This window comes from Variovorax sp. GW821-FHT09B05 (assembly GCF_059418265.1).
Genome location: NZ_JBWKPN010000012.1, coordinates 166,283 through 221,613 on the forward strand (window position 1 = coordinate 166,283; position 55,331 = coordinate 221,613).

Sequence of the window (55,331 nt, forward strand, 5' to 3'; positions counted from 1 at the left end):
CCGCGCCGCGCTCGGTGCGCGGCGGGCAGCAGCTGCGCCTGTCCTACAAGGGCGGCGAGAAGACCGTGATCGTGCCGCGCGACGTGCCGGTCGTGACCTTCCGCGCCGGCACCGAGGCGCTGCTGGTGCCGGGCGCCAAGGTGCTGGTCAATGCGCAGGAGCGCAACGGCACGCCGACCGCGCTGCGCGTGGTGGCCGGCCGCGACGGCTTCACGCCGCCGATGTAAGCCGTTGCCGCTACCCGCCGGCGCTCCGGCGAGCGCCGGTGCCGTGGCGCACACCATCCCTTCGGGAAATCCCCCAGGCAAATCCGCGGCCGCGATCGCCGCGGCAGGGTCGCCGCGGCGTATCGTGGCGGCGGACCGCGCGCGTGCGCGGCCGGTCCCGCCACCATCTTGTCCAACGACCTCAGGAGATTCCGCACCATGGCCACTGCCAAGAAAGCCGCCGCCAAGAAGACCACTGCCAGCAGCAGCAGCGGAAGCGCCGAGAGAAAGGCGGCCCCGAGCGCGGCCGACATGCTCAACCCGCTCAAGGGCATGGCCGAGCGGCTGCAGAACCTCAACATGACCGACGGCGCGAGCAAGCTGCTCGACAGCGGCCGCAAGGACCTGCAGGCGCTGATGCAGGCCAACGAGAAGTCGTTCCAGGGCCTGCAGACCGTGGTGCAGCGCCAGACCGAGATGATCAAGAGCGCGATCACCGACTGGCAGGCGGCCGCCAAGGACATCCCCGGCAAGGATCCGAAGGAAAGCCTCGCCAAGCTCGACGCGCTCGGCCGCCAGTCGTTCCAGCGCGCGGTCGACGACATCAAGGAACTCGCCAACCTCGCGGCCAAGTCGCAGGCCGACGCCTTCGAGGTGGTGCGCCAGCGCATCCAGTCGAACGTCGACGAGGTCACGAAGATGCTGCAGCGCAAGTAGCGCGCGGCCCAGGCGCCGCGCCGGCGCACGGCGCGGCCTTCCGACGACGAACCTCGGTGTGCGGCCATGACCCAGTCCTCCTCTCCCCTCGACCCCATGGCGATCTGGCGCGAGCTCACCGCGCAATGGGAAAAGAGCACCAACGCGTTCGCCAACGAGGCCATGGCCTCCGATCCGTTCCGACAGGGCATGCACGGCGGCATGAACGCCTCGCTGGGCGCGCAGAAGGCGCTCGGCGACCTGATGGCGCGGCTGCTCACGATGCTGAACCTGCCCACACGCGCCGACCTGCAGGCGCTCTCCGAGCAGCTGCAACACATCGACGATCACCTGGCGCGGATCTCGCGGCAGCTCGAGGAGAGCGGTGCGCGCGGCGCGGCGCCGGCGCCGCGGCCATCGGCGCCGAAGCGCACGAAGCAGCCGCCCGCGGCCGCACCGAGCGCTCCCGCGAAGAAAGCCCCGGCCCGCACCCGCCGCCCGCGCCCATGAGCACGCCCGCCGCCGAACTGCCGGTGCTGCCCGACCTGCGCGCCGAGATCGAGCGCACCATCCAGCGCAACATCAAGGGCCTGGATTTCCTGACCAGCGCCACGCCCGCGGTCGGGCTCACGCCCAAGGACGAGATCCATCGCCGCGGCACGCTGAGCCTCTACCACTACCGGCCGATGGTCGACGAGATCTACCGCGTGCCGGTGCTGATCGTGATGGCCACCACCAACAAGGGCTACATCCTCGACCTCGCACCGGGCCAGAGCATGGTCGAGCACCTGCTGCGGCAGGGCTACGACGTCTACATGATGGACTGGAACGCGCCGCGGCCGCAGGAGAAGCGGCTGTGCATCGAGGACTACGTGCTCGACTTCATTCCCGACTCGATCCGCCGGGTGCAGCAGCGCTCGGGCGAGGAGGACGTGACCATCGTCGGCTACTGCATGGGCGGCGTGCTCTCCACGCTCTACGCGGCGCTGCATCCGGGCGGGCCGCTGAAGAACCTCGCGCTGTTCACCACGCCGATCGACTTCAGCCGCATGACCATGTTCCATGCCTGGTCGGATCGCCGTTATTTCGACGTCGACCGGCTCGTGGACAGCGTGGGCAACGTGCCGCCCGAGATGCTGTTCGCCTCCTTCGACATGCTGCGCCCCGCGGGCCGCGGCGCGGGCCTGGTGCAGCTGTGGGACAACATGGCGAACGACGAATTCGTCAAGTCCTACCGCATGTTCGACCGCTGGGGCGCCGAGATGCTGCCGCTGGCGGGCGAGTACTTCCGCCAGACCGTGAAGGAGCTGATGTGGGGCAACAAGCTGCTGAAAGGCGAGCTCTCGATCGGTGGACGGCCGGTGCGCCTCGCCGACATAGAGGTGCCGGTGCTGCATGCGCTCGCGCAGCACGACCACATCGTTCCCTATGAGGCGGGCGCGCCGCTGATCGCGGGCATCGGATCGGCGGACAAGGAGGAGGTGGTGCTCAAGGGGGGCCATGTGAGCCTGGCCGCGGGACCGAACGCGGTGCGCCGGCTGTGGCCGAAGCTCGACGAATGGCTGGGAGTGCGATCCACATGACGAATGCCGCAGACACCTCGACGAACCCGGGTTCGACCCGGCTCTATCCGCGCACGCTGCCGCATGCCGATGGCGAGATCGCGCTGCGCCGCATGGACGCCGCCGATGCCGGCGCGGTGCTGGCCTTCGCGCAGGCGCTGCCTGCGCACGACCTGCTGTTCCTGCCGCGCGACATCACGCAGCCCAAGGTGATGGACGCCTGGGTGCGCGCCATCGCGCGCGGCGACATCGACAGCGTGCTCGCGGTGCGCGACGACAAGGTGCTGGGCTGCGCGGCGGTGATCCGCGATCCGCATTCGTGGTCGCGCCACGTGGCCGAGCTGCGCGTGCTGGTCGAGCCTGCCCTGCGCGGCAGCGGCCTGGGCCAGCAGCTCGCGCAGGAAGGCTGCGCACTCGCGATGGAACAGGGCCACGAGAAGGTGGTGGCGCAGATGACCGTGGACCAGCGCGGCGCGATCGCGGTGTTCCAGGCGCTGGGCTTCCGGCCCGAGGCACTGCTGAGCAAGCACGTGAAGGACCGCGAGGGCCGCGCGCACGACCTCGTGGTGCTGTGCCAGGACGTCGCGCAGGTCGAGGCGCAGATGCAGGCCTACGGGGTGACCGAGGTGTTCTGAACGGGCGGGTCGAAGCGGCCTTGCGCGGCGAAGGCATCGAGCGCGCGCGCCATGCGTTGCGCCATCGCGGGATGGAAGGGATCGTGGCCCGCGCCGGGCACGGTCTCGAAGCGGCTCGCGGGCAGCAGGCGCTGTACGGCTCGAGCGGCGGCCGGGCGACAGGTCCGGTCGAGCTCACCGTGCAGGAACAGCACCGGATGGTCGCGCAGCGCGTCGAGCGCGCCCCAAGCCACCGCGTCGCCGTCCGCGAGCCAGCAGCGGTGCGCGAGGTAGTGCGCCATCACCTTGTAGCGATCGATCGCGCGTTGCAGCGCATCGCCTTGCGGCTCGGGCGCGGCGCCGGACTGTCCGCCCTGCGCGTGCTCCCAGGCCAGCCAGGCGAGCGTCGCGCGCGCTTGCGGCGCGAGGTCGTCGTCCGCGAACACGCGGCACAACGCGGGCAACAACGGCGCGCCCTCGGCCAGCGAGACCGCGTCGGCCAGCCGCGACCATGCTTCGGGATAGCTCGCGCGCGCCCCCTCGAAGCTCCAGTGCAACTCCGAGGCATTCGGCACGAACAGCCCGCGCAGCAGCAGTCCGTCGACCGCCGCGGGATGACGCGCCGCATAGGCCAGCGCCAGCGTCGCGCCCCACGACCCGCCGACCACCAGCCAGCGCTCGATGCCCAGGTGCCGCCGCAGCGCCTCGATGTCGGCGATCAGCAGCTCGGTGCGGTTGTGGCGCGTCTCGCCGCGCGGCGTGCTGCGCCCCGCACCGCGCTGATCGAAGGCGACCACGCGATAGCGCTGTGGATCGAAGCCGCGCGCGAGCGCGGGCGAACCGCCCGAGCCCGGCCCGCCATGCAGCACGAGCGCGACGCGCCCCTCGACGGCACCGGTGGTCTCCCAGTGCAACCGATGGCCCTGGCCCACGTCGAGCCGGCCCGCGCCATCGCATGTAGAACCAAGTGCCTCCAGCATGCGGCCGATGCTACGCCGTCGGACCACGCCCACGCCACGACGGGTACTGCAACCACGCTGCGCGCACCACTCAAACTGGGTATGCTGTCCGCGGAGCGCGCTTTCGCCGCTTCCGAAGGCGTCCATCGACCTTCGCCTGCGAATGGAATTCCTCAAGGAGACTTCATGACCTGGACCACCCCTCAAGCCACCGACTTCCGCTTCGGCTTCGAGATCACGATGTACGTGGCGGCGCGCTGAGCGCCACGCCCTTTCCGGCACGGCCCGCTTCGGCGGTCCGTGCCGGTTTCGCTTTCCCCTCCCCCTTCTCTCGCGCCGCGTCGCGGCGCTGCACCGCATGCACATCCGCGTCCTGGGCGCCGCCGCCGGTGGCGGCTTTCCGCAGTGGAACTGCAATTGCGCGAACTGCGCCGGCCTGCGCGCGGGCACCGTGCGCGCCCGCGCGCGCACGCAGTCGTCGATCTGCGCCAAGGGCGACGTGGGCGACGACTGGGTGCTGGTCAACGCCTCGCCCGACATCCTCGAACAGATCAAGGCCACGCCCGCGCTGCAGCCCGGGCGCGGCCCGCGCGACACCGGCATCGCGGGCGTGGTGCTGGTCGACGGGCAGATCGACCACTCGACCGGCCTCTACATGCTGCGCGAGCGCGGCGCGCCGCTGCCGCTGTGGTGCACCGGGCCGGTCCACGAGGACCTCACGCAGGGCAACCCGATCCTGCGCGTGCTCTCGCATTTCTGCGGCGTCGCGCACCACGAGCTGCCGCTCGACGGCCGCGACTTCGAGGTGCCGGGCGTGAGCGGCCTGGCGCTGCGCGCGCTCGCGCTGGTCGGCAAGGCCGCGCCCTACTCGCCGCACCGCGAGCATCCCGTGCCCGGCGACAACATCGGCCTCACGCTGACCGACACCGCGAGCGGCCGCAGCGCCTTCTATGCGCCGGGCCTCGGCGCGCACAGCCCCGAGGTCGATGCCGCGATGCGCGCGGCCGACTGCGTGATGGTCGACGGCACCTTCTGGCGCGACGACGAGATGATCGCGCTGGGCTTCAGCCGCAAGACCGGCCGCAGCATCGGCCACCTGCCGCAGTCGGGACCGGGCGGCATGCTCGAATGGCTGGCCGACCTGCCCGCGCGCACGCGCAAGGTGCTGATCCACATCAACAACACCAACCCGATCCTCGACGAGGACTCGCCCGAGCGCGCCGAGCTCGACTGGCGCGGCATCGAGGTCGCCTTCGACGGCATGGAGATCGTGCTCTGAGCACGACGAACGAACAGCCAGGACCCAGGAGCCCATCATCGCCCTCATCGACATCTCCCTCGCGCCGCCGCGCACGCCCAGCGGCGAGCCGGCCTGGAGCCACGCCGAGTTCGAGGCGCAGCTGCGCGCCAGGGGCAAGGCCTATCACATCCACCATCCGTTCAACCGCATGCTCAACGAGGGCCGCGCCACGCCCGCGCAGGTTCGCGGCTGGGCCGCGAACCGCTTCTACTACCAGATCGCGATTCCCGTGAAGGACGCGGCGATCCTCTCCAACTGCCCCGAGCGCGAGGTGCGGCGCGGCTGGGTGCAGCGCATCGTCGACCACGACGGCAGCGGCGACGATCCCGGCGGCATCGAGGCCTGGATCGGCCTCGGCATCGCGACCGGCCTCGCGCGCGAAGAGATCGTCGACCTGCGCCACGTGACGCCCGCGATGCGCTTCGCGGTCGATGCCTACGTGAACTTCGCGCGCCGCGCGCCCTGGCAGGAGGCCGTGTGCTCCTCGCTGACCGAGCTGTTCGCGCCCGAGATCCACAAGCAGCGGCTGGCCGGCTGGCCCGAGCACTATCCGTGGATCGAGCCCGGCGGCCTCGCCTACTTCCGCAACCGCGTGAGCCAGGCGCGGCGCGACGTCGAGCAGGGCCTGGCGCTCACGCTCGATCACTTCGCCACGCGCGCGCAGCAGGAGCGCGCGCTCGACATCCTGCAGTTCAAGCTCGACATCCTCTGGGCCATGAACGATGCGATGGCGCTGGCCTATGGCGTGACACCGGCCGCCGAGGGAGGTGCCGCATGAGCGCGCCCACGCTCGACAGCCGGCCCGGCATCGCCGACGGCTTTCGGCTGCAGTGGGAGCCCGCGCAGGACTGCCACGTGCTGCTCTACCCCGAGGGCATGGTCAAGCTCAACCAGAGCGCGGGCGAGATCCTCAAGCGCTGCGACGGCCAAAGCGACGTGCGCGCGATCGTGCTCGACCTCGAGGAATGCTTCGACACCACCGGCCTCGGCAAGGAGGTGCTGGCCTTCCTCGAGATCGCGCTCGCGCAGCGCTGGGTGGTGCTGAAATGAGCGCGACGACGGCACTGCCGGGTCCGCCGCTGTGGCTGCTGGCCGAGCTCACCTACCGCTGCCCGCTGCACTGCGCCTTCTGCTACAACCCGGTCGATTTCGCCGGCCATGCCGACGAGCTGCCCACCGAGGACTGGCTGCGCGTGCTGCGCGAGGCGCGCGAACTGGGCGCGGTGCAATGCGGCTTCTCGGGCGGCGAACCGCTGCTGCGCGACGACCTCGAAGTGCTGGTGGCCGAGGCCCGGCGCCTGGGCTACTACACCAACCTGCTGACCTCGGGCGTGGGCCTGAGCGAGGCGCGCGCGGCGGCGCTCAAGGCCGCGGGCCTCGACCACGTGCAGCTCTCGTTCCAGGACTCCACGCGCGAGATGAACGACTTCCTCTCGCACACGAAGACCTTCGACCTCAAGCAGAAGGTGGCCGGCCTGATCAAGGCCAACGGCTGGCCGATGGTGCTCAACGTGGTGATCCACCGGCTCAACATCGACCACATCGACCGCATCGTGGAGATGGCCGAGGCCATGGGCGCCGAATACCTCGAGCTCGCCAACACGCAGTACTACGCCTGGGCGCGCGAGAACCGCGCCCACCTGCTGCCCACGCGCGAGCAGATGCGCCAGGCCGAGGCCGCCACCGAGGCCTGGCGCCGCAAGCTCGACGGCCGCATGCGGATCTTCTTCGTGGCGCCCGACTACCACGAGGCCGCGCCCAAGAAGTGCGTGAACGGCTGGGGCAGCATGTTCATGACCGTCGCGCCCGACGGCACCGCCCTGCCCTGCCACACGGCGCGCATGCTGCCGGGCCTCGCGTTCCCGAACCTGCGCGAGACCAGCGTGCGCAGCGCCTGGCGCGATTCGGAGGGCTTCAACCGCTACCGCGGCACCGGCTGGATGAAGGAACCCTGCAGCAGCTGCGAGCGCAAGGAGCGCGACCTCGGCGGCTGCCGCTGCCAGGCCTACATGCTGGCGCACGACGCCGCGGCGGCCGACCCGGTGTGCGCCAAGAGCCCCGCGCACGGCGAGGTGCTGGAGGCGGTGCGCCGCGCCGACGCGGGCGAGCTGCCGGCGCAGCCGCTGGTGTTTCGGGATCCGAAGGCCTCGCGGCGCTTCGTCGCGGCCGACGACGCGCTGTCGCTGCCCCACGGGCACAACTGAGGGACAGGGGTGCGGTCCGCGGGGTGACCTGCGACAATCGCCGGTTCGCCCGACCGACCCCTTCTACCTGGCCCTACCGTGTCTTTCGCCTCCGAAACCCGCCGCCGCCGCACCTTCGCGATCATTTCCCACCCCGACGCCGGCAAGACCACGCTGACCGAGAAGCTGCTGCTTTTCTCCGGCGCGATCCAGATCGCCGGCTCGGTGAAGGCGCGCAAGGCCTCGCGCCACGCGACCTCCGACTGGATGGAGATCGAGAAGCAGCGCGGCATCTCGGTGGCCTCGTCGGTGATGCAGATGCTGTATCGCGACCACGTGATCAACCTGCTCGACACGCCCGGCCACAAGGACTTCTCGGAAGACACCTACCGCGTGCTCACGGCGGTCGACTCGGCGCTGATGGTGATCGACGCGGCCAACGGCGTGGAAGCACAGACCCGCCGCCTGATCGAGGTCTGCCGCCAGCGCGACACGCCGATCATCACCTTCGTCAACAAGATGGACCGCGAGGTGCGCGAGCCGCTCGACATCCTCGACGAGGTGGAGCGCGAGCTCGGCATGCCCTGCGTGCCGATGACCTGGCCCGTGGGCCAGGGCAAGAGCTTCCGCGGGATCATGAACCTGCGCACGCAGGCCATGACGGTGTTCGAGTCGGGCAGCGAACGCCTGCCGCAGGACTTCGAGACCATCCCCTTGAGCGAACGCGACACGCTGGCCAAGCGCTTCGGCGCCGACTTCGAGACCGCGATGGACAGCATGGAGCTCGCCACCGGCGCATCGCCCACCTGGGACCGCGAGGCCTTCCTCGCGGGCAAGCAGACGCCGGTGTTCTTCGGCTCCGGCGTGAACAACTTCGGCGTGATGGAAGTGCTCGACGCGCTGGTCGACCTCGCGCCCTCGCCGCAGTCGCGCACCAGCACCACGCTGGTCAATCGCCAGCCGGTGACGAAGGAGATCCAGCCCGAGGACAAGGACTTCGCGGGCGTGGTCTTCAAGGTGCAGGCCAACATGGACGCCAACCACCGCGACCGCATCGCCTTCGTGCGCATGGCCTCGGGCAAGTACACGCCGGGCATGAAGCTCAAGGTGCAGCGCACCGCCAAGGAACTGCGCCCCACCAGCGTCGTGACCTTCATGAGCCAGCGCCGCGAGGCGGTCGAGGAAGCCTACGCGGGCGACATCGTGGGCTTCACCACCCACGGCGGCGTGCAGCTCGGCGACACCATCACCGACGGCGCGAGCCTGCAGTTCACCGGCCTGCCCTTCTTCGCGCCCGAGCTGTTCATGACCGTGATCCTCAAGAACCCGCTGCGCACCAAGCAGCTGCAGCAGGGCCTGGCCCAGCTCGGCGAGGAGGGTGCGATCCAGGTGTTCCGCCCCGAAATCGGCGGCCCGATGCTGCTGGGCGCGGTCGGCCAGCTGCAGTTCGAAGTGGTGCAGCACCGGCTGAAGGCCGAGTACGACGCCGACGTGCGGCTCGAGGGCTGCCAGTACACCGGCGCACGCTGGATCACGGCCGACACGCCGGCCGAGCTGCGCGAGTTCGTCAACGCCTATCCGCAGCGCATGGCCAAGGACGCGGCCGACACGCTGGCCTTCCTGTGCACCTCGCCGTACGACGTGCGGCTGGCTCAGGAGCGCTTCCCGAAGATCCATTTCCACCCGCTGCGCGAACACGCGGGGCTGGCGCTGCAGAGCGCGGGCTGAGCAGGCAGGCTGCCGGGGTTCGCGCGCCACCCAGGAGAACGCCATGGACACCTACATCGAAGTCGCCGGCCAGGGCGACATCGCCGAGACCGTGGTCGAGCAGCGCGCCGCGCTCACGCTCACCGTGAAGGCCTCGAAGGCGGAAGCGGCCTTCGAGGAGGCGACCCGGCTGCGCAACGACACCATCCGCGCGCTCAAGGCCGCGGGCCTCGGCGCCGACGAGATCAGCGAGGGCGGCCGCGACACCTGGCAGCCGTGGTACCGCCGCAAGAGCGCGGGGCAGGAGGTCTCGCACCGCGTGCTGCTGCGCTGCCGCGACACGCAGCGCCTGTACCTCGCGATCGATGCGCTGCAGCCGCTGTTCGAGAACGCGCGCCATTCGCTCTCGGTCGACATGCTGCAGCCGCGCTTCGACGCCTCGGCCGAGGCCGAATCGGCAGCGCGCGCGGCCGCGATCCAGCAGGCGCGCGCCCGGGCGCAGGTGATCGCGCGCGAGGCCGGCGTGTCGCTCGGCTCGGTGGCGCAGGTCGAGGAACTCGGCGCCGACGCCGAACGCACGGGCTCCTATGGCGACTACGGCTTCGCGATGGCCGCGGCCGCGCCGCTGGCGGCCTCGCCGGCCGACGACTTCGAAGCGATCGACGGCGCCTCGCGCGTACGCCGGCTGCGCTTTCGCGTGCGTTTCCTGATCAGCTAGCTGCCCGTCGAGGCGTAATGCCTCAAGCCGAGCCCCCACACGCGAAACGCCAGCGCGAGGAAGACGAAGCCCGCCAGCGGCGACACCCAGCCCACCCAGTGCGGCGCGCCGAGCGGATCGGGCCGCCCGAGGATCAGCAGCGCGGGGTAATAGGCCACGCAGGCCAGCGGCACCGCGAAGGTGAGCAGGCGCCGGAACCAGCGCGCGTAGAGCGCCAGCGGGTACTGCGCCGCCTGCACGCCGCCATAGGTCAGCACGTTGGCGATCTCCAGGCTCTCGACGGTCCAGAAGGCCAGCGTGCCCTGCAGCACCAGGATGCCGAGGAACAGCGCCACGCCGCCGGCCAGCGCGAACAGTGCGACGGCCACCGCCTCGGGCGTCCAGGCGATGCCGGCCTGCGCGGTCGCGAAGCCGATCACCGCCAGCCCCTGCAGCAGCCGGCCCATGCGGCTGATGCGGAAGTCGTGGCCCATGAGCTGCAGCGCGAGCGGACGCGGGCGCAGCAGCAGGCGGTCGAAGGCGCCGCTGCGCAGGAACTCGGTGCCCAGCACGTCGAAGCCGCGGCCCAGGGCATCGGCCAGCGCGAACATGCAGTTGACCAGGCCATAGAACAGCGCGACCTCGCCGAGGGTCCAGCCGCGCACCTCGCCGAAGCGGTGGAACATGGCCCAGACCGCAACCACCTCGATGCCAGTGACGAGGAACTGGCCCACCGTCAGCATCAGCGCCGAGGCCGGGTAGCGCGCCTGCGCGCCGACCGAGGCCTTCACCAGCCGCAGGAACAGCGCGATCGATCCGGGGGACCTGCTCATGCCGCGCTCACCCGCCCTGCACCTGCAGCCGGCGCATGGTGCGCACCAGCAGCCAGTGGCCGGTGACCACCAGCAGCGCGATCCAGAAGCATTGCAGCGCCAGCCCCAGCAGCGCGTCGGCGCCGCGCAGCTGGCCGAAGTACAGCCGCGCGGGAATGTCCATCAGTCCGGCCAGCGGCTGCACCAGCAGCGCCGTCTGCCAGGCATCGGGCAGCAGCGCGAGCGGCAGCAGATTGCCCGACAGCACGATCACCAGTGGCGCCGACAGCGCGTTGATGCCGCGCTCGTTGAGCGCCGACAAGGTCGCGACGTTGAGCAGCATCACCATCGCGGTCGACAGCGCCAGCCCCAGCCCCATCGACAGCGCGAAGGCCAGCGCGGCCGCCACGCCCACCGGCGGCTGCCAGGCCCAGGCGCCGAGCCCCAGCAATGGCAGCGCGACGGCGGCGAAGCCCAGCATCAGCGCCGCACGCGGCAGCAGGCGCGCGGCGATCCAGCCCGCGCTGCGCGCATACCAGAGCGCATAGGCATCGACCGGGCGCAGCCGGTCGTAGGCCACCGAGCCGGTGCGCACCGACTGCGCCACCTCGGGATCGACCAGCCAGGGCATCAGCACCAGCAGGCCCTGCGCGAGCCAGGTGTAGGTGATGGCGTGCTCGAGCGACATCGGCGCCTGCGCGGCGGCCGAGGCGCCGCCGTAGAAGGCCGCGAACACCATCACCTTGATGCCGCCCCACCAGCACTGCGTGCCGAAGCCCGCGAGCGCGGCGGTGCGGTACTGCAGCATCTGCAGGAAACGCGAGGCGAAGGCCGCGGTGTAGGGGCGCGCGATCTCGCGCCATCCTTCCTTCATGCGTCGGCCGCTCCATGCATCGCATAGAAGCGCGCGATCACGGCCTCGATCGCCAGCCCCTCGAGCCGGATGTCCTCCACCGCATGCTCGGCCGCGATGCGCGCGATCAAGGCCGGCGCGGAGACGGCCGCGGGATCGAAGTCGAGCACCAGCGTGCGGCCGTCGCGCGCGTTCACGCGCACGCCGGGCCAGTGGGCGCCAAGGTCGTCGGGCAATTGCGCCTCCTGCGCGAAGTCGACCACCAGCCGGCGCTCGGCCAGCACCTGCGCGCGCAGCGCCTCGACCGGGCTGTCGGCCAGCACGCGGCCATGGCCGATCACGATCACGCGCCGCGCGAGCGCCTCGATGTCGTGCATGTCGTGCGTGGTCAAGAGCACCGTGGTGCCGCGCTCGCGGTTGGCGCGGCGCACGAAGTCGCGCACCGCGAGCTTCGAGGGCGCGTCGAGGCCGATGGTGGGCTCGTCGAGGAACAGGATCTCGGGCTCGTGCAGCAGCGCGGCCGCGATCTCGGCGCGCATGCGCTGGCCCAGCGAGAGCTGGCGCACCGGCTGGTCGAGCACGCGCTCGAGGCTCAGCAGCGCCACCAGCTCGTCGCGCGTGCGGCGATAGCGTTCGCGGTCGACGCGGTAGATGTCGCGCAGCAGGTCGAAGCCCTCGCCCACCGGCAGGTCCCACCACAGCTGAGTGCGCTGGCCGAACACCACGCCGATGCGGCCCACGTGGCGCTCGCGGTCGGCGAAGGGATCGCGCCCGTCGATGCGCACGCTGCCGCCATCGGGCCGCAGGATGCCCGAGAGGATCTTGATGGTGGTGGACTTGCCCGCGCCGTTGGGACCGATGAAGCCCAGCAGCTCGCCGCGCTCGAGCGCGAAGGACACGCCCGCGAGCGCCTCGACCGTGCGATGGCGGCGGTGCAGCAGGCCGCGCACGGCACCGAGCACGCCGGGGTCGCGCTCGGCGATGCGGTAGGTCTTGAGGAGGCGGTCGACGACGATCTGGGACATGGGCGGGCCGCGCCGGTGCGGTCTGCGCGACCGGCCGGCGGGGGCGGGATGCTACACGAAAGCGCGGCGCGCGCGGCCACCGGTACGATCCGCGCTCCTGCCGTGCCGTCCGCCATGTCCTCCTCCACCGAGTCTTCCTCCCTCCCCGCCTCGCCCGACCGTCTGCTGCCGCTGGGCCAATGGCCCGCCACCGCGCGCGCCACGCTCGCGGGCGTGTTCACCGACATCGACGACACGCTGACCACCGAGGGCGCGATCACCGCCGATGCGCTCACAGCGCTCGGCGCGCTGCGCGCAGCGGGGCTGCACGTGGTGGCGATCACCGGCCGGCCCGTGGGCTGGAGCGAGCCCTTCGTCAACGCCTGGCCGGTCGATGCGATCGTGGCCGAGAACGGCGCGGTGGCGCTGCTGCCGCTGCCCGGCGGCGGCATCGCCAAGCGCTACCAGCAGGACGCGCCCACGCGTGCCGCCAACTACCGGCGCATGCAGGGCGTGCTCGCGCGCATCGAGGCGGAGATTCCGGGCGCCGGCCGCGCCACCGACTCGCCGGGCCGCGAGACCGACATCGCGATCGACCACAGCGAGTTCGTACGGCTCGACGAGGCCACCATCGCCCGCGTGGTGGCGCTGATGCGCGGCGAGGGCATGCATGCCACCGTGAGCAGCATCCACATCAACGGCTGGTACGGCGGCAACGACAAGCTCGAGGGCGCGCGCTGGATCCTTCGCGAGCTCTGGGGCCGCCGGCTCGACGACGAGATCGCGCGCTGGGCCTACGTGGGCGACTCGACCAACGACCAGCTGATGTTCCGCAGCTTCGCGCACAGCATCGGCGTGGCGAACGTCGCCCGCTTCGTGCCGCAGCTGGAGTTCCTGCCGCACTACGTGACGCGCGGCGAGCGTGGCGCGGGTTTCAGCGAGGCGGTGGCAGCGATCCTCGCGGCGCGACCGAACTAAGGCGCGGCACGCCGGCGCAGCGGCGCCCATTGGTTCCAGGTGCCCACCGCCGCCACCAGCAGCAGCACGCCCGCGTAGCCCTCGACCGTCGCCAGCAGGCCCAGCGGCGCGACCAGGAAGCCCGCGAGCATCGCCGGCAGGCTGAAGGCCAGGTAGCTCACCACGAAGATCGCCGCGAACAGTTCGCCGCGTTCATGGGACTGGGCCAGCGGCGCGAGCGTCTGCACCAGCGCAGAGAAGGCGCCGCCGAAGCCGATGCCGGCCACCGCCGTGCCGACGAAGAACAGCGCCAGCGAACGCGTGGCGAGCGCCGCCAGCAGCAGCACCAGCCCGAGCGCCAGGCTGGCCATGCCGAGGATCGCCGGGCGCGGCGCCGCGAAGCGGCCCAGCAGCGTGGGCGCCACGGCCCCCACGCCCGACAGCACCGCGATCGTGAGGCCGTTGACCACGCCGCTGTCGATGCCGAACACGTGGTGCATCAACGAAGGCGCAAGCGACAGGAACAAGCCGCCGAGCGCCCACACCGCGATGAACACCGGCAGCCCGCGCGCGAACTCGGCGCGCGCCCGCACGGGGATCGACACCCGCGGCACCAGCGAGGCCAGCGCGCCGGCGCGCGGCGTCACGGTCTCGGGCATCCACAGCACCAGCGCCGCGCCGAGGGCGAACACCAGCGCCAGCACCCCGAACACCCACATCACCGGCTGCCCGGTCCAGCGCACCGCCATGCCCGTGAGCAGCGCGCCCAGCGCCAGCCCCGCGAGCGGCGACACGCTGGTGATCAGCGCGCCCAGCCGCTTCTTCGCGGCCGGTGCCGCCTCGACCACGGCCGCGCTCAGCGCGCCGCTCGCGATGCCGGTCGCCACGCCCTGCACCACGCGCGCCAGGATCAGCCCGCCGATGTCGCCCGCCAGCAGGAACAGCCCCATCGCCACCGCCTGCAGCACCAGCGCCGCGAGCACCACCGGGCGGCGGCCGATGTGGTCGGACAGCGAGCCGGCCACCAGCAGCGAGATCAGGAGCGCGATGGCGTAGATCGCGAACGCCACCGTCAGCATCGAGGACGAGAAGCCCCAGGCATGCTGGAACACCACGAACAGCGGCGACGGCGCGGCCGCCGCGAAGAAGAAGGCGAACAGCACCGCCGCCAGCAGCGGGAAGGCCAGCGCCGCCGGCATGCGCCGGGGTGCCGCGGCAAGGGGCGCCGCGCGGACAGGGGCGGCGGCGGTGCCGGGGCGGCTTGCGAGGTCGGGGCATTGGGACACGGTGAACTCCTTGGCGCGAAACGGCTCTTAACGCACAAATCTTTGCGTTTGCGATTCTAGGCCTCTCCCGCTGTTAAAGCAAATATCTTTGCGTTAAAGTCGATTCACCATGAACACCGCCGCCCCGTCCGCCGCTTCCTCTTCTTCAGCCAAGCGCCCCGGCGGGCGCAGCGCGCAGGTGCAGGCGCAGGTGCGCGCCGCGCTCGAGGAACTGGTCGCCGAACAGGGCCGCGAGCGCGTCACCGTGCCGGCCGTGGCCGAGCGCGCGGGCGTCAGCGCCTCCAGCATCTACCGCCGCTGGGGCGATCTTTCCGGCCTGCTGGCCGAGACCGCCACCCACCGCCTCGACCCCGACCGCCCGCTGCCGGACACCGGCACGCTGCGCGCCGACCTCGCGGCCTGGGCGCGCGAACTGATCGAGCACCTGGCCAAGCCGTGCAACACCTCGCTGCTGAAGGCCGCGGCCGCGCTGGCCAACGGCGACGAGGACACCGACTGCCTGCGCAACCGCCGGCGCGAGGCGCTGGCCCTGGTGGAGCAGGCCCGCGCGCGCGGCGAGGCCACGCCGACGGCCGAACAGGTGATCGATCACCTGATCGCGCCGATCGTGTTCCGGCTGGTGTTCGGGGGGGAGCCGGTGCGCGTGGAGCTGGGGGAGCGGCTGGTGGGGGAGTTGTTTGCGATGGGAGCAATTGATCGCTCCGCATGCGCAACTCCTCCGTGATCTCGGTGAAAGCCGGCACCGCCTCCACGGTCAACGGGCAATGCGCGGAGTCGTCTACAGCTGTGCCAGCGCCTCTTTGAAGGCCTGAAAACTGCCCGAACGATTGGTCGCCGCATCCATGTGCCGGGCCACTGATCGCGCCAGCTCGAGCTTTCGCAGGCCCTGCTTGAAATAGCCTTTCTTTTGCAGCTCACGCTCCAGTGCTTCCCAAGTGCCCCCCTTGATCGCATCTGGATCGCGAAACCCAGCTTTCGTAGGTAGCGTTGCCTCCATCTTCGGATAGGCGGCCCTGACAGCCGGCCAGTCGCCAAAAAACCATGCCTCCAGTTCTTCAATCGCAATGCGATTAATGACCTGAAATTGTCCACCTCGCCTGGTTTTTCGCGTCCTCAATCCAGCGTTCGCAGCTATCTGCTCGAGCCGAGCCTTCAGCCGCATGCAATCGTCGTCATCGCGATCTACAAGCACTGCGACCATCGCAGTTGCAGGTAGCCACTTCGCGTAGCCAGCCAAACGCTGCGGCAATTGCTTGAGCAACTCGTCTTTGCACTGAAACTGGCGAACCTCCGCTCGAATACCCTGGCGCAACAGTTTGGGCAGCAACTCGTGCAGCGCGACTTCCATTGACGGTTCCTCAACCAGGACGTGCACGGTATCAATCGCCACGGCGCGCCCTTTTTTCTCCCGATGCCGTGCCGGCCAGCGACCAAGGCGCGCCCTGGTTCCGTAGCGGATCGCTCATGCCAAACTGCCCTTCCATCCAAAGATGCCCGAGTGAAGCACCCGTGCCCATGAATGCGGAAATTCCCTGAATTTCGCTGGCCACTTGAGCTTGGGTAAATCCTTGCTCGTCACGATAGAGGATCCGCACCTCCTCTGGACGACAACTATTGAGAAAGAATGGCGAATGAGTCGTCACCAATAGCTGCGCGCGTTCGGAAGCCAGTCGGCATTCTTCGCCCAGCTCGGGCAACAGGCGCGGATGCAGGAAGTTCTCAGGCTCTTCGATGCCAATGAACTGAGGTGGCGTTGGGTCATACAACACCGTCAAGTAGGCCAGCATCTTCAGCGTACCGTCAGACGCGAACTTGGATAGAACGGGCTCGGCGAAAGGTGCATCCTTCACTTGCAGAAGCAATCGTCCATCCGGCATTGGCGACGCATCAATCCGCTCCAATCGCGGAATTCGATCACGCAGCACCTGCATGATCTGGTCCAACTCTGCCGGATGACTCTCCTTGAGGTACTGAATGACGTTCGGAAGGTTGTCGCCCGTCTTTGAAAGACGCTCCTGCGGGCCCGACTCCGGCTGGGTTCGCGTGCTGTCCACCGACAAATAAGACACATACCAATCGGTAATGAAATCACGCAACGCCGCAACACGGGGATGTTGCGCGATTTGGCCCAGCGTATTCACAGCTATCAGATCAGGACCACGCAACGGGACGTCGAGACGCTGATCCTCCGCATCAGGTTGCTCTCCGCTGATGACGCTACCAACACCATGCCGATAGTTCAGAAAACGAAAGGGCTGACCATGTGAGCCACGCTTCCATGCCAGCCATTCTTCCGCGACCACTGGGCCCTTGGCGGTCTCATCGATCGAGAGGTGATACGTGATCAGGGGAGTTTTGGGTCGCTCGCGATACTTGATCTCGATGGTTACCGGTCCAAGTGCGCCACGCGTCTTGAGCTCCTTGGCTCGCCCGCGTCTATCCCAAGCTTGCCGTAGTCCGCTCTGAAAACACTCGGAGAGAAAGTTGAAGACATCGAACAACGTGGACTTCCCGCTGCCGTTGGGCCCGAGCAGAACAGTCAAGGGCGTAATGCCCTTGAGTTCGACGTGCTTGAGCGCCCGGAAGTTTTGAACCTTCAGATATTCGATACGAGGAACAGTGGTGGAAACGGGCATGGGTCGACCTGGCGGCGAGAATGAACGGGCAGAGTTTGCCGGAAAATTGCCACCGCAAACGACCACCATGGGCGAAGACGGCGGCAAGCGCTACGAGTGTTTCAGTTGTCCTGCTCGCCGGGTTGGCTCTCGGATATTCCAGCTTGGCGTAGAGGCGCACCAACAAGTGCTGGCAGGCATGCGTTTGGAGAATCTCTCACTTCTCCTTCGCCAACCCCAGCTTCTCGATCAACACCTTCTCCCGCGCCACCGTGTCCTGCGCAAACTTCGTGTACTGCGCCGAGCTCATGTAGTCGGGCAGCATGTCGTAGCGCCCCAGTGCGGCGACGTAGCTCGGCTCCTCCATCGCCTGCTTGAAGGCGTCGTGCAGCTTCTTCACCACCTCGGGCGGCGTGCCCTTGGGGGCGCCGATGCCGAAGGGCGAGTTCTGCACGATGTCGTAGCCCAGCTCCTTGAGCGTGGGCGCGTCGGGGAACTTGGCCAGGCGCTTCTCGCCCCAGGTGTTGAGCACGCGCAGCTTGCCGGCCTCGACCTGCGGCGCGAAGCCGGTGCTGTCGGCCGCGGCCATGAGCTGGCCGCTGACCACGGCGAGCATCAGGTCGGCGCTGCCCTTGTAGGGCACGTGCTGCAGCTCGATGCCGGCCTTCTGCGCGACCAGCTCGGTGGTCAGGTGCGGGCTGGTCAGAGTGCCGGTGGAGCCGTAGGTCAGCTTGCCGGGATTGGCCTTGGCATAGGCGACGAAGTCGGCCCAGGTCTTGAACGGGCTGTTCGCGGGCACGACGATGCCGAAGGCATAGCCGGTCACGTTGATGACGTAGTTGATGTCCTTGAGCGGATCCCAGTTGATCTTGGTGGTGTAGCCGAGGCGGAACACGCCGAGCGGGATCTGGGCGATGGTGTAGCCGTCGGCCTGCGAGGTCTGCAGCGCCTGCGCGGGCAGGGTGCCGCCGGCGCCGGGCTTGTTGTCGACGATCACGGGCTGGCCGAGGATGCGGCTCGCGTTGTCGGCGAGCTGGCGCATGGTGATGTCGGTGGGGCCGCCCGCGGGGAAGGCGATCACCAGCTTGACCGGCTTGGCCGGAAAGGCCTGCTGCGCGAAGGCGGCCAGGGGCGCGGCGAAACCGCAGGCGGCGAGCGCGGCGGCGCGGAGGAAGGTGTGGCGGCGGAGCATGGCGGCTGGGGTCCCGGCTGAATTTGAAAGAGCGCGATTGGGCCCCGCCGATCGGCACTAGACAACCGGGGCAGCCCTGATTTCCTCAAGGCCGCAAGGACATTCAGGCCTGCTCGAAGCCCTCGAGCACGTTCACCGCGTTGACGCCCACCTCGGCCACCGCATAGCCGCCCTCGAACACGAACACCGTCGGCAGTCCCGCGCGCGCGAGGTCCTCGCCCATGCGCAGGTAGTCGTCGCTGCGCAGCCGAAAGCCCGAGATCGGATCGCCCTCGAAGGTGTCGACGCCGAGCGAGACCACGAGCGCGCCGGCCTTCACCTCTGCGATGCGCGCGAGCGCGCTCGTCAGCGCCGCGCGCCAGCCCGCGAAGTCGGTGCCCCGCGGCAGCGGCAGGTTGTGGTTGAAGCCCAGTCCCGCGCCGGCGCCGCGCTCGTCGGCATGGCCGAGGTAGTAGGGATAGTCGGTGACGGGATCGGCATGCAGGCTCGCGAAATGCACGTCGTCGCGCGCATAGAAGATGGCCTGGGTGCCGTTGCCGTGGTGGTAGTCGACGTCGAGCACGGCCACGCGCTCGACGCCCGCGTCGCGCAGCGCCTGCGCGGCCACGGCGGCGTTGTTGAGGAAGCAGTAGCCGCCGAAGAAGTCGGCGCCCGCATGGTGGCCCGGCGGCCGGGTCAGCGCGAAGGCGGCGCGCTCGCCGCCGACGACGCGTTGCGCGGCGGTGAAGGCGCTGGCCGCGCCGTGCCGCGCGGCGGCCCAGCTGCCGGCCGTCAGCGGCGTGCCGGCATCGAAGCCGAACAGGCCCAGGCGCGCGGGGAAGCTCGCGGGCAGCACGTCGGTGCGCATGCCGCGCGTGGGCCAGTACGAGGGCAGCGCGTCGCGTTCGGCATTGGCGGGATCGAGCGCCACCCACTCGTCCCAGGCACCGGCGATGAAGTCGAGGTAGCGCGGCGCATGCACCTTGGCGAGCAGTGCGTCGGGCAACGCATCGGGTGCGCGCAGCGGGCCGAGCGCGCGGCGCTCGATCTCGGCCTTCACGTGGTCGGCGCGCGCCGGCACCTCGAAGCACGGCACGAGCTCGCCGCGGAACATCTCGACTTTGCCCTGGTGCAGTGCGTGCCGGTCGTTGTAGATGGTGAGCATGAAACGGGGTCGGCGGCGGGCGCCGTGGCTGGACAGCCGCCCATCATGCCGCACGCCGCAGCACGGCCCGGCGCCGGCCCGCGGCCGTGAGCCCGAACAGGTCCTTGGGATCGTCGAGCTCGGGCACCAGCGCGATCTGCCGGCCCACGCCGCGCTCGATGGCGAGCTGGTGGATGTAGCGCAGCGCGGTGTAGTCCTCGAGCGCGAAGCCGACCGAATCGAACACCGTGACCTGGTCCGGCCGCTCGCGGCCCGGCACCTCGCCGAGCAGCACCTTCCAGAGCTCGTGCACCGGGAAGTCGGCCGCCAGCTGCTGGATCTCGCCCTCGACGCGGGTCTGCGGCTCGTACTCCACGAACACGCGCGCGCCGCGCAGCACCCCGGGGTCGAGCTCGGTCTTGCCGGGCGAGTCGCCGCCCACCGCGTTGATGTGCATGCCGGGCTCGATCATCCCGGGCTCGAGCACCGTCGCATGGCCCTGGTAGGCGGTGACGGTGGTCACGATGTCGGCGCCGCGCACCGCCTCGGCCACCGAATGCGCGCGCACGATCTCCATCGGCGAACAGGCCGAGAGATGGCGCACCAGCTTGTCGGTGGCATGCGGGTCGATGTCGAACACGCGCACTTCTTCGATGCCCAGCAGCGCATGGAAGGCCAGCGCCTGGAACTCGCTCTGCGAGCCGTTGCCGATCAGCGCCAGGCTGCGCGAGCCGGGCCGCGCGAGCGCGCGCGCGGCCATGGCGGAGGTGGCTGCCGTGCGCAATGCGGTGGTGAGGGTGAGTTCGGACAGCAGCACCGGGTAGCCGGTGTCGACCTCGGCGAGCACGCCGAAGGCCATGACGGTGGGCAGCCCCACCGCGGTGTTGTGCGGATGGCCGTTGACGTACTTGAAGGCATAGGCGCCGTCGTCGGCCACCGGCATCAGCTCGATCACGCCGAGGTGCGAATGGCTGGCCACGCGGGCCTTCTTGTCGAACTCGCGCCAGCGCAGGAAGTCGTCGCGCAGCGCATCGGCCAGGGCACCCAGGAACTGCGGCACGCCGGTGTCGTCGACCAGGCGCACGAGGCTGTGGACATCGATGAAGCGGGTCATGGCAGGACTCCTTGCGAGCCCCGGCCGGCGCCGCACCCGATCCGTTCCACCATGGCGGGTCCAGGATGAGCGCCTGCGCCAAGGGTTCGATTCCATTCTGCGCCGCGCGCGCGGCCGCGGCGAGGTCCGCGACCCCGACCGCGTCGAGCGCAGGGGCAAGCCCCCGCGCCCGACGGTTCGGGGCTACCGTCCGGCGTTGGTGCCGGCCGAAGAAGGCCTCAGCGCGCCAGCACCGGGGCCAGCGCCACGCCCGTGTGCGTGCCCAGCCGCACCACCTCCTCGGGCGCCGCCGCCGCCACCACGCGGCCGCCGCCGTTGCCGCCCTCGGGCCCGAGGTCGACGATCCAGTCGGCCTCGGCGATCAGGTCGAGGTCGTGCTCGATCACCACCACGCTGTGGCCGCCGTTCACCAGCCGGTGCAGCACGTGGATCAGCTTCTCGACGTCGGCCATGTGCAGGCCCACGGTCGGCTCGTCGAGCACGTAGAGCGTGTGCGGCGCCTTCTGGCCGCGGCGCGTGATGTCGTCGCGCACCTTGCTGAGTTCGGTCACCAGCTTGATGCGCTGCGCCTCGCCGCCCGACAGCGTGGGCGAAGGCTGGCCCAGCGTCAGGTAGCCGAGTCCCACGTCCTTGAGCAGCTGCAGCGGATGGCTGATGTTCGGCATGCTCGCGAAGAACTCGACCGCCTCGTCCACCTCCATCTGCAGCACGTCGCCGATGCTCTTGCCGCGCCAGCTCACGGCCAGCGTCTCGGGGTTGAAGCGCGCGCCGTGGCAGACCTCGCAGGGCACCTTCACATCGGGCAGGAAGCTCATCTCGATGGTGCGCACGCCCGCGCCGTCGCAGGCCGGGCAGCGGCCCTCGCCGGTGTTGAAGCTGAAGCGCGCCGGGCCGTAGCCGCGCGCCTTGGCCTCGAGCGTGTCGGCGAACAGCTTGCGGATGGTGTCCCAGAAACCGATGTAGGTCGCGGGGCAGCTGCGCGGGGTCTTGCCGATCGGGGTCTGGTCGACCTCGAGCACGCGGTCCACGCTCTGGTAGCCCTCGACGCCCTTGCAGCCGGCCCAGGCCGGGCGCTTGCCCGCGGCATCGGCGTCGCGGCCGGCCCTGGTGCTGCGCTGCTGCACCACCGCCTGCACGTTGGCCAGCAGCACGTCGCGCGCGAGCGTGGACTTGCCCGAGCCGCTCACGCCCGTGACCACCACCAGCCGCTGCAGCGGCACGGTGACCGTCACGTCCTGCAGGTTGTGCATGTCGGCGCCGCGCACCGTGAGCCACTGGCCGTTGTCGGGCGCCTTCGGGTCGGGCGAGGGAATGAGCCGGCGCGCCTGCAGCGGATGCTTGATCGCGTCGCGCAGGTAGCGGCCGGTCTGCGACTCGGCCGCCTGCTCGATGTCGGCGACCGCGCCCTGCGCCACCAGGCGGCCGCCGCGCTTGCCGGCGCTCGGGCCGATGTCGATGATGTGGTCGGCACGGCGGATCGTGTCCTCGTCGTGCTCCACCACCACCAGCGTGTTGCCCTTGTCGCCGAGCTTGTGCAGCGCGTCGAGCAGGATGCGGTTGTCGCGCGCATGCAGGCCGATGGTCGGCTCGTCGAGCACGTAGCACACGCCCTGCAGGTTGCTGCCGAGCTGCGCCGCGAGCCGGATGCGCTGCGCCTCGCCGCCGCTGAGCGTGGGCGCGCCGCGGTCGAGCGTGAGGTAGCCCAGGCCCACCTCCTCGAGGAACTCGAGCCGGCTCTTGATCTCGGGCACCAGGTCGCGCGCGATCTCGGCCTCGCGGCCCGAGAGCGAGAGGTTCTCGAACCAGGTGCGGATGTCGGTCACGCTCATGCGCGCGAGCTCGGTGATGCCGATGCCGCCCTCGCCCCAGCCCGGCGTGCCGGCATGCGCATGGACCGCGCCGCCACCGAACAGCACCGCGCGCGCGGTGGCATTGAGCCGCGTGCCCTTGCAGGTCGGGCAGGCCACGTCGCCCACGTCCTCGGCGTCGGGCTCGGCGAAGGTCTGCTCGCGTCCCTTCTGGTCGTCGGCCATCACCGAGTCGTCGAAGATCTTGCGCTGTTCCTTGCTGAGCTTGACGCCGGTGCCCACGCAGTCGGGGCACCAGCCGTGCTTGCTGTTGTAGCTGAACAGGCGCGGGTCGAGCTCGGCATAGCTGGTGCTGCAGACCGGGCAGGCGCGCAGGGTCGAGAACACGCTGACGCGGCCGATGCCCGCCGCCGTCACGCCGGCCATCATGGCGGCGCGCAGGCCGTCCATCTCGCTGAGCACGTGCACCACGCCCTTGCCGTGCTCGAGCGCCTTCGTGAGCGCCTCGCGCAGCTGGTTCTCGTTCGTGGGCAGCACGTCGAGGCTGGCCACGGGCAGCTCGATGCTGTGTTCCTTGAAGCGGTCGATGCGCGGGAAGCCCGCGGTCGGCAGGAAGTCGCCGTCCACGCGCAGGTGCGTGAAGCCGCGCGGCCGCGCCCAGTCGGCCAGCTCGGTGTAGACGCCCTTGCGGTTGCTCACCAGCGGCGCGAGCAGGCCGATGTGCTGGCCCTTGAAGTTGCGCATCAGCTGCGCCGCGATGCTGTCGGGCGTCTGCGGCTGCACGGCCGCGCCGTCCTTCACGCAGTGCTGCACGCCGAGCTTCACGAACAGCAGGCGCAGGAAGTGCCAGACCTCGGTGGTGGTGCCCACCGTGCTCTTGCGGCCGCCGCGCGACAGGCGCTGCTCGATCGCCACCGTCGGCGGAATGCCGTAGACGGCATCGACCTCGGGCCGGCCCGCGGGCTGCACGATGCTGCGCGCATAGGCGTTGAGCGATTCGAGATAGCGGCGCTGGCCCTCGTTGAACAGGATGTCGAAGGCCAGCGTGGATTTGCCCGAGCCGCTCACGCCCGTGACCACGCTGAACTTGCCGCGCGGGATGTTGACGCTGAGGTTCTTGAGGTTGTGCTCGCGCGCGTTCACGATCTCGACCGCGTCGGCGCCCGGCGCCTTCTTGGCCTGCGCGATGTAGCGGCGCGCCGCGCGCTCGGCCACCTTGTAGGCGCCCGGGCCGATCGCGAGCTCGTAGTCGGCCAGCGCGGCGCCCGTGAGCGAGGCGCGGTTCTCGCGCAGCTGCTCGGGCGTGCCCTCGGCCACCACCTGGCCACCGCCCTCGCCGCCTTCGGGGCCGAGGTCGATGCACCAGTCGCTGGCGCGGATCACGTCGAGGTTGTGCTCGATCACGATCAGCGAATGGCCGGCGTCGAGCAGCTTGCGCAGGGCGCGCATGAGGCGCGCGATGTCGTCGAAGTGCAGGCCGGTGGTGGGCTCGTCGAACAGGAACAGCGTGCCCTTGCGCGCCACCGCCTGCTTGCTCGAGGTCGCGCCCTTGGCGGCCTCGGCCAGGAAGCCCGCGAGCTTGAGGCGCTGCGCCTCGCCGCCCGACAGCGTGGGCACGGGCTGGCCCAGCTTCACGTAGTCGAGGCCCACGTCGGAGATCGGCTGCAGCACGCGCAGAACGTCGCGGTCGGCATCGAACAGCGCCGCGGCCTCGGCCACGGTCAGCTCGAGGATGTCGGCCACGTTGTAGCTCTTGCCGTGGCGCTCGATGCGCACCTCGAGGATCTCGGGCCTATAGCGCTTGCCGTCGCAGTCGGGGCAGCGCAGGTAGACGTCGGAGAGGAACTGCATCTCGACGTGCTCGAAGCCCGAGCCGCCGCAGGTGGGGCAGCGGCCGTCGCCCGAGTTGAAGCTGAACTTGCTCGCGGTGTAGCCGCGCTGGCGCGAGATCGGCGCGGTGGCGAAGATCTCGCGGATCGCGTCCCAGGCGCCGACGTAGCTCGCGGGGTTGGAGCGCGCGGTCTTGCCGATCGGCGACTGGTCGACGAACACCACGTCGCCGAGGTGGTCGGCGCCGAGCAGGCGGTCGTGCGCGCCGGGCGTCTCGGTGGCCTTGCCGAAGTGGCGCATCAGCGCGGGCGCGAGCACGTCCTGCACCAGCGTCGACTTGCCCGAGCCGCTGACGCCGGTCACGCAGACCAGGCGCGCGAGCGGAAACTCGACGCTGATGTCCTTGAGGTTGTGCTCGCGCACGCCCTCGAGGATGAGACGGTGCGTGTTCTCGCTGACCAGCCGCTTGAAGCCCATGCCGATCTTCTTGCGCCCGCCCAGGTACTGGCCGGTCAGCGTGTCGGCGTCGCGCAGCGCGTCGGTGCTGCCGTCGAACACGATCTGGCCGCCGCGCGCGCCGGGGCCGGGGCCCATGTCGATCACGCGGTCGGCCGCGAGCATCACGGCGGGGTCGTGCTCGACCACCACCAGCGTGTTGCCCGCGTCGCGCAGCCGCAGCATGGCCTCGGTGATGCGGTTCATGTCGCGCGGATGCAGCCCGATGCTGGGCTCGTCGAGCACGAACAGCGTGTTGACCAGCGAGGTGCCGAGCGCGGTCGTGAGGTTGATGCGCTGCACCTCGCCGCCGCTGAGCGTGCGGCTCTGGCGGTCGAGCGTGAGGTAGCCGATGCCGACGTCGTGCAGGTAGCGCAGCCGGGTCGTGATCTCCTCGAACAGCAGCTTGAGCGCCTGGACCTCGCCGGCCGCGCTCGAGCGCTGCGCCTCGCCGGCCGTGGCGATGCCGCCGGCCGTCATGCGGTCGAACAGCTGGCGCAGCCGCTCGATCGGCAGCAACATCAGGTCATGCAGGCACAGGCCCGGCAGCGCCTCGAGCTGCGCGCGCGTCCACTTCACGCCGATCGGCATGAAGCGCTTCTCGGGCGGTAGCACCGCGTCGGCGTCTTCCTTGCTGCCGATGCGCCACAGCAGGCTTTCGAGCTTGAGCCGCGCGCCCGCGCAGGTGGGGCACGGCGTGTAGCTGCGGTACTTCGACAAGAGCACGCGGATGTGCATCTTGTAGGCCTTGCTCTCGAGGTAGCCGAAGAAGCGGCGGATGCCGTACCACTGCTTGTTCCAGTTGCCCTCCTTGTAGTTGGGCGTGCCCTCGATCACCCAGTGCTTCTGCTCGGCGGTGAGCTTGTTCCATGGCGTGTCGCGCGGAATGCCGGCGGCCTCGGCGTGGCGCATGAGGTCGTCCTGCGCCTCCTTCCAGGCCGGGGTCTGGATGGTCTTGATCGCGCCCGCGCGCAGGGTGAGCTTGTCGTTCGGGATCACGAGGCCGAGGTCGACGCCGATCACGCGGCCGAAGCCGCGGCAGGTGTCGCAGGCGCCGACGGCCGAGTTGAACGAGAACATCGAGGGGATCGGGTCGCCGTAGCGGATGTCGCTCTCGGGGCAGTGCAGGCCCGTGGAGAACTTCCACACGTCGGCCACGGCGTTCTCCTCGGCGCCGGTCGCATGCACGGTCACGCGCCCGCTGCCGCGCTTGAGCGCGACCTCGATCGCCTCCACCACGCGCGAGCGCTCGGCGCTCGAGGCGCGGAAGCGGTCGGCCACCACGTCGAGCACCTTGCGCGGACCGGTGGGCGTGGCCACCTCGCGCTCGGCCTGCACGCGCGTGAAGCCGCTGGCCGACAGCCACTGCGTGACCTCGTCGGCCGTGGTGCTCGCGGGCAGTTCGACCGGGAAGGTCACGACCAGCCGCGGATCGCCCGCGGCCGCGGCGCGCTCGACGATCTGCGCATAGATGCTGTCGGGCGAGTCGTGGCGCACCGGCAGCGCGGTCTCGCGGTCGAACAGGTCGGCCGCGCGCGCATAGAGCAGCTTCAGGTGGTCGTTGAGCTCGGTCATCGTGCCGACCGTGGAGCGCGAGGAGCGCACCGGGTTGGTCTGGTCGATGGCGATCGCGGGCGGCACGCCCTCGACCTTGTCGACCGCCGGCTTGTCCATGCGGTCGAGGAACTGGCGGGCGTAGGCGGAGAAGGTTTCGACGTAGCGCCGCTGGCCCTCGGCGTACAGGGTGTCGAACACGAGGCTCGACTTGCCCGAGCCGCTGGGCCCGGTGACCACGGTCATCTCGCCGGTGCGGATGTCGAGGTCGAGATTCTGGAGGTTGTGCTGGCGTGCGCCACGGATGCGGATGGAGCCCTGTGTCATGAGTGCCTTGGGGGTGGGGCAAACATTCTAGGGAGTGGTCCATGACGCGCCGGTGCACCTCTCTGTAAGGACGGTGGCCGCGCAGGGGTTTGTCCGAATGGTGGACTTAATACTTTTAGAAACAAATAAGGCGTTGGTTTGCAACGGTGGCAGCGCCATCGCAAAAGAAGGGACGAGCACACATGACGAACAAGCACGGCCGCCTGCGCGCGGCCCTGATCGCGCTTGGCGCGCTGGTCTTGCTGCCCGCGCAGGCGCAGATCCTGATCGGCCAGACCGCCGGCATGACCGGCCCGGTGGCCGCCAGCGTCAACGAGACCATCGGCGGCGCGCAGCTCGTGATCGATGCCGCCAATGCGCAGGGCGGCGTGCACGGCGAGAAGATCGAGGTGATCCGGCTCGACGACGGCTTCGACGTCAAGCGCGCGGGCGAGAACGGCCGCGCGCTGATCGAGGACAAAAAGGTGCTCGCACTCTTCATGAGCCGCGGCACGCCGCATTCGCAGGCCATCATTCCCTGGCTCGACAAGCACGGCGTGGCGCTGATCGGGCCCTCCACCGGCGCGATGGTGCTGCACAAGCCGGTGCAGCGGAACGTGTTCAACGTGCGCGCCACCTACCAGCGCGAGGCCGAGAAGGCGGTGCAGCACCTGCTGACCATCGGCATGGTGCGCATCGCGGTCGTGCACGTGACCGACTCCTTCGGCGCCGATGCGCTCGAGGGCGCGATGACCGGCTTCGGCAAGGCCAAAGCCCAGCCCGCGGCCACCGTGCCGGCCGACCGCGACAAGCCCGACTACGCGGCCATCGTGCCCGCCATCGTCCAGGCCAAGGCACAGGCGGTGCTGTGGATCGGCTCGGGCAGCGCGGTGGTCGACGGCATCAAGGCGCTGCGCGCGGCGGGCTCGGCGGCGCAGGTGGTCACGCTGTCGAACAACGCCTCCTCGGGCTTCATCAAGCAGCTCGGCGAGGCCAGCCGCGGCGTGGTGGTCACGCAGGTGTTCCCGAGCGAGCGCTCGATCAGCTATCCGATGGTGAAGGAGGCGATCGCGCTCGCGAAGGCCAAGGGCCAGAACGAACTCTCGCCCGCGGCGCTCGAGGGCTTCGCCTCGGCCAAGGTGCTGGTGGAGGCGCTGCGCCGCGCCGGCCCCAAGCCCACGCGCGCCCGCGTGATGGCCGCGCTCGACGGCCTGCGCGACTACGACCTCGGCGGCCTCGAGATCAGCTACACGCCGCAGGACCACAGCGGCATCGATTTCGCCGACCTCTCGATCATCAGCGAGGGCCGCTTCAAGCGCTGAAGCGCCGCCTTTCCCTCTCGACCAAGCCGGGCCCAGCGCCCGGCTTTTTGCTTTTGCAAACAACGGTTTGACAGGGTTTGCACGAGGAATCGTATGTCACGTCTAGCTACACATAATTGCATTTGCTGACATGGACACGAATCCCGACGGGAAAGGTTTTGTCGATGAAGAAGAAGAAAAGGATCCCGCGCCTGCGCGCCGCCGCATTGCTGCTCGCACTCGCGGCGACCGGCGCCTCGGCCCAGATCGTGATCGGCCAGTCGGCCGACCTGTCGGGACCGGTGGCGGCCAGCGTGAAGGAGACGATCATGGGCTCGCAGCTGGTCATCGACCAGGTCAATGCCCAGGGCGGCATCAACGGCGAGCAGATCGAGGTCATCCGCATGGACGACGGCCTCGATGCCAAGCGCTCGCTCGAGAACTCGCGCATCCTGATCGAGGACAAGAAGGTGGTCGCGCTGCTGCTCAACCGCGGCACGCCCAACACGCTCGCGGTGATCCCGCTGCTCGACAAGCACGGCGTGCCGCTGGTCGGCCCGTCGACCGGCGCGATGGCGCTGCACAAGCCGGTGCAGAAGAACATCTTCAACGTGCGCTCCACCTACCAGCGCGAGGCCGAGAAGGCGGTGGTGCACCTGCAGACCACGGGCATCCAGCGCATCGCGGTGGTGCAGGCCGACGACTCCTTCGGCAAGGACGGCCTCGAGGGCGCGAACCGCGGCTTCGAGAAGGCCAATCTCAAGCCGGTGGTGATCGCGCTGGCCGACCGCAACAAGCCCGACTTCGCGGCCATCGTGCCGAAGCTCGTCGAGGCCAATGCGCAGGCCGTGCTGTGGATCGGCTCGGGCACCTCGGTGTCCGACGGCGTGAAGGCGCTGCGCGCCGCGGGTTCGGCCGCGCAGGTGGTCACGCTGTCGAACAACGCGGCCTCGGGCTTCATCAAGGACCTCGGCAGCGCGAGCCGCGGCGTGATCATCACGCAGGTGTTCCCCTACGAGCGCTCGTTCGGCAATCCGCTGATCAAGGAGGCCCTGGCGCTCGCCAAGGCCAAGGGCCAGGAAGACCTGTCGCCCGCGCTGCTCGAAGGCTTCGTGGCGACCAAGGTGCTGGTGGAGGCACTGCGCCGCACCGGGCCGAAGCCCACGCGCGCGCGGCTGCTGGCCACGCTCAATGCCTTCCAGTACGACCCGGGCGGCGGGCTCGACATCTCGTTCTCGCCGACCGACCACACCGGCATCGAATACGTCGACCTCTCCATAGTGAGTGACGGCCGCTTCAAGCGCTAGGCAGCGCTTCGGAGATTTACTTCGGCGCGCTCGCAGCGGCAGCCGGCGCAGCAGGCGCCGGCTCGTGCACTTCCACGCCGTGCTTCTCGCCCGACATGTCGACCTTGTCGCCGGCCTTCGAGATCACGTACAGCGCGATGGCCGCGAAGATGGCGAAGCCGACTGCGATTTTCCACATGGGTTCTGTCTCCTGAGAGGGGTGATTGCTAGGTTCAAGAAAAAGGCCTCATGCCGAGGGTCGGCATGAAGCCTCTTTGTTGAACGGAGGGCGCGCGGCGCCCTCCTCTCATCGGCGCCGCGGCGCTCACACCTTGTCAGTCGTGGGCGTAGATGTCCACGTCCTTGGTCTCGCGGATGAACAGCGTGCCGATCACCAGCGTGATGCCCGCGATGATGATCGGGTACCAGAGGCCGTTGTACATGTTGCCGGTCGAGGCCACGATGGCGAAGGCGGTGGTCGGCAGCAGGCCGCCGAACCAGCCGTTGCCGATGTGGTACGGCAGGCTCATCGAGGTGTAGCGGATGCGCGTGGGGAACAGCTCGACCAGCATCGCGGCGATCGGCCCGTAGACCATGGTCACCAGCAGCACCAGCCAGAACAGCAGCAGCACCGTCAGCACCTTGTTCATCTTCGCGGGGTCGGCCTTGGCCGGATAGCCAGCGATCTTCAGGTCCTCGGCCACGCCCTTCTTGAAGGCTGCGATCTCCTTGGCGGAGGTCTCGTCGAACTTGAGGTTCACGACGTTGCCGATCGGTGCTTCCACCGTCTTGTCGCCGATCTTCACGACGGCCTTCGAACCCGGCGCGCCGGCCACGTTCTCATAGCTCACCGAGTTCTGCACCAGGTAGCGCTTGGCGATGTCGCAGGAGCTGCGGAAGTCGATCTCGCGGGCCACGGGGTTGCCCTGGAACGAGCAGGTCGCGGGGTCGGCGGTCACGGTCACGCCCGCGGTGGCCTGGGCCTTGGCGAGGTCGGGGTTGGCGGCCTCGGTCAGCATCTTGAAGACTGGGAAGTAGGTCACCACGGCCAGCAGGCAGCCGGCCATGATGATCGGCTTGCGGCCGATCTTGTCCGACAGGGTGCCGAAGATCACGAAGAACGGGGTGCCGAGCAGCAGCGCGGCGGCGATCATCAGGTTGGCGGTGGTCGCATCGACCTTGAGCTGCGCGGTCAGGAAGAAGAGCGCGTAGAACTGCCCCGAATACCAGACCACGGCCTGGCCGGCGGTCAGGCCCACCAGTGCCAGGATCACGATCTTCAGGTTCTTCCACTCGCCGAAGGATTCGGCCAGCGGCGCCTTCGAGGTCTTGCCCTCGGCCTTCATGCGCTGGAACGCCGGCGATTCCGACAGCGACAGTCGGATCCATACCGAGATGCCCAGCAGCAGGATCGAGACCAGGAACGGAATGCGCCAGCCCCAGTCGTTGAACACCGCTTCGCCCAGGCCTTCGCGCACGCCCAGGATCACGATCAGGCTCAGGAACAGGCCGAGCGTGGCCGTGGTCTGGATCCACGAGGTGTAGGCACCGCGCTTGCCGTGCGGCGCGTGCTCGGCCACGTAGGTGGCGGCACCGCCGTACTCGCCGCCGAGCGCGAGGCCCTGCAGCATGCGCAGCGCGATCAGGATCACCGGCGCCGCGACGCCGATGGTCGCGTAGCTGGGCAGCAGGCCGACGATGAAGGTCGACAGGCCCATGATCAGGATCGTGACCAGGAAGGTGTACTTGCGCCCGATCATGTCGCCGAGCCGGCCGAACACGATGGCGCCGAACGGACGCACCAGGAAGCCGGCCGCGAAGGCCAGCAGCGCGAAGATGAAGGCTGCGCCCGCATCGAGGCCGCTGAAGAACTGCTTCGCGATGATCGCCGCGAGCGAACCGTAGAGGTAGAAGTCGTACCACTCGAACACGGTTCCCAGCGAAGAAGCGAAGATGACCTTCTTCTCCTCCGCCGACATGGGCCGGGGGGCCGGATGCGGCACTCCCCGTGAATCTAGTGTGGCTGCCATTGATCGTCTCCTGTGTATGCGTTCATGCGGCGCCCGAATTCGGGACCGTGGGGCATTCTTGGAGGCGCGACTGACCCGAGCCTTTCGCGAAACTGAACGGGCGCTTACGGATTAAGGTGAAACCCTCGACGCACGTTTCAGCCTGTAAGAAATGCAGCGTGGCTGCTGCGGATGCTCAGTTTTTGCTGCTGCGCAGCAGGGCCGGACGCTGGTCGGCCTCGGCCCATTGCGGGCCGTCGAACCAGGCATCGCCCGCGAGGTAGGCGCGCAGCATCGCGAGGCCGTCGAAGCCCCAGAACAGCCGGCCGTCGACCGCATAGGCCGGCGTGCCGAACACGCCGAGCGCGATCGCATCCGCGGTGTTGCGCTGGAGCAGGGCCTTGCTCTCGTCGCTGCCGGCATCGCGACGCGGTTGCAGTTGCGCGGTGAGCGCGGCCAGCCGCGCGGGGTCGGCCGCCTCGAGGCCGCCGCGCCAGACGTGGCGGAAGACGGTCTCGGCCACCAGCCGGCTCACGCGGCCGTCGTCGGAGGCGGAGAGCGCGAGCCGCAGGTGCGCGAGCGGGTTGTAGGGATGCGAGGCCGGCATCGCGATCTCGATGCCGTGCTGGTGGCCCAGCCACAGCACGTGGCGGTAGGTCCAGCCGCGCTTGGCGGGAATCTCGGCCGGCCCGAGCTGGCCGTGCGCCTTGAGCACCGCGCCAAGCAGCACCGGGCGGTAGTCCACGCTGTAGCTCAGGCCCTCGAGCGTTTGCGGCAGCTGCTCGAACGCGAGGTAGGCATAGGGCGAGATGAAGTCCAGGTAGAAGTCGATGTGCTTCATGCGTCGATGTCTCCGATGGCCGGCGCCCGCCAGATGCCGGCCCGGGCCCGCCACTCTATCGCGCGCCAGACCTGCCGCCGCTCGTCGTCCTCCATGCGGCTCCAGCCCGCGATCTCGGGGATGGTGCGCAGGCAACCCTCGCAGAAGCCGCTGAGCCGGTCCATGCGGCACACCGAGCTGCAGGGCGAGGGCACCGGCTCGGCCAGCCCCCGCAGTTCCGCGGCGCGGTCGGCCAGGGCCTGCGCTTCGGCGACGTTCACGCCGCGGCCACCACCACGTCGGCCACCGGCGCGCCCGTGAGCGTCTCGAGGTCGTGCGGACGCAGCTGGAACACCGCATGCGGATGGCCCGCGGCGGCCCAGATCTCCTCGAAGCGGAACAGCTCGCGGTCGATCAGCACCACGGGCTTCGTGACATGGCCCACGGGCGACACGCCGCCGATGGTGAAGCCGGTGCGCGCCTTCACGAAGTCGGCGTCGGCACGGCCGGTCTTGCCGACGATCGCATCGACCTTCTTCTCGTCGACGCGCCGGTCGCCCGAGGTGATGACCAGCACCGCGACCTCGTCGCTCTTGCGCCGGAAGATGATGCTCTTGGCGATCTGGCCGACCGCGATGCCGAGCGCGTCGGCCGCCTGCTGCGCGGTGCGGCAGGCGTCGTCGAGCATGCGCGGCGCATGCGGGTGGCCGGCGTCCTGGAGCACGCGCGCGACGCGCTGGACACCGTCGGGAAGGGAATGGAGTTCGGAGCCGCACATGGCTTGGGTCTTCGGAGGTTCGTGGGGGCGTGCGCCCCGCGTTGCAGGCACCCGAGCATACGAAAAAGCCCCGGGCCCGGCGCCGCCGCCGCGCGGCCACCCTTTCGGGCACCGCACCAATGCGGGCAGCACCGCACCGCGGCCGCGCCACTTTGGGTGCGATTGCGGTGCGCGCACGGGCCGCCACCGGTCTTTTTCGGCGGCATGGATATTGCTCGACCCCATCGCGGACCTCCCGGCCTGGGTGGGTCCGCAGTGCCTCCGCTAACGACGGCGGGGTTCGAGCGAGCCGATGGCGATGAGCCGCCGGATTCGTTTGTCCATCCGATTATTCGCATCCGTTCCGTCGCGGAGGCCCCCTGCCGCTGTCGCCCCGACAGCCCCGGTGGCCTGCATCCGAGGACCGGCTGCCCCCGCAGGACCTCAGCATGAAAATCGCAGTCATCGGCCACGGCATGGTCGGCCACAAGTTCCTCGAGCAGCTCCACGCGCTCGGCATTCCCGGCGCGGAAGTCACCGTCCTGTGCGAGGAGCCCCGGCCGGCCTACGACCGGGTGCACCTGTCCGAATTCTTCGCGGGCAAGACGGCCGAAGACCTCTCGCTGGTCGAGCCCGGCTTCTTCGAGCGCAGCGGCTTCACGCTGCGCCTGGCCGCGCGCGCGGTGGCGGTCGAGCGGCGCAACAACACCGTCACCACGGCCGACGGCGAGGTCGTGGCCTACGACAAGCTGGTGCTGGCCACCGGCTCCTTTCCCTTCGTGCCCGCGGTGCCGGGCCGCGACCGGCCCCACTGCTTCGTCTACCGCACCATCGAGGACCTCGAGGCGATGAAGGAATGCGGCGCGCGCTCGCGCAGCGGCGTGGTGGTGGGCGGCGGCCTGCTCGGCCTCGAATGCGCGAAGGCGCTGCGCGACATGGGCCTCGAGACCCACGTGGTGGAGTTCGCGCCGCGGCTGATGGCGGTGCAGGTCGACGAGGGCGGCGGCCGCGCGCTGCGCGAGAGCATCGAGGCGCTGGGCCTGCACGTGCACACCGGCCGCAACACGGTGGAGATCGTCGACGGCGCCGCCGCGCGCCATCGCATGGTGTTCGCCGACGGCAGCTACCTCGAGACCGACATGATCGTGTTCTCGGCCGGCATCCGCCCGCGCGACGAGCTCGCGCGCCAGTGCCTGCTGGCCGTGGGTCCGCGCGGCGGCGTGGCGGTCGACGACCACTGCCGCACCAGCGACCGCAACGTCTACGCGATCGGCGAATGCGCCTCGTGGAACGAACAGACCTTCGGCCTGGTCGCGCCCGGCTACGACATGGCGCGCGTGGCGGCGCGCCACATCGCGGGCGAGCACGAGGCCGCCTTCACCGGCGCCGACATGAGCACCAAGCTCAAGCTGATGGGCGTGGACGTGGCGAGCATCGGCGACGCGCACGGCAGGACGCCGAAGTCGCGCGCCTACCAGTTCATCGACGAGCGCAAGAAGGTCTACAAGAAGATCGTCGTCAGCGAGGACGGCAAGCTGCTGCTCGGCGCCGTGCTCGTGGGCGATGCCGCCGAATACGGCACCCTGCTGCAGATGGCGCTCAACGGCATCGCACTGCCGGAAGATCCCGAGTTCCTGATCCTGCCCTCGAGCGACGGCAAGGCGAAGCCGGGCCTGGGCGTCGAGGCCCTGCCCGACAGCGCGCAGATCTGCTCGTGCAACGACGTCAGCAAGGGACAGATCTGCGAGGCCGTGGGCCAGGGCGCCTGCACCCCGGCCGCGATGAAGGCCTGCACCAAGGCCGGCGCCACCTGCGGCGGCTGCGTGCCGCTGGTCACGCAGGTCATGAAGATGGAGATGGCCAGGCGCGGCATGGCCGTCGACAACCACCTCTGCGAGCATTTCCCCTATTCGCGCCAGGAGCTCTACCACCTGATCCGCGTGGGCGAGATCCGCAGCTTCGCCGACCTGCTCGCCAGGCACGGCAAGGGCCTGGGCTGCGACATCTGCAAGCCCGTGGCCGCGAGCATCTTCGCCTCGTGCTGGAACGAGTTCGTGCTCAAGAAGGACCTGGCCGCGCTGCAGGACAGCAACGACTACTTCCTCGGCAACATCCAGAAGGACGGCACCTATTCGGTGGTGCCGCGCATGCCGGGCGGCGAGGTCACGCCCGACGGGCTGATCGCGGTCGGCCAGGTGGCGAAGAAGCACGGCCTCTACACCAAGATCACCGGCGGCGCGCGCGTGGACATGTTCGGCGCGCGCGTCGAGCAGCTGCCCGCGATCTGGGAGGAGCTGATCGCGGCCGGCTTCGAGTCGGGCCATGCCTACGGCAAGTCGCTGCGCACGGTGAAGAGCTGCGTCGGCTCGACCTGGTGCCGCTACGGCGTGGACGACAGCGTGGGCCTCGCGGTCGAGCTCGAGAACCGCTACAAGGGCCTGCGCGCGCCGCACAAGATCAAGTTCGGCGTCTCGGGCTGCACGCGCGAATGCGCCGAGGCACAGGGCAAGGACGTGGGCGTGATCGCCACCGACAAGGGCTGGAACCTCTACGTCTGCGGCAACGGCGGCATGAAGCCGCGCCATGCCGAGCTGCTCGCGAGCGACCTGTCGAAGGCCGAGCTGATCCGCCTGATCGACCGCTTCCTGATGTTCTACGTGCGCACCGCCGACCGGCTGCAGCGCACCAGCACCTGGCGCGAGAGTCTCGAGGGCGGCCTCGACTACCTCAAGGGCGTGCTGCTGCAGGACACGCTGGGCCTCCACGCCGAGCTCGAGACCCAGATGCAGGCCGTGGTCGACACCTACCAGTGCGAGTGGAAGACCGCCGTCAACGACCCGGCCACGCGCCAGCGCTTCCGCTCCTTCGTCAACAGCGACAAGCCCGACGAGCACATCGTGTTCGTGAGCGAGCGCGGCCAGAAGCGGCCGGCGCGCGCCGAGGAGCGCAGCGAGGCGGCCGACGTCTCGATGGCCTGATGCACAACGAAAAAGGAAGCCCCATGACCCAGCAAGACCTGCACTGGACCGCCGTGTGCGCGGCCACCGACATCCTGCCCGACACCGGCGTGTGCGCGCTGGTCGAGGGCGTGCACGTGGCGATCTTCCGCGTCGGCCAGGAGGCCACGCTCTACGCCATCGACAACGTCGACCCGAAGGCCGGCGCCAGCGTGCTCTCGCGCGGGCTGGTCGGCAGCCTCGGCGACCGCATCGTGGTCGCCTCGCCGCTCTACAAGAACCACTTCGACCTGCGCAGCGGCGAATGCCTCGAGGCGCCCGAGCACTCGGTGCGCGCGCATGCGGTGCGCGAGCACGAGGGCCGCGTGCTCGTCGCGCTGGCCTGAGCCGCGCTCCCCTTCCCCGGCATTCCACTTCTCCCCAAGGATCCCCATGGCCTATCTAGCCCCCGCCGAGTTCGTCACCAAGATGGTCGATGCCGGCGAATCCAAGCTGCTGATGTCCACGCGCGACACGCTGATCCGCTCGTACATGGCCGGCGCCATCCTCGCGCTGGCGGCGGCCTTCGCGGTCAGCATCACGGTCAACACCGGCAATGCGCTGGTCGGCGCGATGCTGTTCCCGGTCGGCTTCATCATGCTGTACCTGCTGGGCTTCGACCTGCTGACCGGCGTCTTCACCCTGGCGCCGCTCGCGGTGCTCGACAAGCGCCCCGGCGCCACCTGGGGCGGCGTGATGCGCAACTGGAGCCTGGTGTTCGTCGGCAACTTCGCGGGCGCGCTCACGGTCGCGGTGTTCATGGCGATCATCTTCACCTTCGGCTTCAGCGAGGCCCCCAACGCCATCGGCGAGCGGCTGGGCCACATCGGCGAGGGCCGCACGGTCGGCTATTCCGCGCACGGCGCGGCCGGCATGCTGACGCTGTTCATCCGCGGCGTGATGTGCAACTGGATGGTGTCGACCGGCGTGGTCGCGGCCATGATGTCGACCACCGTCTCGGGCAAGGCGATCGGCATGTGGATGCCGGTGATGATCTTCTTCTACATGGGCTTCGAACATTCGATCGTCAACATGTTCCTGTTCCCCACCGGCCTGATGCTCGGCGGCAAGTTCACGCTGATGGACTACCTGATCTGGAACGAGCTGCCCACGGTGATCGGCAACCTGGTCGGCGGCCTGAGCTTCGTCGGCCTCACGCTCTACGCCACGCACTACAAGACGGCGCCCAAGCGCGTCGCCGGCTGATCGCGCGCCCATGGCCGCCGGTCGCCCGCCGCGCGTCACGCTGGGCCAGCACTCGCTGGCCGGCGTCGGGTCGGCGGTCAACCAGGACTTCCATGGCGCGATGCTGCCCGAAGGCGCGCAGCGCGCCGCCAAGGGCATCGCGCTCGCGCTGGCCGACGGCATCGGCTCGAGCCGCGTGAGCCAGGTCGCGAGCGCGGCGGCCGTGCGCGGCTTCCTCGAGGACTACTACGCCACCTCCGATGCCTGGTCGGTGCGCCGCGCGGCGCAGCGCGTGCTGGGCGCCACCAACTCCTGGCTGCATGCGCAGACCATGCGCAGCGACGCGCGCTTCGACAAGGACAGCGGCTACGTCTGCACCTTCAGCGCGCTGATCCTCAAGGGCCGCGAGCTGCACCTGCTGCACGTGGGCGATGCACGCATCTACCGCGTGCACGCGAGCGCGCTCGAGCAGCTCACCGACGACCACCGCGTGCATGTCTCGTCGGTGGAGTCGTACCTGGGCCGCGCGCTGGGCGCGGGCCCCAACGTCGAGATCGACTACCGCTGCTGGGAGGCCGAGGCCGGCGAGGTCTACCTGCTCGCCACCGACGGCGCGCATGCGCACCTCGATGCCGCCGCCGTGAACGACGCGCTGGTGCGCTGCGCCGGCGACCTCGACGCGGCCGCGCTGCGCCTGGTGCAGATCGCCCGCGCGCGCGGCGGCCAGGACGATGCCACCGTGCAGCTGTTGCGCATCGACGAACTGCCCGCGCCCGATGCGCCGGCGCCGGCGCTCGAGCGCGAAGGGCTCGCGCTGCCGCCAATGCTGGCGCCGCGCGACCGCTTCGAGGGCTTCACGCTGGTGCGCGAGATCCACCTGAGTTCGCGCAGCCACGTCTACCTCGCCACCGACGACGCCAGCGGCCGCCCCGCGGTGCTGAAGCTGCCCTCGGTGGACCTGCGCGAGGATGCCGCCTACCTCGACCGCTTCGTGCTCGAGGAATGGGTGGCGCGGCGCATCGACAGCCCGCACGTGCTCAAGGCCTGGCCGCTGGAGCACGCGCGCGGCCACCTGTTCGTGGCGATGGAGTACGTGGAGGGCCAGACGCTCGCGCAGTGGATGGTCGACCACCCGCGGCCCTCGCTCGACAGCGTGCGCGCCATCGTCGCGCAGCTCGCGCGCGGCCTGCAGGCCATGCACGGCAAGGAGATGCTGCACCAGGACCTGCGGCCCGAGAACGCGATGATCGACCGCGCGGGCACGGTCAAGCTGATCGACCTGGCCGCCACCCACGTGGCCGGGCTCAACGATGGCGGCGGCGAGCCGCGCGCGCTCGCGATCGAGGGCACGCCGCAGTACACCGCGCCCGAGTACTTCACGGGCCAGGGCGGCACGGCGCACTCCGACCTGTTCTCGCTGGCCGTGATCGCCTACCGCATGCTGAGCGGGCAACTGCCCTACGGACTGCAGGCGTCGCGCATCCGCAGCGCGGCCGATGCCCATCGCCTGCGCTATGTGCCGCTGCGCCAGTTCCGGCCCGAGCTGCCAGCCTGGGTCGACGCGGTGCTGCAGAAGGCGCTGCATCCGCAGCCCGCGAAGCGGCAGCAGGCGGTGTCGGAGTTCGCGCACGACCTGCAGTCACCGGGCGCCGAGTTCCTGCGCGCGCGAATGCCGGCGCTGATCGAGCGCCGGCCGGTGCTGTTCTGGCAATGCACCACAGTGCTGCTGGCCGTGGCGGTGGTGGTGCTGCTGGGCCTGCGCGCCTTCGGGCGCTGAAGACGCTCAGCCCGCGCGCTTGGTCCGGATCGCCTTCGAGGCGCGCGAGTTCGGCTCGCGGCCCAGTGCTTCGCTGATGTAGACGCCGGCGTCGATCAGCTTGTCGAGGTCGATGCCGGTCTCGATGCCCATGCCGTGCAGCATGTAGACCACGTCCTCGGTCGCCACGTTGCCGGTCGCGCCCTTGGCATAGGGGCAGCCGCCGAGGCCGGCCGAGGAGGACTGGAAGTTCCACACGCCCAGCTCGAGCGCCGCCAGCGTGTTGACCAGCGCCTGCCCGTAGGTGTCGTGGAAGTGGCCGGAGATGGCGTCGACGCCGAAGTGGGCCAGCGTGGCCTCCATCGCCGCCTGCACCTTGCGCGGCGTGCCCACGCCGATGGTGTCGGCCACGTCGACGCGCTGCACGCCGATGCCCTTCATCAGCTGCGCGAGGTAGCCGACCTTGGCCGGGGCGATCTCGCCTTCGTAGGGACAGCCGACCGTGCATGACATCGCGCCGCGCACGCGGATGCCCTTGTCGAGCGCCGCGGCCACCACGGGCGCGAAGCGCTCGATGCTCTCGGCGATCGAGCAGTTGATGTTCTTCTGGCTGAAGGCCTCGCTGGCGGCGCCGAACACCACGATCTCGTCGGGCCATTCCTCGCGCGGCGCGGCGATGGCGGCCTCGAAGCCCTTCAGGTTGGGCGTGAGCACCGAATAGCGCACGCCGGGCTTGCGCTTTATGCCGTGCATCACCTCGGCGTTGTCGGCCATCTGCGGCACCCACTTCGGGCTCACGAAGCTGGTGACCTCGATCTCCTCGAGGCCGGCGTCCTGCAGCCGGTGCACCAGGCCGATCTTGGTTTCGGCCGAAACCGGCTGCTTCTCGTTCTGCAGCCCGTCGCGCGGGCCGACGTCGACGATCTGGACGCGGGTGGGGAGTTTCATGGCTTGTCTCTGGTGTCGCGGGAGGATGGAAAAGCGGAATCCATTGTCCGGCAGATGGGCCCGGCCTGCCTGGTACACAAGGCGCGGAAGGTAGCAATGCGCGCCAGAGCGGTTGCAAATGGTGCCAGTCGTTGACTAGCCGTCGCTGCGCTCGAGCATGCTGGTGCGGAACGCCATCTTGCGCACGATGGCCGCGAAGGCGCGCGTGGGCGCCGCCTCGCGCGCCTTCGGCGCCCACAGCATGCCGGGCGTGCGCACCGGCGTCGGGCTCTCGAGCCGCACGGTCGCGAGCCCCGAGTTCGGCAGCACCGCGTTGGCCGAGACGATGGCCGCGAGCCGCGTCTTCGCCACCAGCCCCATGATCGGCGCCAGCGTGTTGATCTCGGCCACCACCTGCGGCTCGGCGCCGCAGGAGCGGAAGCACTCGTCGAGCATCTGTCGCGTGGCGAAGCTCGCGGGCAGCAGCGCCATCGGCAGCCGGTGCAGCTCGACCATGCGCAGGCGCTTGCGCCGCGCCAGCGGATGGTCGTGCGCCACCACCAGCACCATCTCCTCGTTGTAGAGCGGCTCGAACTGCAACGGCCCGGGCTGGGCCGGCCGGTAGGCGATGCCGAGGTCGAGCGTGCCCTGCTGCAGCCGCTGACCGATCAGGTCGGCCGCGAGCTCGTCGACCATTACGCGCACGCGCGGATAGCGCTGCTGGAAGCCCGCGATGCAGTCGGGAATGAAGCCGAGGTTGAAGGTGTGGGTGGAGCCGATGCGCAGCTCGCCGGCCGCCTCCTGCGGGTCCTCGCGCAGCGCGCCGAGGCCGCGGTCGATCTCCTGCAGCGCGCGCGTGGCGTGGTGCAGGAAGGCCTCGCCGGCCTCGGTCAGCGCCACGCGCTTGCCGATGCGGTCGAACAGCGGCCGGCCCAGCTCCTCCTCGAGCTGCTTGATCTGGTGCGACAGCGTCGACTGCGTGACGTGCAGCCGCTCGGCCGCGCGCGTGAAGTTGAGCGAGCCGGCCAGGGCGCTGAAGTAGCGCAGGTGCCGCAGTTCCATGGAGGCCTTCCGTTGCGTCGAACGATCGATGCCATCGATGGTATCCATGCAAAACCATCATTGTTAAAAAACGGGCCGCCTGCATAGAGTTCGCTCCCATCCCGCGAGGGCATGACACGACACGACAGCAGGAGACACACGAGTGCACAAGGTCCTCAGCGGCATCAAGGTGCTGGAGCAAGGCACGTTCATCACCGGGCCGGCGGCCGGCATGTTCCTGGCCGACCTCGGCGCCGAGGTGGTCAAGGTGGAGCAGCCCGGCAGCGGCGATCCGTTCCGTTCGTTCCGCGGCGGGCTCTACAGCCCGCACTTCCAGACCTACAACCGCAACAAGCGCAGCGTCACGCTCAACCCCAAGCTGGCCGAGGACGCGGCGGTGTTCGACGAGCTGGTGAAGGACTCGGACGTCTACATCCAGAACTTCCGCCCTGGCGCGGCCGAGCGGCTGGGCGCGGGCGAGACGCGGCTGCGCGAACTCAATCCGCGGCTGATCTACTGCGCCATCAGCGGCTTCGGCCAGACCGGCCCGGCCGCGGCGCGCCCGGCCTACGACACGGTGGCGCAGGCGGCCAGCGCCTTCCTCAAGCTCTTGGTGAACCCTGCCAATCCGCGCGTGGTGGGCCCGGCCGTGGCCGACGCGATGACCGGCTTCTACGCGGCCTACGGCGTGCTCGGCGCGCTGGTCGAGCGCGGGCGCACCGGCCAGGGCCGCAAGGTCGAGGTCTCGATGCTCGAGGCCATGTGCCACTTCAACCTCGACGCCTTCACGCACTACTTCTCCGAGAACGAGATCATGGGTCCGTTCAGCCGGCCCAGCGTCTCGCAGTCGTACGTGCTCGAGTGCGCCGACGGCCTGTGGATCGCGCTGCACATGTCCTCGCCCGAGAAGTTCTGGCAGGGCCTGGCCAACGCGATCGAGCGGCCCGACCTGTTCCAGGACGCCCGCTTCGCCACGCGCGAGGGCCGCATCGCGCACCAGAACGACCTGATCGCGCTGCTCGACGGCCTGTTCCGCGCGCGCACGCGCGCCGACTGGTGCGCGCGGCTCGAGGCCGAGGACGTGCCGCATGCGCCCATGTACGACACGCGCGAGGCCATGGAGGACCCGCAGGCGCGCCACCTGCAGCTCGAGGTCAGCGCGCCCCATCCCGAGGGCGGCGACTGGCGCACCATCCGCTCGCCCGTGAGCTTCGACGGCGAGCGCGCGCTCGAGGTCACGGCGCCGCCGGTGCTGGGCGCCGACAACGCGGCGATCGTCGAACCCATACGCCGACGCCTGCGGCAGCGCTGACGCATTCCCACCCCAGAAGAAAAGAACGGAGACAAAGCCCCATGACCCCATCGAACGCCGACGAACTGACCCGGGCCGCGCTGCAGCGCCTCGACGGCGCGGCCGACCCGCGCTTCGCGCGCATCATGCAGTCGCTGATCGAGCACCTGCACGCCTTCATCCGCGAGGTCGACCTGCAGCCCGCCGAATGGATGGCCGGCATCGAGTTCCTCACCGCCGTCGGCCAGGCCTGCGACGACAGGCGCCAGGAGTTCATCCTGCTGTCGGACACGCTGGGCGCCTCGATGATGGTGGTGATGCTCGACCAGCTGCGCGCCGCCGCGCTGGCCGGCAGGAACGGCGAGGCGCTGCCCGCGACCGAGACCACCGAGGCCACCGTGCAGGGCCCCTACTACTGGGACGGCGCGCCCGAGCTGCCGCTGGGCGCCGACATCGCGCCGGGCGTGCGCGGCGAGCCGGCCTTCTACAGCGGCCGCGTCAGCGACACGCGCGGCGAGCCGCTCGCGAACGCGCTGCTCGACATCTGGTCGGGCGACGGCGAGGGCGTCTACGACATGCAGGTCGAGGGCGCGGGCATGGCGGCGCGCGCGCGCATCCGCACCGACGCCGAGGGCCGCTACTGGTTCTGGTCGATCAAGCCCTCGTACTACCCGGTACCGGTCGACGGCCCGGTGGGCCGCATGCTCGACGGCATGGGCCGCCATCCGAACCGGCCCGGCCACATCCACATGAAGGTGGCGGCCGAGGGCCACGTGCCGGTGACCACGCACCTGTTCGTCGCGGGCAGCCCCTACATCGACTCCGACGCGGTGTTCGGCGTGCGGCCCAGCCTGCTCGTCGACTTCGAGGCCCATGCGCCGGGCCGCGCGCCCGACGGCCGCGCGCTCGAGCGGCCGTACTGGTCCGCGCACTACGACTTCCATCTGCAACCCGCCACCTCGAACGCCCTCCCATGAAAATCGGCAAATCCACCGTCCCGCGCACCGCCATCTGCACCTCGGACGAACACACCATCGTCGTGCGTGGCCAGGACCTCTGCCGCGACCTGATCGGCCGCGTCTCGTTCTCGGACTACTTCTTCCTGCTGCTCACCGGCCGCCGTCCCGACGCCGCCTGCAGCGCGGTGCTCGACGCCACGCTGGTGGCGATCGCCGAGCACGGCCTGGTGCCCAGCGTGCAGGCCAGCCGCATGACCTTCGCGGCCGCGCCCGATGCGTTGCAGGGCGCGGTGGCCGCGGGCATCCTGGGCTGCGGCTCGGTGATCCTCGGCGCGTCCGAAACCGCGGGCCGGCTGTTCGCCGGCGTGGCGGCGCGCGTCGACGCGGGCGAGGCGCTCGACGCCGTGGCGGCCGACACCCTCCGCGCGCTGAAGGAAGGCCGCCAGGCCATCCCCGGCTACGGCCACCCGCTGCACAAGGCCAACGATCCGCGCGTGGACCGGCTGATCGAGGTCGCGACCGAGGCCGGCGCCGACCTGCGCTACGTGCAGATCGCGCAGGCGCTCGAACGCGCCATCCCCGCCATCATGGGCCGCGAGCTGCGCATGAACGTCTCGGCCGCGATCCCGGCCGTGCTGCTGGGCGTGGGCTTCCCGGTGGCCTCGCTGCGCGGCGTGCCGATCCTCGCGCGCACCGCGGGGCTGATCGCGCACCTGGCCGAGGAGGCCGAGACGCCGAGCGGCTTCGCGCTGTCCTACCAGGCCACGCGCGAGCTGCAGTACGAGGGCGAGCTGCCCGCCGGCTTCGGGAGCGCGGCATGAAGCGCCGCCTGCTGCTGGCCGGCGCGCTGCTGGCCACGGGCGCGGCGCTCGCGCAGGCGCCGGGCGCCGCGCGGCCGCTGAAGATCGTCGTGCCCTTCGGGGCCGGCACCTCGACCGACATCGTCGGCCGCATCCTGGCCGATGCGCTGGGCCGCCAGCTCGGCACCGGCGCGATCGTCGAGAACAAGCCCGGCGCGGGCGGCTCCATCGGCAGCGAGCAGGTCGCGCGCGCCGGTGCCGACGGCCAGACCCTGCTGCTGGGCACGGTGGGCACGCACGCCATCAACCCCTCGCTCTACAAGCGCCTGAGCTACCAGCCGCTGCGCGACTTCGTGCCGCTGGGCTTCATCGGCGCCACGCCCACGCTGCTGGTGGTGCCTGCCGGCTCGCCGTGGAAGCGCGTGGCCGACCTGGGCAACGCGAGCGGCAACGTGAACTTCGCCTCGGCCGGCAACGGCACCTCGGGCCACCTGGCCGGCGAGCTGCTCAACGTGCGGCTCGGCAAGAGCTTCATGCACGTGCCCTACCGCGACGGCGCGCAGGCCATGACCGAGCTGATGGCCGGCAACGTGCAGTTCATGTTCTATCACCCGGCCGCGGTGCTGCCGCAGGTGCGCGCGGGCAAGCTGCGCGCGATCGGCGCCTCGGGCGCGAAGCGCAGCGCCGCCGCGCCCGAGGTGCCCACGCTGATGGAGCAGGGCGTGAAGGACTTCGACCTCGTCGCCTGGTTCATGTTGTATGCGCCCGCCGGCATGCCCGCCGTGCAGCGCGACCGGCTGCGCGAGGCCACGCGCCAGGTGCTGGCCCAGCCCGAGGTGCGCGAGAAGCTCACGCAGCAGGGCATCGAGCAGGCCGAGATGAATGCCGACCAGCTCGACGCCTTCGCGCGCACCGAGATCGCCAAGTGGGGCGAGGCGGTGCAGCGCTCGGGCGCGCAGGTCGATTGATCGGTTCGATAAAAAAAGCGGGACCTCCCGCGACAGGAGACAGACATGCGTACCCGATTCCAATGGCTGGCCGGCCTCTTCCTGGCCCTGGCCTGCAGTCTCGCCCTGGCCCAGGGCACGGCCTGGCCCAACAAGCCTATCCGCATCGTGGTGGGCTTCGCGCCCGGCACGCCGCCGGACATCTTCGCGCGGCTCTACGGCGACTACATGGGCAAGCAGCTCGGCGTGCCGGTGGTGATCGACAACAAGCCGGGCACGGCCGGCAACCTCGCCTCCGACACCGTGGCCAAGGCGCCGCCCGACGGCTACACCTTCCTCTACAACCTCTCGACCGCGTTCACGATCAACCCCTACATCTACGCCAAGCTGCCCTTCGATCCGCAGAAGGACCTGGTGCCGGTCGCCACCACGATGCGGCAGGGACTGGTGCTGATCGCGAGCCCGAAGCTGCCCGCGAAGTCGATCAAGGAACTGCTGGCCGCCGCGAAGGCGAAGCCGGGCTCGATCTCGCATGCCTCCTACGGCGCGGGCAGCCCCTCGCACCTGATCGTGGAATGGCTCAAGGACGAGACCGGCACCGACATGCTGCACGTGCCCTACCGCGCGAGCCCGGTGGCCGACGTGATCGGCGGCCAGGTCGACACGGTGATGGAGCCGATCGCCACCGGCTATCCGCTGATCAGCAGCGGCCGCGTGCAGGCGCTGGCCTATTCGGGCCCGAGCCGGCATCCGTCCATGCCCGAGGTGCCCACGCTCGCCGAGGTGGTGCCGGGCCTCACGATGACCTCGTGGCACGGCCTGTGGGCGCCGGCCGCGACGCCGGCTGCGGTGCAGCAGCGCTTCAACGCCGTGATGATCGAGGCCAGCAAGGACCCCGATCTCGCGAAGCGCATCCGCGAGCTCAACAGCGAGCCGCTGGGACTCACGCAGGCCGAGATGGCCGCGGCGCTGCGGCGCGACGCGGAGATCTACAGCCGCATCGTGAAGGCGAAGAACATCCGCGTCGACTGAGCGGCGCTCAGTAGCCGCGCACCGGATCGACCACGCCCGCGACCGGCAGCCCCTGCTCCATCGCGCGGATCTTCCCGGCGATCTGCGCGATCGACTCCTCGCGCAGCGTGCGCGCCGAGCCATGCGGCGTCACGACGATCTTGGGATGACGCCAGAAGGCATGGTCGGCCGGCAGCGGCTCGACCTGGAACACGTCGAGCGTGGCGCCCGCGAGCTGGCCGCCGTCGATCAGCGGGATCAGGTCGTCCTCGACCAGGTGCGCGCCGCGCGCGATGCTGATCAGATAGCCCTCGGGCCGCAGCTTGCCGAGCGTCTCGCGGTTGAGGATGCCGCGCGTGGCCTCGGTCAGCGGCAGCAGGTTGACCAGCACGCGCGTGGACGACAGGAACTCGTCGAACTGCGCCTCGCCGCTGAACACGCGCACGCCCTCGATCTGCTTGGGCGAGCGGCTCCAGCCCAGCACCGGGAACTCGAACTGCGCGACCGCCTTCGCGACCCGTTCGCCGAGCACGCCCAGGCCCATGATGCCGACCGGGAAGTCGCTGCGCGCCTTCGGCCGGCGGTAGCTCCACTTGCCTTCGCGCGCATCGGCCTCGTAGGCATCGAACTCGCGGAAATGGCGGATCAGCGTGTGGCACACGTACTCGGCCATCTGCACCGACATGCCCGCGTCGTCGAGCCGCACGATGCGCGTGCCGGTTGGAATGCGGAGCTTGAGCAGCGCGTCGACGCCGGCGCCGATGTTGAAGATGCCGCGCAGCGCGGGCTGCTCGTCGATGAACTGCTGCGGCGGCGCCCACACGACCGCATGGTCGGCCTGCGGCGCGCCGGGGCGCCAGGCCTCGATCTCGGCGTCGGGCAGTTCGGCCTTCAGGCCTTCGATCCAGGGGTCGGGACGGTTGTCGGTGAGGTAGACGGTGATTCGCATGGAGCGAATCTTAGAGGCCCCAAGCGGCGGCGACGGTCGCCGAGGCGGCCCTCCTCACCACTCGCGCCATTCCTCGGTGATGTCCTCGCCCTCGGTCTCCAGGCCCGCATGGCTCGCGGCCGCGATGATCAGCTCGCAAAGGTCCTCGCGCTGGTCGGTCTCGATCAGGCTGCCCTCGCTGTCCTCGTTGAGGCGGTTGAGCTGCAGCACCACGCGCTCGACGGCCGCGAGGATCGCGGCGTCGCATTTCGCCTCCGAGGCCTCGTCGATCGCCGCCAGCGTCGCGAGGTACTCGTCGACGATCTCGGCGCAGCGGTCGACCTCGGCCTGCGTGTAGCCGGGGTCGAATTCGGGATCGTGGTCCGCGTCTTCCTCGTCGTTGCGCATGTAGTCGACCATGCTCGCGAGGGTCTTGTCCTTCAGGGCCTGCAGTTCGGGTGTCATCGGTCTGTCGCTCCGTTCGTCTAAGAGATCGCCGCACGAGCGCCGGGGCGACAGCGCACGCCTTGTGTGCTCTTGCGCCATCTCCTATGCTCGATCGTTCAATCCGGAGACCCTACCCATGATCAAAGTCAGTGTGATGTATCCCTACACCGAAGGCGCCCGCTTCGACCACGACTACTACCGCGACAAGCACATGCCCCTGCTGAAGGCGCGCATGGGCGATGCCTGCAAGTCCTACACCATCGACAAGGGCCTGGCCGGCGGCGCGCCGGGCGCCAAGCCCACCTATGTCGGCATGTGCCACGTGTTCTGCGATTCCGTCGAGGCCTTCCAGGGTGCCTTCGGCCCGCATGCCAAGGAGATCCTCGGCGATGTGAGGAACTACACCGACATCGCGCCGGTGATGCAGATCAGCGAAGTGGTCGTCGGCTAAGAAGGAACTTGTCGCGCCGCCGCTTCAAAGCGGCGGACGCTCCATGTGCACCCAGCGCTGGACCGAGGGCCGCTGCCATTGCGCGGCGGCATAGGCGGCCAGGCGCGGCGGCACGGCATCGCCGTTGAGCCGCAGGCGATTCAGCATCAGGGCCGCATCGAGATCGGCCACGGACCACGCACCGAACAGATGCTCGGCATCGGGCGGCAGCAGCGTCTCGATCACCTCGAAGAGCGTTGCCGCGGCCGAGCGTGCCGCCTCCGACAGCGGCGCCTGCGTGGGGCCATAGAACAGCACCTCGGTCGAGCGCTCGACCCGGATCGGCATCAGGTCGCTGCGCAACCAGGCCTGCAGCTGGCGCGCCCGCGCGCGGTCGCGCGGTGCGCTCGGGTAGAGGGGCGTGCCCGGGAACAGCTCCTCGAGGTACTCGGTGATGGCCGACGACTCCAACAGCGCGAAGTCGCCGTGGACCAGCGTGGGCACGCGCCGCGTCAGCGACAGGCGCGAGAAACCGGCCGCCCGGTCCTCCCGCGCCGCCAGGTCCACGGTCGAAAGCTCGAAGGCCAGTCCCTTCTCGTGCAGCGCCACGAACACCGACAGGGCGTAGGGACTGGCGAACTGGGCATCGACGTGGAGGTGCAGCAAGGCGGTCATCACGCGATCTTAGAAGCACGCCGGCGCAGCCACAGCCGGCGCACGCCCCACAGCACGGGCACCAGCAACAGCAGCCACGGCAGCACCGCCGCCACGAAGGTGATCAGGCTGCCCACGCTCTCGGCCAGCACGCGGCCCGCGTTGCGCAGGGCCTGCGTCATCGGGTTGTAGCTCTCGCCGCCGCCGACCAGCGCGCGCACGGTCGTGAACTGGATCTGGATGTGCTGGTTGCTGGTCTGCTGCTGCAGCACCTTGCGCTGCGTCGCCGAGGCATCGAGCTCGGCCTGGGTGTCGGCCAGCGTACGCTGGATCTGCAGCAGGTCGGCCATGGTGCGCTTGGTGGTGGTGTCGCGCAGCATGACGCGCAGGCTGTCGCGGAACTCGGTGCGGTTCTTGATGCGCGCCTCGACGTCGATCACCTCGGCGGTCTTGTCCTCGCTCGTGGTGTTGTGCGCCACCACCTTCGCCACGCCCGCGAGGCCGGCCAGCAGCTTCTCGACATCGGCCGGCTCCACGCGCATCTCGAGCGTGGCATTGCCGGCCTGCTGCGGCGTCTCGCGCAGCAGCGAGGACGACAGCAGCTCGCAGCGCAGGGTGCCGCAGAGGTCGCGCACCTTGCCCCAGGATTCGGCGAGCTGGTCGGGCGCGACCTCGACGTTGAGGTCCTGGCGGATCGCGAGGTAGCGCTGCAGCGGCGCGCTCTCGCTCGCCTGCTTCTCGGCCTGCTGGTCGAGCGACATCGCGGCGGGCGCGGGCGGTGCCGGCTCGGCCATGCGCATGCGCCTGGACTCCATCGCGCCGCCGGCCGCGTAGTTGCCCGTGGGCCGTGCCACGGCGGTATCGACCTCCGAGGCCGCGTCGCGCCGCTCGCAGGCGCCGAGCGTCAGGGCCGCGGCCAGCGCGAGCAGCAGCATGCGCGGACGGGCGCCGAGGCGCTGGAAGGGGGAGAACGAAGAGAGCTGCGGCGGGCGATGCGTCATGAAGAATCCTTCAAGGGAAGTGGGCATCGCGGTGATACGGCCTGTCGGCGGCGCCGGGGTTAAAACGGCGCCGCCATCTGGTAACAGCTTGCAAGCCCCGTGGACCGGGGCCGCGGATTCAGAAGGTGTGAAGGAACCGTCGCGAGCGCCCCGAGGTCGCGTCGAGGACCGGAGCCGTACTCACGTACGGCGAGGACCGCAGATGCGAGATCGGGGCGCGCAGCAGGTTCATTCACGCCTTCTCAGGCCGCTGCGGCCATGCGCAGCAGCTCATCGCCCTCGGCCACCTGCTCGCCGGGCGCGAACAGCAGCTCCTCGACCGTGCCGTCGGCCGGCGCGGCGATGGTGTGCTCCATCTTCATCGCCTCCATCACCGCCAGCGGCTGGCCGCGGCTGACCTTGTCGCCGGCCTTGACCGCGAAGGACACGACCTTGCCCGGCATCGGTGCCGTGAGGCGGCCGCCCTCGGCCTGCGTGTCGCCGGCATGGGCGAGGCGGTCGATGGCGGTGATCCGGGTCGCGCCGGCCGCGGCGAAGACATGGGCCGTGGCGTCGTCGAGGTAGACGTCGAGCGTCTGGCGCTGGCCCGCGAACTCGAGCTCGATCTCGCCCGTGGGCAGGCGGCCGACGACCAGCGGACCGGTCACGCCGCCGGCCTCGAGCCACAGGCTGCCGTCGCGCTTGTAGGTCAGCAGCGCGCTCTGCTCGGCGCCGCGGAATTCGAAGTCGAAGCGGCGCGTGTATTCGCCGAGCGCGCGCCAGCCGTCGCGGCGCGCGAAGGGATCGATGCTGCCGGCCGGCGCCGCGGCGAGCGCGGTGCGCGCCACGGCCGCGGCCGCCGCCAGCGGCAGGCCCAGGGTCTCGCGGTCGAACAGCACGGCACGCTCGCGCTCGATCAGCGCGGTGTCGAGGTTGGCCTTCGAGAACGACTCGGTCGCCAGCACGCCGCGCAGGAACTGCACGTTGGTCGCCACGCCCACGATGTGGGTCTGAGCCAGTGCCGCGTCGAGCCGCGCGAGCGCCTCGTCGCGCGTGGCGCCATGCACGATCAGCTTGGCGATCATCGAGTCGTAGAAGGGCGAGATCTCGCCGCCCTCGCGCACGCCGTCGTCGATGCGCACGCGGCTGCGCTGGAAGGCCGTGGCCTGCGGCTTGCGGTAGATGCGCAGGGTGCCGGTGGCGGGCAGGAAGTTGTTGTCGGGGTTCTCGGCGCAGATGCGCGCCTCGATCGCATGGCCGTGGATCCGCAGCTCGGACTGCTGCGCGGGCAGCGTGCCGCCCGCGGCGACGCGCAGTTGCCATTCGACGAGGTCGAGGCCGGTGATGGCTTCCGTCACGGGATGCTCGACCTGCAGGCGCGTGTTCATCTCCATGAAGAAGAAATTCATTTCTCCGCCGTCGCGCTGCTCCACGATGAACTCCACCGTGCCCGCGCCCACGTAGTCCACGGCACGCGCCGCGGCCACCGCGGCCTCGCCCATCTGCTGGCGCATCGCCTCGGTCATGCCGGGCGCGGGCGCTTCCTCGAGCACCTTCTGGTGGCGCCGCTGCACCGAGCAGTCGCGCTCGAACAGGTAGACGTAGTTGCCGTGGCTGTCGCCGAAGACCTGGATCTCGATGTGGCGCGGGCGCTGCACGTACTTCTCGATCAGCACCGCGTCGTCGCCGAAGCTGTTGATGGCCTCGCGCTTGCACGAGGCCAGCGCGGCCTCGAAGTCGGCCGCCTTGTCGACCGCGCGCATGCCCTTGCCGCCGCCGCCCGCGCTGGCCTTGATCAGCACCGGGTAGCCGATGCGGTCGGCCTCGCGCTGCAGCAGCGCCGGGTCCTGGTCGTGGCCGTGGTAGCCGGGCACCAGCGGCACGCCGGCCTTCTCCATCAGCTGCTTCGACTCGGCCTTCAGGCCCATGGCCTTGATCGCCGAGGGCGGCGGGCCGATGAAGACCAGGCCGGCGTCGGCGCAGGCCTGCGCGAACTCCTCGTTCTCGCTGAGGAAGCCGTAGCCCGGATGCACCGCCTCGGCGCCCGTGGCCTTGGCGGCCTCGAGGATCTTCTCCCAGCGCAGGTAGCTGTCCTTCGGCGCGCTGCCGCCCAGGTGAACCGACTCGTCGCAGGCGCGCACGTGGTTGGCATGCGCGTCGGCATCGGAGTACACGGCGACCGTGCGGATCGCCATGCGGCGCGCGGTGGCGGCGACACGGCAGGCGATCTCGCCACGGTTCGCAATCAGGATCTTCTTAAACATTGGACGAGTCTCCCGGAGGATTCTTTTTCAGTTGAAACGCGGGCACGACGCCCGGATCGGGCCGGCCGCTGAAGATGCGGGCGACGCGGGAGAACAGCGCCTTGAGGAAGCGCCAGCTCTTGCGGATCAGCCACACGCTCGCGACCAGCACGAGCACGAACAGCACGAGGAAGACGAAGGGATGCGCCACGGCCAGCCACAGGCCCGCGGGCACCATGGTGTCTTCCACCAGCGAGGCGCCCACGTTCGAGAACGGCTCGGGCGAGGTGTTGATGGCCGCGCGCGTGGTGGCCTTGGCCGCATGCGCGGTGGCCGCGAAGCCGCCGCCGAGCAGCGCCGCCACCAGCGCCATCGCACCGTGGTCGACACCGAACACGCTGGCCGCGAGCGCCGCGCCGGCCGGAATGCGGATCGCGGTGTGGACCACGTCCCAGAGCGAATCGAGGCCCGGGATCTTGTCGGCGAAGAACTCGACGAACACCATGAAGCCGCTGGCCGCGATCACCACCGGATGCGCGAGCAGTTGCAGCCCGCCCGGCAGCGGCACCCACCCGAGGTAGCCGACCAGGCCCGTGAGCAGCACCACCAGGTACAGCCGCACGCCGCTGGCCCAGCCGATGGCGGCGGCCAGGGCAAGCAGCTGGGGCATGTCGAGCGCGGTCATGGGATGAAGGAGCCGGTCAGGACGACGCGCCCGCGAGCCAGGACGGCTTGCGCTTCTGCAGGAAGGCCTGCACGCCCTCGCGGCCCTCGTCGCTGGCGCGGATGTCGGCGATGCCCTCGACCGTCTTCGCGATCAGCGCATCGTCGATCTCGCGGCCCGCCACGTCGGCCACCAGCTGCTTGCAGGCCCGCACGGCGGCCGGGCTCGCGCCGGTCAGCGCCTTCAGCAGCTCGTCGACCTTGGCATCGAGCGCATCGGCCGCCACCACCTCGTGCACGAAGCCGATGCGGTGCGCCTCGGCGGCGCCGAAGCGCTCGGCCGTGAGGAAGTAGCGCTGCGAGGCACGCGTGCCCATGGCGCGCAGCACGTAGGGGCTGATGGTGGCGGGCACCAGGCCGATCCTGACCTCGCTCAGGCAGTACCAGGCGCTGTCCACGCTCACGGCCATGTCGCAGGCCGCGACCAGCCCCATGCCGCCCGCGTAGACATCGCCCTGCACGCGCGCGATGGTCGGCTTGGGGCACTCGGCGATGGTGCGCAGCATGGCGGCGAGCTTGCCGGCGTCGGCGATGTTCTCGTCGCGGCTGTAGTCGGCCATGCGGCGCATCCAGTTGAGGTTGGCGCCGGCGCAGAAGGCCGGGCCGTTGGCGCCCAGCACGATGGCCTTGACCTGCGGTGCCGCGCCGGCCTCGGTGAAGGCCCGCGTCAGCTCGGCGATGACCACGTCGTCGAAGGCGTTGCGTGCCTCGGGCTGGTCGAGCCAGATGCGCGCGACGGCGCCGTCGATCGTGAGTTGCAGCTTGGTGAAGTCGCTCATGCCGCGTTCCTCCTCACATGCGGAAGATGCCGAACTTCGGCTCGGGGATCGGCGCGTTGCGCGCGGCCGCCAGGCCCAGCGCGAGCACGCGGCGCGTGTCGGCCGGATCGATGATGCCGTCGTCCCACAGCCGCGCGGTGGCGTAGTAGGGATGGCCCTGGTCCTCGTACTGCTGGCGGATCGGCGCCTTGAAGGCCTCTTCCTCGTCGGCGCTCCACTGGCCGCCCTTGGCCTCGATGCCGTCGCGCCGCACGGTCGCGAGCACGCTCGCGGCCTGCTCGCCGCCCATCACGCTGATGCGCGCGTTGGGCCACATCCAGAGGAAGCGCGGGCTGTAGGCCCGGCCGCACATGCCGTAGTTGCCGGCGCCGAAGCTGCCGCCGATGATGATGGTGAACTTCGGCACGTTGGCGGTGGCCACGGCCGTCACCATCTTGGCGCCGTGGCGCGCGATGCCTTCGTTCTCGTACTTGCGGCCCACCATGAAGCCGGTGATGTTCTGCAGGAACACCAGCGGCGTCTTGCGCTGGCAGCACAGCTCGATGAAGTGCGCGCCCTTCTGCGCCGACTCGGAGAACAGGATGCCGTTATTGGCGACGATGCCCACCGGCATGCCCTCGATCTCGGCGAAGCCGCAGACCAGGGTGGCGCCGAAGCGGGCCTTGAACTCGTGGAACTCGCTGCCGTCGACCACGCGCGCGATGATCTCGCGCACGTCGAAGGGCTTGCGCGTGTCGGTGGGGATCACGCCGTAGAGCTCCTCGCGCGGGAACGCGGGCTCGCGCACCGCGGCCTTGGCCGGGCCCTCGGCCGCCTTCGCGTTGAGGTTGGCCACCGCCGAGCGCGCGAGCGCCAGCGCATGCAGGTCGTTCTGCGCCAGGTGGTCGGCCACGCCCGACAGCCGCGTGTGCACGTCGCCGCCGCCCAGGTCCTCGGCCGTCACCACCTCGCCGGTGGCCGCCTTCACCAGCGGCGGGCCGCCCAGGAAGATGGTGCCCTGGTTCTTCACGATGATCGATTCGTCGCTCATCGCCGGCACGTAGGCGCCGCCCGCGGTGCACGAGCCCATGACCACGGCGATCTGGCCGATGCCCTGGGCGCTCATGTTGGCCTGGTTGTAGAAGATGCGGCCGAAGTGCTCGCGGTCGGGGAACACCTCGTCCTGGTTCGGCAGGTTGGCGCCGCCCGAGTCGACCAGGTAGATGCACGGCAGCCGGTTCTGCTCGGCGATCTCCTGCGCGCGCAGGTGCTTCTTCACCGTCATCGGGTAGTAGGTGCCGCCCTTCACGGTGGCGTCGTTGCACACCACCATGCAGTCGACGCCGTTGACCCGGCCGATGCCCGCGATGATGCCGGCGCCGGGCGCGTCGCCCTTGTACATGCCGTGCGCGGCCAGCGGCGACAGCTCGAGGAAGGGCGTGCCCGGATCGAGCAGCTCGGCCACGCGCTCGCGCGGCAGCAGCTTGCCGCGCGCCGTGTGCTTGGCGCGCGCGGCCTCGCCGCCGCCTTGCGCAACCGCGGCGAACTGCGACTGCAGGTCGTCGACCAGCGCGCGCATGGCGGCGGCATTGGCCTGGAAGTCGGCCGAGCGGGCGTTGAGTTTGGTTTCGAGTTGGGTCATGGTGCAGTCAATGTCGGGAACGGGGCGCGCGGCCCCCGTGTTCAGGCGGTGCGCGCTTCGTCGAGGCCGAGCTCGGCCTTCATCTCGTCGCGGATCTTGAACTTCTGGATCTTGCCGGTCACGGTCATCGGGAAGGCCGGCACGAAGCGGATGTACTTCGGCACCTTGTAGTGCGCGATCTGGCCCTTGCAGAACTCGCGCACCTCTTCCTCGGTGACGCTCTGGCCGGGCTTGGCGATGATCCAGGCGCAGAGCTCCTCGCCGTACTTGCGGTCGGGCAGGCCCACCACCTGCACGTCCTGCACCTTGGGATGGCGGTAGAGGAACTCTTCGATCTCGCGCGGGTAGATGTTCTCGCCGCCCCGGATCACCATGTCCTTGATGCGGCCCACGATGTTGACGTAGCCCTCGGCGTCCATGGTCGCGAGGTCGCCGGTGTGCATCCAGTGCTCGGCATCGATGGCCTCGCGCGTCTTGGGCTCGTCGTCCCAGTAGCCGTGCATCACCGAGTAGCCGCGCGTGCAGAGCTCGCCCGACTGGCCCGGCGGCATGGTCCTGCCGGTCTCG

At 69.9% G+C, this 55,331-nt stretch carries 53 protein-coding genes (2 of these 53 running past the window's edge); 26 read left to right on the forward strand and 27 right to left on the reverse strand.

Annotation, left to right across the window (positions count from 1 at the left end; all coding sequences use genetic code 11):
• The 5 genes from AC07RM_RS28215 to AC07RM_RS28235 all read left to right on the forward strand — a co-directional run.
• Window positions 1–227, forward strand: the 3' end of a protein-coding gene (locus AC07RM_RS28215) for a hypothetical protein (RefSeq protein ID WP_495336652.1). It extends 439 nt beyond the left edge of the window; the window shows 227 of its 666 coding nt (coding positions 440–666); its start codon lies beyond the left edge, outside the window; it ends in the stop codon at window positions 225–227.
• A gap of 198 nt (window positions 228–425) precedes the next feature.
• Entirely contained in the window at window positions 426–923 is a 498-nt protein-coding gene (gene phaP, locus AC07RM_RS28220; RefSeq protein ID WP_093348084.1) for a TIGR01841 family phasin, read from the forward strand.
• A 66-nt stretch (window positions 924–989) separates the two neighbouring features.
• Window positions 990–1,412, forward strand: a complete 423-nt coding sequence (locus tag AC07RM_RS28225) for a hypothetical protein (RefSeq protein WP_495336653.1) — start codon at window positions 990–992, stop codon at window positions 1,410–1,412.
• Entirely contained in the window at window positions 1,409–2,485 is a 1,077-nt protein-coding gene (locus AC07RM_RS28230; RefSeq protein WP_495336654.1) for an alpha/beta fold hydrolase, read from the forward strand. Before AC07RM_RS28225 ends, AC07RM_RS28230 begins: the two co-directional genes overlap by 4 nt.
• Entirely contained in the window at window positions 2,482–3,099 is a 618-nt protein-coding gene (locus AC07RM_RS28235; RefSeq protein WP_495336655.1) for a GNAT family N-acetyltransferase, read from the forward strand. Before AC07RM_RS28230 ends, AC07RM_RS28235 begins: the two co-directional genes overlap by 4 nt.
• On the opposite strand, the gene AC07RM_RS28240 is transcribed toward AC07RM_RS28235, so the two are convergent.
• Window positions 3,075–4,058, reverse strand: a complete 984-nt coding sequence (locus AC07RM_RS28240) for an alpha/beta fold hydrolase (protein ID WP_495336656.1) — start codon at window positions 4,056–4,058, stop codon at window positions 3,075–3,077. The genes AC07RM_RS28235 and AC07RM_RS28240 overlap by 25 nt on opposite strands.
• 165 nt (window positions 4,059–4,223) lie before the next feature.
• Between AC07RM_RS28240 and pqqA the strand changes: the two genes are divergently transcribed.
• The 7 genes from pqqA to AC07RM_RS28275 all read left to right on the forward strand — a co-directional run bounded on the left by pqqA (window position 4,224) and on the right by AC07RM_RS28275 (window position 9,945).
• Entirely contained in the window at window positions 4,224–4,298 is a 75-nt protein-coding gene (pqqA, locus tag AC07RM_RS28245; RefSeq protein ID WP_172705269.1) for a pyrroloquinoline quinone precursor peptide PqqA, read from the forward strand.
• Between the two features lie 97 nt (window positions 4,299–4,395).
• On the forward strand, window positions 4,396–5,316 hold the full coding sequence (gene pqqB / locus AC07RM_RS28250) for a pyrroloquinoline quinone biosynthesis protein PqqB (protein WP_495336657.1): 921 nt from the start codon (window positions 4,396–4,398) through the stop codon (window positions 5,314–5,316).
• 34 nt (window positions 5,317–5,350) lie between these two features.
• Window positions 5,351–6,115: a pyrroloquinoline-quinone synthase PqqC gene (gene pqqC, locus AC07RM_RS28255; protein WP_495336712.1), complete on the forward strand. Its 765-nt coding sequence runs from the start codon at window positions 5,351–5,353 to the stop codon at window positions 6,113–6,115.
• Window positions 6,112–6,387 (forward strand): pyrroloquinoline quinone biosynthesis peptide chaperone PqqD, encoded by a 276-nt coding sequence (pqqD, locus tag AC07RM_RS28260; RefSeq protein WP_093348099.1) that lies wholly within the window; start codon window positions 6,112–6,114, stop codon window positions 6,385–6,387. Before pqqC ends, pqqD begins: the two co-directional genes overlap by 4 nt.
• Entirely contained in the window at window positions 6,384–7,541 is a 1,158-nt protein-coding gene (pqqE, locus tag AC07RM_RS28265; RefSeq protein WP_495336658.1) for a pyrroloquinoline quinone biosynthesis protein PqqE, read from the forward strand. Before pqqD ends, pqqE begins: the two co-directional genes overlap by 4 nt.
• 78 nt (window positions 7,542–7,619) lie before the next feature.
• Window positions 7,620–9,248 carry a peptide chain release factor 3 gene (locus AC07RM_RS28270; RefSeq protein WP_057590743.1) on the forward strand — a complete coding sequence of 543 codons (1,629 nt, stop codon included), beginning with the start codon at window positions 7,620–7,622 and terminating at the stop codon, window positions 9,246–9,248.
• A gap of 43 nt (window positions 9,249–9,291) precedes the next feature.
• Window positions 9,292–9,945, forward strand: a complete 654-nt coding sequence (locus tag AC07RM_RS28275) for an SIMPL domain-containing protein (protein WP_495336659.1) — start codon at window positions 9,292–9,294, stop codon at window positions 9,943–9,945.
• Here AC07RM_RS28275 and AC07RM_RS28280 read toward each other — a convergent pair.
• The 3 genes from AC07RM_RS28280 to AC07RM_RS28290 are packed head-to-tail and all read right to left on the reverse strand — an operon-like array spanning window position 9,942 to window position 12,614.
• Window positions 9,942–10,757, reverse strand: a complete 816-nt coding sequence (locus AC07RM_RS28280; RefSeq protein ID WP_093348104.1) for an ABC transporter permease — start codon at window positions 10,755–10,757, stop codon at window positions 9,942–9,944. The two genes, AC07RM_RS28275 and AC07RM_RS28280, sit on opposite strands and share 4 nt — an antisense overlap.
• A 7-nt stretch (window positions 10,758–10,764) precedes the next feature.
• A complete protein-coding gene (locus tag AC07RM_RS28285; protein ID WP_495336660.1) occupies window positions 10,765–11,610 on the reverse strand; it encodes an ABC transporter permease in 846 nt (281 codons plus the stop codon).
• On the reverse strand, window positions 11,607–12,614 hold the full coding sequence (locus tag AC07RM_RS28290) for an ABC transporter ATP-binding protein (protein ID WP_057590739.1): 1,008 nt from the start codon (window positions 12,612–12,614) through the stop codon (window positions 11,607–11,609). The genes AC07RM_RS28285 and AC07RM_RS28290 overlap by 4 nt, the downstream gene beginning before the upstream one ends.
• A gap of 114 nt (window positions 12,615–12,728) precedes the next feature.
• Here AC07RM_RS28290 and AC07RM_RS28295 point away from each other — a divergent pair, with 114 nt between their 5' ends.
• Complete coding sequence (locus AC07RM_RS28295; protein WP_495336661.1) at window positions 12,729–13,571, forward strand: HAD-IIB family hydrolase; 843 nt, start codon at window positions 12,729–12,731, stop codon at window positions 13,569–13,571.
• Here AC07RM_RS28295 and AC07RM_RS28300 read toward each other — a convergent pair.
• On the reverse strand, window positions 13,568–14,836 hold the full coding sequence (locus AC07RM_RS28300) for an MFS transporter (RefSeq protein WP_495336662.1): 1,269 nt from the start codon (window positions 14,834–14,836) through the stop codon (window positions 13,568–13,570). The two genes, AC07RM_RS28295 and AC07RM_RS28300, sit on opposite strands and share 4 nt — an antisense overlap.
• Before the next feature lie 109 nt (window positions 14,837–14,945).
• Here AC07RM_RS28300 and AC07RM_RS28305 point away from each other — a divergent pair, with 109 nt between their 5' ends.
• Window positions 14,946–15,560 carry a TetR/AcrR family transcriptional regulator gene (locus AC07RM_RS28305; RefSeq protein ID WP_495336663.1) on the forward strand — a complete coding sequence of 205 codons (615 nt, stop codon included), beginning with the start codon at window positions 14,946–14,948 and terminating at the stop codon, window positions 15,558–15,560.
• 54 nt (window positions 15,561–15,614) lie between these two features.
• Here the strand turns inward: AC07RM_RS28305 and AC07RM_RS28310 are convergent, their stop codons facing one another.
• The 6 genes from AC07RM_RS28310 to uvrA form a co-directional block, all read right to left on the reverse strand.
• Window positions 15,615–16,226 carry a DUF4276 family protein gene (locus AC07RM_RS28310; RefSeq protein WP_495336664.1) on the reverse strand — a complete coding sequence of 204 codons (612 nt, stop codon included), beginning with the start codon at window positions 16,224–16,226 and terminating at the stop codon, window positions 15,615–15,617.
• On the reverse strand, window positions 16,216–17,472 hold the full coding sequence (locus tag AC07RM_RS28315) for an AAA family ATPase (protein WP_495336665.1): 1,257 nt from the start codon (window positions 17,470–17,472) through the stop codon (window positions 16,216–16,218). The genes AC07RM_RS28310 and AC07RM_RS28315 overlap by 11 nt, the downstream gene beginning before the upstream one ends.
• Before the next feature lie 196 nt (window positions 17,473–17,668).
• On the reverse strand, window positions 17,669–18,643 hold the full coding sequence (locus tag AC07RM_RS28320; protein ID WP_057590734.1) for a tripartite tricarboxylate transporter substrate binding protein: 975 nt from the start codon (window positions 18,641–18,643) through the stop codon (window positions 17,669–17,671).
• Window positions 18,644–18,746: 103 nt separating this feature from the next.
• Entirely contained in the window at window positions 18,747–19,787 is a 1,041-nt protein-coding gene (locus AC07RM_RS28325) for a histone deacetylase family protein (RefSeq protein WP_495336666.1), read from the reverse strand.
• Between the two features lie 43 nt (window positions 19,788–19,830).
• Window positions 19,831–20,880, reverse strand: a complete 1,050-nt coding sequence (gene ocd / locus AC07RM_RS28330) for an ornithine cyclodeaminase (RefSeq protein ID WP_093348135.1) — start codon at window positions 20,878–20,880, stop codon at window positions 19,831–19,833.
• Between the two features lie 218 nt (window positions 20,881–21,098).
• Window positions 21,099–26,894 carry an excinuclease ABC subunit UvrA gene (uvrA, locus tag AC07RM_RS28335; RefSeq protein ID WP_495336667.1) on the reverse strand — a complete coding sequence of 1,932 codons (5,796 nt, stop codon included), beginning with the start codon at window positions 26,892–26,894 and terminating at the stop codon, window positions 21,099–21,101.
• A gap of 182 nt (window positions 26,895–27,076) precedes the next feature.
• On the opposite strand from uvrA, the gene AC07RM_RS28340 reads away from it, so the two are divergent.
• Window positions 27,077–28,195 (forward strand): ABC transporter substrate-binding protein, encoded by a 1,119-nt coding sequence (locus AC07RM_RS28340; RefSeq protein WP_495336668.1) that lies wholly within the window; start codon window positions 27,077–27,079, stop codon window positions 28,193–28,195.
• A gap of 164 nt (window positions 28,196–28,359) precedes the next feature.
• Entirely contained in the window at window positions 28,360–29,481 is a 1,122-nt protein-coding gene (locus tag AC07RM_RS28345; protein WP_296793741.1) for an ABC transporter substrate-binding protein, read from the forward strand.
• Between the two features lie 16 nt (window positions 29,482–29,497).
• On the opposite strand, the gene AC07RM_RS28350 is transcribed toward AC07RM_RS28345, so the two are convergent.
• From AC07RM_RS28350 to AC07RM_RS28370, 5 genes are all read right to left on the reverse strand, one after another.
• Window positions 29,498–29,659 carry a hypothetical protein gene (locus AC07RM_RS28350; protein ID WP_172705265.1) on the reverse strand — a complete coding sequence of 54 codons (162 nt, stop codon included), beginning with the start codon at window positions 29,657–29,659 and terminating at the stop codon, window positions 29,498–29,500.
• 136 nt (window positions 29,660–29,795) lie between these two features.
• Window positions 29,796–31,490: an MFS transporter gene (locus AC07RM_RS28355; RefSeq protein ID WP_495336669.1), complete on the reverse strand. Its 1,695-nt coding sequence runs from the start codon at window positions 31,488–31,490 to the stop codon at window positions 29,796–29,798.
• Window positions 31,491–31,665: 175 nt separating this feature from the next.
• Window positions 31,666–32,310 carry a 2-hydroxychromene-2-carboxylate isomerase gene (locus AC07RM_RS28360; protein ID WP_495336670.1) on the reverse strand — a complete coding sequence of 215 codons (645 nt, stop codon included), beginning with the start codon at window positions 32,308–32,310 and terminating at the stop codon, window positions 31,666–31,668.
• Entirely contained in the window at window positions 32,307–32,570 is a 264-nt protein-coding gene (locus tag AC07RM_RS28365; RefSeq protein WP_093348148.1) for a DUF1289 domain-containing protein, read from the reverse strand. Before AC07RM_RS28365 ends, AC07RM_RS28360 begins: the two co-directional genes overlap by 4 nt.
• A complete protein-coding gene (locus AC07RM_RS28370; RefSeq protein ID WP_057590723.1) occupies window positions 32,567–33,067 on the reverse strand; it encodes a YbaK/EbsC family protein in 501 nt (166 codons plus the stop codon). Before AC07RM_RS28370 ends, AC07RM_RS28365 begins: the two co-directional genes overlap by 4 nt.
• 428 nt (window positions 33,068–33,495) lie before the next feature.
• Between AC07RM_RS28370 and nirB the strand changes: the two genes are divergently transcribed.
• Genes nirB through AC07RM_RS28390 form a run of 4 tightly spaced genes read left to right on the forward strand, consistent with a single transcriptional unit; the run spans window position 33,496 to window position 39,004 of the window.
• Window positions 33,496–36,024: a nitrite reductase large subunit NirB gene (gene nirB, locus AC07RM_RS28375; RefSeq protein WP_495336671.1), complete on the forward strand. Its 2,529-nt coding sequence runs from the start codon at window positions 33,496–33,498 to the stop codon at window positions 36,022–36,024.
• Window positions 36,025–36,047: 23 nt separating this feature from the next.
• On the forward strand, window positions 36,048–36,389 hold the full coding sequence (nirD, locus tag AC07RM_RS28380; protein WP_203203000.1) for a nitrite reductase small subunit NirD: 342 nt from the start codon (window positions 36,048–36,050) through the stop codon (window positions 36,387–36,389).
• Between the two features lie 46 nt (window positions 36,390–36,435).
• Entirely contained in the window at window positions 36,436–37,248 is an 813-nt protein-coding gene (locus AC07RM_RS28385) for a formate/nitrite transporter family protein (RefSeq protein ID WP_208508653.1), read from the forward strand.
• Between the two features lie 10 nt (window positions 37,249–37,258).
• Window positions 37,259–39,004: a bifunctional protein-serine/threonine kinase/phosphatase gene (locus tag AC07RM_RS28390; protein WP_495336672.1), complete on the forward strand. Its 1,746-nt coding sequence runs from the start codon at window positions 37,259–37,261 to the stop codon at window positions 39,002–39,004.
• Window positions 39,005–39,010: 6 nt separating this feature from the next.
• Here the strand turns inward: AC07RM_RS28390 and AC07RM_RS28395 are convergent, their stop codons facing one another.
• Both AC07RM_RS28395 and AC07RM_RS28400 read right to left on the reverse strand, forming a co-directional pair.
• The gene (locus AC07RM_RS28395; RefSeq protein WP_057590718.1) at window positions 39,011–39,931 is read right to left on the reverse strand and encodes a hydroxymethylglutaryl-CoA lyase; all 921 of its coding nucleotides are present in this window, start codon (window positions 39,929–39,931) and stop codon (window positions 39,011–39,013) included.
• A gap of 135 nt (window positions 39,932–40,066) precedes the next feature.
• The gene (locus AC07RM_RS28400; protein ID WP_209543911.1) at window positions 40,067–40,972 is read right to left on the reverse strand and encodes a LysR substrate-binding domain-containing protein; all 906 of its coding nucleotides are present in this window, start codon (window positions 40,970–40,972) and stop codon (window positions 40,067–40,069) included.
• Between the two features lie 142 nt (window positions 40,973–41,114).
• Here AC07RM_RS28400 and AC07RM_RS28405 point away from each other — a divergent pair, with 142 nt between their 5' ends.
• Genes AC07RM_RS28405 through AC07RM_RS28425 form a run of 5 tightly spaced genes read left to right on the forward strand, consistent with a single transcriptional unit; the run spans window position 41,115 to window position 45,980 of the window.
• The gene (locus AC07RM_RS28405; RefSeq protein WP_209543842.1) at window positions 41,115–42,263 is read left to right on the forward strand and encodes a CaiB/BaiF CoA transferase family protein; all 1,149 of its coding nucleotides are present in this window, start codon (window positions 41,115–41,117) and stop codon (window positions 42,261–42,263) included.
• Between the two features lie 41 nt (window positions 42,264–42,304).
• A complete protein-coding gene (locus tag AC07RM_RS28410) occupies window positions 42,305–43,219 on the forward strand; it encodes a dioxygenase family protein (RefSeq protein WP_495336673.1) in 915 nt (304 codons plus the stop codon).
• The gene (locus tag AC07RM_RS28415; protein ID WP_495336674.1) at window positions 43,216–44,022 is read left to right on the forward strand and encodes a citryl-CoA lyase; all 807 of its coding nucleotides are present in this window, start codon (window positions 43,216–43,218) and stop codon (window positions 44,020–44,022) included. Before AC07RM_RS28410 ends, AC07RM_RS28415 begins: the two co-directional genes overlap by 4 nt.
• Entirely contained in the window at window positions 44,019–44,969 is a 951-nt protein-coding gene (locus AC07RM_RS28420) for a Bug family tripartite tricarboxylate transporter substrate binding protein (protein ID WP_495336675.1), read from the forward strand. The genes AC07RM_RS28415 and AC07RM_RS28420 overlap by 4 nt, the downstream gene beginning before the upstream one ends.
• 45 nt (window positions 44,970–45,014) lie before the next feature.
• Entirely contained in the window at window positions 45,015–45,980 is a 966-nt protein-coding gene (locus tag AC07RM_RS28425) for a Bug family tripartite tricarboxylate transporter substrate binding protein (RefSeq protein WP_495336676.1), read from the forward strand.
• Window positions 45,981–45,987: 7 nt separating this feature from the next.
• Here AC07RM_RS28425 and AC07RM_RS28430 read toward each other — a convergent pair whose 3' ends face one another.
• Together AC07RM_RS28430 and AC07RM_RS28435 are read right to left on the reverse strand one after the other, a co-directional pair.
• Window positions 45,988–46,908 (reverse strand): 2-hydroxyacid dehydrogenase, encoded by a 921-nt coding sequence (locus AC07RM_RS28430; protein WP_203203009.1) that lies wholly within the window; start codon window positions 46,906–46,908, stop codon window positions 45,988–45,990.
• Between the two features lie 54 nt (window positions 46,909–46,962).
• Complete coding sequence (locus AC07RM_RS28435; RefSeq protein ID WP_495336677.1) at window positions 46,963–47,352, reverse strand: hypothetical protein; 390 nt, start codon at window positions 47,350–47,352, stop codon at window positions 46,963–46,965.
• Window positions 47,353–47,470: 118 nt separating this feature from the next.
• Here AC07RM_RS28435 and AC07RM_RS28440 point away from each other — a divergent pair, with 118 nt between their 5' ends.
• Window positions 47,471–47,785, forward strand: a complete 315-nt coding sequence (locus tag AC07RM_RS28440; protein ID WP_057590706.1) for an EthD family reductase — start codon at window positions 47,471–47,473, stop codon at window positions 47,783–47,785.
• Window positions 47,786–47,809: 24 nt separating this feature from the next.
• Here AC07RM_RS28440 and yfcF read toward each other — a convergent pair whose 3' ends face one another.
• From yfcF to AC07RM_RS28475, 7 genes are all read right to left on the reverse strand, one after another.
• On the reverse strand, window positions 47,810–48,439 hold the full coding sequence (gene yfcF / locus AC07RM_RS28445) for a glutathione transferase (RefSeq protein WP_495336678.1): 630 nt from the start codon (window positions 48,437–48,439) through the stop codon (window positions 47,810–47,812).
• The gene (locus tag AC07RM_RS28450; protein WP_495336679.1) at window positions 48,439–49,419 is read right to left on the reverse strand and encodes a DUF4349 domain-containing protein; all 981 of its coding nucleotides are present in this window, start codon (window positions 49,417–49,419) and stop codon (window positions 48,439–48,441) included. Before AC07RM_RS28450 ends, yfcF begins: the two co-directional genes overlap by 1 nt.
• A 242-nt stretch (window positions 49,420–49,661) precedes the next feature.
• Window positions 49,662–51,662 (reverse strand): acetyl/propionyl/methylcrotonyl-CoA carboxylase subunit alpha, encoded by a 2,001-nt coding sequence (locus AC07RM_RS28455; protein WP_495336680.1) that lies wholly within the window; start codon window positions 51,660–51,662, stop codon window positions 49,662–49,664.
• A complete protein-coding gene (locus tag AC07RM_RS28460) occupies window positions 51,655–52,326 on the reverse strand; it encodes a DUF4126 domain-containing protein (RefSeq protein WP_057590703.1) in 672 nt (223 codons plus the stop codon). The genes AC07RM_RS28455 and AC07RM_RS28460 overlap by 8 nt, the downstream gene beginning before the upstream one ends.
• A gap of 16 nt (window positions 52,327–52,342) precedes the next feature.
• Window positions 52,343–53,143 carry an enoyl-CoA hydratase/isomerase family protein gene (locus tag AC07RM_RS28465; protein ID WP_495323365.1) on the reverse strand — a complete coding sequence of 267 codons (801 nt, stop codon included), beginning with the start codon at window positions 53,141–53,143 and terminating at the stop codon, window positions 52,343–52,345.
• Between the two features lie 13 nt (window positions 53,144–53,156).
• Entirely contained in the window at window positions 53,157–54,764 is a 1,608-nt protein-coding gene (locus AC07RM_RS28470; RefSeq protein ID WP_057590701.1) for a carboxyl transferase domain-containing protein, read from the reverse strand.
• A 41-nt stretch (window positions 54,765–54,805) separates the two neighbouring features.
• A protein-coding gene (locus AC07RM_RS28475; protein WP_495336681.1) for an AMP-binding protein crosses the window boundary here: on the reverse strand, window positions 54,806–55,331 show its final stretch. The gene runs 1,148 nt beyond the window's last position; only the last 526 of its 1,674 coding nucleotides appear in the window; the start codon falls outside the window, past its right edge; it ends in the stop codon at window positions 54,806–54,808.

Excerpts from the sequence above, each read along its gene's own strand:
- AC07RM_RS28385 (WP_208508653.1), top strand. The coding sequence starts at position 36,436 with ATGGCCTATCTAGCCCCCGCCGAGTTCGTCACCAAGATGGTCGATGCC.
- AC07RM_RS28410 (WP_495336673.1), top strand. The coding sequence starts at position 42,305 with ATGACCCCATCGAACGCCGACGAACTGACCCGGGCCGCGCTGCAGCGC.
- AC07RM_RS28225 (WP_495336653.1), top strand. The coding sequence starts at position 990 with ATGACCCAGTCCTCCTCTCCCCTCGACCCCATGGCGATCTGGCGCGAG.
- AC07RM_RS28325 (WP_495336666.1), bottom strand. The coding sequence starts at position 19,787 with ATGCTCACCATCTACAACGACCGGCACGCACTGCACCAGGGCAAAGTC.
- AC07RM_RS28320 (WP_057590734.1), bottom strand. The coding sequence starts at position 18,643 with ATGCTCCGCCGCCACACCTTCCTCCGCGCCGCCGCGCTCGCCGCCTGC.
- AC07RM_RS28370 (WP_057590723.1), bottom strand. The coding sequence starts at position 33,067 with ATGTGCGGCTCCGAACTCCATTCCCTTCCCGACGGTGTCCAGCGCGTC.
- AC07RM_RS28230 (WP_495336654.1), top strand. The coding sequence starts at position 1,409 with ATGAGCACGCCCGCCGCCGAACTGCCGGTGCTGCCCGACCTGCGCGCC.
- AC07RM_RS28450 (WP_495336679.1), bottom strand. The coding sequence starts at position 49,419 with ATGACGCATCGCCCGCCGCAGCTCTCTTCGTTCTCCCCCTTCCAGCGC.
- AC07RM_RS28430 (WP_203203009.1), bottom strand. The coding sequence starts at position 46,908 with ATGCGAATCACCGTCTACCTCACCGACAACCGTCCCGACCCCTGGATC.
- AC07RM_RS28275 (WP_495336659.1), top strand. The coding sequence starts at position 9,292 with ATGGACACCTACATCGAAGTCGCCGGCCAGGGCGACATCGCCGAGACC.
- AC07RM_RS28435 (WP_495336677.1), bottom strand. The coding sequence starts at position 47,352 with ATGACACCCGAACTGCAGGCCCTGAAGGACAAGACCCTCGCGAGCATG.
- AC07RM_RS28470 (WP_057590701.1), bottom strand. The coding sequence starts at position 54,764 with ATGACCCAACTCGAAACCAAACTCAACGCCCGCTCGGCCGACTTCCAG.
- nirD (WP_203203000.1), top strand. The coding sequence starts at position 36,048 with ATGACCCAGCAAGACCTGCACTGGACCGCCGTGTGCGCGGCCACCGAC.
- pqqE (WP_495336658.1), top strand. The coding sequence starts at position 6,384 with ATGAGCGCGACGACGGCACTGCCGGGTCCGCCGCTGTGGCTGCTGGCC.
- uvrA (WP_495336667.1), bottom strand. The coding sequence starts at position 26,894 with ATGACACAGGGCTCCATCCGCATCCGTGGCGCACGCCAGCACAACCTC.
- AC07RM_RS28285 (WP_495336660.1), bottom strand. The coding sequence starts at position 11,610 with ATGAAGGAAGGATGGCGCGAGATCGCGCGCCCCTACACCGCGGCCTTC.
- pqqB (WP_495336657.1), top strand. The coding sequence starts at position 4,396 with ATGCACATCCGCGTCCTGGGCGCCGCCGCCGGTGGCGGCTTTCCGCAG.
- AC07RM_RS28355 (WP_495336669.1), bottom strand. The coding sequence starts at position 31,490 with ATGGCAGCCACACTAGATTCACGGGGAGTGCCGCATCCGGCCCCCCGG.
- AC07RM_RS28290 (WP_057590739.1), bottom strand. The coding sequence starts at position 12,614 with ATGTCCCAGATCGTCGTCGACCGCCTCCTCAAGACCTACCGCATCGCC.
- pqqD (WP_093348099.1), top strand. The coding sequence starts at position 6,112 with ATGAGCGCGCCCACGCTCGACAGCCGGCCCGGCATCGCCGACGGCTTT.
- phaP (WP_093348084.1), top strand. The coding sequence starts at position 426 with ATGGCCACTGCCAAGAAAGCCGCCGCCAAGAAGACCACTGCCAGCAGC.
- AC07RM_RS28240 (WP_495336656.1), bottom strand. The coding sequence starts at position 4,058 with ATGCTGGAGGCACTTGGTTCTACATGCGATGGCGCGGGCCGGCTCGAC.
- AC07RM_RS28295 (WP_495336661.1), top strand. The coding sequence starts at position 12,729 with ATGTCCTCCTCCACCGAGTCTTCCTCCCTCCCCGCCTCGCCCGACCGT.
- AC07RM_RS28415 (WP_495336674.1), top strand. The coding sequence starts at position 43,216 with ATGAAAATCGGCAAATCCACCGTCCCGCGCACCGCCATCTGCACCTCG.
- AC07RM_RS28395 (WP_057590718.1), bottom strand. The coding sequence starts at position 39,931 with ATGAAACTCCCCACCCGCGTCCAGATCGTCGACGTCGGCCCGCGCGAC.
- yfcF (WP_495336678.1), bottom strand. The coding sequence starts at position 48,439 with ATGACCGCCTTGCTGCACCTCCACGTCGATGCCCAGTTCGCCAGTCCC.
- nirB (WP_495336671.1), top strand. The coding sequence starts at position 33,496 with ATGAAAATCGCAGTCATCGGCCACGGCATGGTCGGCCACAAGTTCCTC.
- AC07RM_RS28340 (WP_495336668.1), top strand. The coding sequence starts at position 27,077 with ATGACGAACAAGCACGGCCGCCTGCGCGCGGCCCTGATCGCGCTTGGC.
- AC07RM_RS28345 (WP_296793741.1), top strand. The coding sequence starts at position 28,360 with ATGAAGAAGAAGAAAAGGATCCCGCGCCTGCGCGCCGCCGCATTGCTG.
- AC07RM_RS28235 (WP_495336655.1), top strand. The coding sequence starts at position 2,482 with ATGACGAATGCCGCAGACACCTCGACGAACCCGGGTTCGACCCGGCTC.
- AC07RM_RS28305 (WP_495336663.1), top strand. The coding sequence starts at position 14,946 with ATGAACACCGCCGCCCCGTCCGCCGCTTCCTCTTCTTCAGCCAAGCGC.
- AC07RM_RS28360 (WP_495336670.1), bottom strand. The coding sequence starts at position 32,310 with ATGAAGCACATCGACTTCTACCTGGACTTCATCTCGCCCTATGCCTAC.
- AC07RM_RS28280 (WP_093348104.1), bottom strand. The coding sequence starts at position 10,757 with ATGAGCAGGTCCCCCGGATCGATCGCGCTGTTCCTGCGGCTGGTGAAG.
- AC07RM_RS28425 (WP_495336676.1), top strand. The coding sequence starts at position 45,015 with ATGCGTACCCGATTCCAATGGCTGGCCGGCCTCTTCCTGGCCCTGGCC.
- ocd (WP_093348135.1), bottom strand. The coding sequence starts at position 20,880 with ATGACCCGCTTCATCGATGTCCACAGCCTCGTGCGCCTGGTCGACGAC.
- AC07RM_RS28390 (WP_495336672.1), top strand. The coding sequence starts at position 37,259 with ATGGCCGCCGGTCGCCCGCCGCGCGTCACGCTGGGCCAGCACTCGCTG.
- AC07RM_RS28315 (WP_495336665.1), bottom strand. The coding sequence starts at position 17,472 with ATGCCCGTTTCCACCACTGTTCCTCGTATCGAATATCTGAAGGTTCAA.
- AC07RM_RS28465 (WP_495323365.1), bottom strand. The coding sequence starts at position 53,143 with ATGAGCGACTTCACCAAGCTGCAACTCACGATCGACGGCGCCGTCGCG.
- AC07RM_RS28350 (WP_172705265.1), bottom strand. The coding sequence starts at position 29,659 with ATGTGGAAAATCGCAGTCGGCTTCGCCATCTTCGCGGCCATCGCGCTG.
- AC07RM_RS28400 (WP_209543911.1), bottom strand. The coding sequence starts at position 40,972 with ATGGAACTGCGGCACCTGCGCTACTTCAGCGCCCTGGCCGGCTCGCTC.
- AC07RM_RS28440 (WP_057590706.1), top strand. The coding sequence starts at position 47,471 with ATGATCAAAGTCAGTGTGATGTATCCCTACACCGAAGGCGCCCGCTTC.
- AC07RM_RS28420 (WP_495336675.1), top strand. The coding sequence starts at position 44,019 with ATGAAGCGCCGCCTGCTGCTGGCCGGCGCGCTGCTGGCCACGGGCGCG.
- AC07RM_RS28460 (WP_057590703.1), bottom strand. The coding sequence starts at position 52,326 with ATGACCGCGCTCGACATGCCCCAGCTGCTTGCCCTGGCCGCCGCCATC.
- AC07RM_RS28455 (WP_495336680.1), bottom strand. The coding sequence starts at position 51,662 with ATGTTTAAGAAGATCCTGATTGCGAACCGTGGCGAGATCGCCTGCCGT.